General features: G+C 64.5%; 50 protein-coding genes and 1 riboswitch (2 of these 51 cut by a window edge). Of the genes, 20 read left to right on the top strand and 30 right to left on the bottom strand.

Going from position 1 to position 56394, the window contains the following annotated elements:
• Both B4F51_RS06375 and B4F51_RS06370 read left to right on the top strand, forming a co-directional pair.
• Positions 1-969 carry the 3' portion of an ATP-binding protein gene (locus B4F51_RS06375; protein WP_296224242.1) on the top strand. 318 nt of this gene lie to the left of the window's left edge, so only the last 969 of its 1287 coding nucleotides appear in the window; the start codon falls outside the window, past its left edge; its stop codon occupies positions 967-969.
• Positions 970-1037: 68 nt separating this feature from the next.
• Positions 1038-1463, top strand: a complete 426-nt coding sequence (locus tag B4F51_RS06370; protein WP_296224241.1) for a DUF333 domain-containing protein — start codon at positions 1038-1040, stop codon at positions 1461-1463.
• 12 nt (positions 1464-1475) lie between these two features.
• Here B4F51_RS06370 and B4F51_RS06365 read toward each other — a convergent pair whose 3' ends face one another.
• The 4 genes from B4F51_RS06365 to B4F51_RS06350 all read right to left on the bottom strand — a co-directional run bounded on the left by B4F51_RS06365 (position 1476) and on the right by B4F51_RS06350 (position 7918).
• Positions 1476-1697 (bottom strand): hypothetical protein, encoded by a 222-nt coding sequence (locus B4F51_RS06365; RefSeq protein ID WP_296224240.1) that lies wholly within the window; start codon positions 1695-1697, stop codon positions 1476-1478.
• A 15-nt stretch (positions 1698-1712) separates the two neighbouring features.
• Positions 1713-2771, bottom strand: coding sequence for a hypothetical protein (locus B4F51_RS06360; protein WP_296224239.1), 1059 nt, complete (start codon positions 2769-2771; stop codon positions 1713-1715).
• A gap of 28 nt (positions 2772-2799) precedes the next feature.
• A complete protein-coding gene (locus B4F51_RS06355) occupies positions 2800-5901 on the bottom strand; it encodes a type II secretion system protein GspG (protein ID WP_296224238.1) in 3102 nt (1033 codons plus the stop codon).
• Positions 5902-6262: 361 nt separating this feature from the next.
• Positions 6263-7918 (bottom strand): phospholipid carrier-dependent glycosyltransferase, encoded by a 1656-nt coding sequence (locus B4F51_RS06350; protein ID WP_414706704.1) that lies wholly within the window; start codon positions 7916-7918, stop codon positions 6263-6265.
• 186 nt (positions 7919-8104) lie between these two features.
• On the opposite strand from B4F51_RS06350, the gene B4F51_RS06345 reads away from it, so the two are divergent.
• Positions 8105-9073, top strand: a complete 969-nt coding sequence (locus B4F51_RS06345) for a LysR family transcriptional regulator (protein WP_296224236.1) — start codon at positions 8105-8107, stop codon at positions 9071-9073.
• On the opposite strand, the gene B4F51_RS06340 is transcribed toward B4F51_RS06345, so the two are convergent.
• The 3 genes from B4F51_RS06340 to B4F51_RS06330 are packed head-to-tail and all read right to left on the bottom strand — an operon-like array spanning position 9067 to position 12163.
• Positions 9067-9993, bottom strand: coding sequence for a 2-hydroxyacid dehydrogenase (locus B4F51_RS06340; RefSeq protein ID WP_296224235.1), 927 nt, complete (start codon positions 9991-9993; stop codon positions 9067-9069). The two genes, B4F51_RS06345 and B4F51_RS06340, sit on opposite strands and share 7 nt — an antisense overlap.
• Positions 9994-9998: 5 nt before the next feature.
• Positions 9999-10808 carry a class II aldolase/adducin family protein gene (locus B4F51_RS06335; RefSeq protein WP_296224359.1) on the bottom strand — a complete coding sequence of 270 codons (810 nt, stop codon included), beginning with the start codon at positions 10806-10808 and terminating at the stop codon, positions 9999-10001.
• Between the two features lie 32 nt (positions 10809-10840).
• Complete coding sequence (locus tag B4F51_RS06330; protein ID WP_296224234.1) at positions 10841-12163, bottom strand: MFS transporter; 1323 nt, start codon at positions 12161-12163, stop codon at positions 10841-10843.
• 109 nt (positions 12164-12272) lie between these two features.
• Between B4F51_RS06330 and B4F51_RS06325 the strand changes: the two genes are divergently transcribed.
• From B4F51_RS06325 to ribB, 3 genes are all read left to right on the top strand, one after another.
• Positions 12273-12494: a hypothetical protein gene (locus tag B4F51_RS06325; protein ID WP_296224233.1), complete on the top strand. Its 222-nt coding sequence runs from the start codon at positions 12273-12275 to the stop codon at positions 12492-12494.
• A gap of 27 nt (positions 12495-12521) precedes the next feature.
• Positions 12522-13754 (top strand): Zn-dependent hydrolase, encoded by a 1233-nt coding sequence (locus B4F51_RS06320; protein ID WP_296224232.1) that lies wholly within the window; start codon positions 12522-12524, stop codon positions 13752-13754.
• 92 nt (positions 13755-13846) lie between these two features.
• Positions 13847-14016, top strand: a riboswitch (FMN riboswitch).
• 127 nt (positions 14017-14143) lie between these two features.
• On the top strand, positions 14144-14878 hold the full coding sequence (gene ribB / locus B4F51_RS06315) for a 3,4-dihydroxy-2-butanone-4-phosphate synthase (RefSeq protein WP_296224231.1): 735 nt from the start codon (positions 14144-14146) through the stop codon (positions 14876-14878).
• Between the two features lie 36 nt (positions 14879-14914).
• On the opposite strand, the gene B4F51_RS06310 is transcribed toward ribB, so the two are convergent.
• From B4F51_RS06310 to B4F51_RS06290, 5 genes are all read right to left on the bottom strand, one after another.
• Complete coding sequence (locus B4F51_RS06310; protein WP_296224230.1) at positions 14915-15541, bottom strand: bifunctional 4-hydroxy-2-oxoglutarate aldolase/2-dehydro-3-deoxy-phosphogluconate aldolase; 627 nt, start codon at positions 15539-15541, stop codon at positions 14915-14917.
• Positions 15542-15575: 34 nt separating this feature from the next.
• Entirely contained in the window at positions 15576-16928 is a 1353-nt protein-coding gene (locus B4F51_RS06305) for a GntP family permease (protein ID WP_296224229.1), read from the bottom strand.
• A gap of 85 nt (positions 16929-17013) precedes the next feature.
• Positions 17014-17400 (bottom strand): RidA family protein, encoded by a 387-nt coding sequence (locus B4F51_RS06300; protein ID WP_296224228.1) that lies wholly within the window; start codon positions 17398-17400, stop codon positions 17014-17016.
• A gap of 34 nt (positions 17401-17434) precedes the next feature.
• Entirely contained in the window at positions 17435-18919 is a 1485-nt protein-coding gene (locus B4F51_RS06295; protein ID WP_296224227.1) for a D-aminoacylase, read from the bottom strand.
• A 1-nt stretch (position 18920) separates the two neighbouring features.
• On the bottom strand, positions 18921-19790 hold the full coding sequence (locus B4F51_RS06290) for a MurR/RpiR family transcriptional regulator (RefSeq protein WP_296224358.1): 870 nt from the start codon (positions 19788-19790) through the stop codon (positions 18921-18923).
• Between the two features lie 151 nt (positions 19791-19941).
• Here B4F51_RS06290 and B4F51_RS06285 point away from each other — a divergent pair, with 151 nt between their 5' ends.
• Complete coding sequence (locus tag B4F51_RS06285) at positions 19942-21219, top strand: amino acid deaminase (protein ID WP_296224226.1); 1278 nt, start codon at positions 19942-19944, stop codon at positions 21217-21219.
• Between the two features lie 13 nt (positions 21220-21232).
• Positions 21233-22153, top strand: coding sequence for a sugar kinase (locus B4F51_RS06280; RefSeq protein WP_296224225.1), 921 nt, complete (start codon positions 21233-21235; stop codon positions 22151-22153).
• Between the two features lie 182 nt (positions 22154-22335).
• On the opposite strand, the gene B4F51_RS06275 is transcribed toward B4F51_RS06280, so the two are convergent.
• Both B4F51_RS06275 and B4F51_RS06270 read right to left on the bottom strand, forming a co-directional pair.
• Positions 22336-22566, bottom strand: a complete 231-nt coding sequence (locus tag B4F51_RS06275) for a hypothetical protein (protein WP_296224224.1) — start codon at positions 22564-22566, stop codon at positions 22336-22338.
• Between the two features lie 159 nt (positions 22567-22725).
• Complete coding sequence (locus tag B4F51_RS06270; RefSeq protein ID WP_296224223.1) at positions 22726-22992, bottom strand: PAAR domain-containing protein; 267 nt, start codon at positions 22990-22992, stop codon at positions 22726-22728.
• 54 nt (positions 22993-23046) lie between these two features.
• Between B4F51_RS06270 and B4F51_RS06265 the strand changes: the two genes are divergently transcribed.
• Positions 23047-23226, top strand: a complete 180-nt coding sequence (locus B4F51_RS06265; protein WP_296224222.1) for a hypothetical protein — start codon at positions 23047-23049, stop codon at positions 23224-23226.
• Between the two features lie 142 nt (positions 23227-23368).
• Here the strand turns inward: B4F51_RS06265 and B4F51_RS06260 are convergent, their stop codons facing one another.
• From B4F51_RS06260 to B4F51_RS06235, 6 genes are all read right to left on the bottom strand, one after another.
• The gene (locus tag B4F51_RS06260) at positions 23369-24589 is read right to left on the bottom strand and encodes a T6SS immunity protein Tli4 family protein (protein ID WP_296224221.1); all 1221 of its coding nucleotides are present in this window, start codon (positions 24587-24589) and stop codon (positions 23369-23371) included.
• Positions 24586-26472: a lipase family alpha/beta hydrolase gene (locus B4F51_RS06255; protein ID WP_296224220.1), complete on the bottom strand. Its 1887-nt coding sequence runs from the start codon at positions 26470-26472 to the stop codon at positions 24586-24588. The genes B4F51_RS06260 and B4F51_RS06255 overlap by 4 nt, the downstream gene beginning before the upstream one ends.
• Positions 26462-29002, bottom strand: a complete 2541-nt coding sequence (locus B4F51_RS06250) for a type VI secretion system Vgr family protein (protein ID WP_296224219.1) — start codon at positions 29000-29002, stop codon at positions 26462-26464. The genes B4F51_RS06255 and B4F51_RS06250 overlap by 11 nt, the downstream gene beginning before the upstream one ends.
• A gap of 282 nt (positions 29003-29284) precedes the next feature.
• A complete protein-coding gene (locus tag B4F51_RS06245; protein WP_296224218.1) occupies positions 29285-31726 on the bottom strand; it encodes a penicillin acylase family protein in 2442 nt (813 codons plus the stop codon).
• 296 nt (positions 31727-32022) lie between these two features.
• Positions 32023-34074, bottom strand: coding sequence for a hybrid sensor histidine kinase/response regulator (locus tag B4F51_RS06240; RefSeq protein WP_296224217.1), 2052 nt, complete (start codon positions 34072-34074; stop codon positions 32023-32025).
• Positions 34075-34204: 130 nt separating this feature from the next.
• Positions 34205-35506: an MFS transporter gene (locus tag B4F51_RS06235; protein WP_296224216.1), complete on the bottom strand. Its 1302-nt coding sequence runs from the start codon at positions 35504-35506 to the stop codon at positions 34205-34207.
• Positions 35507-35658: 152 nt separating this feature from the next.
• Here B4F51_RS06235 and B4F51_RS06230 point away from each other — a divergent pair, with 152 nt between their 5' ends.
• Positions 35659-35979, top strand: a complete 321-nt coding sequence (locus B4F51_RS06230; protein WP_296224215.1) for a DUF3175 domain-containing protein — start codon at positions 35659-35661, stop codon at positions 35977-35979.
• A gap of 18 nt (positions 35980-35997) precedes the next feature.
• Here B4F51_RS06230 and B4F51_RS06225 read toward each other — a convergent pair whose 3' ends face one another.
• The gene (locus tag B4F51_RS06225) at positions 35998-36261 is read right to left on the bottom strand and encodes a hypothetical protein (protein ID WP_296224214.1); all 264 of its coding nucleotides are present in this window, start codon (positions 36259-36261) and stop codon (positions 35998-36000) included.
• A gap of 327 nt (positions 36262-36588) precedes the next feature.
• On the opposite strand from B4F51_RS06225, the gene B4F51_RS06220 reads away from it, so the two are divergent.
• On the top strand, positions 36589-36837 hold the full coding sequence (locus B4F51_RS06220; protein WP_296224213.1) for a dodecin: 249 nt from the start codon (positions 36589-36591) through the stop codon (positions 36835-36837).
• Between the two features lie 71 nt (positions 36838-36908).
• On the opposite strand, the gene acpA is transcribed toward B4F51_RS06220, so the two are convergent.
• A complete protein-coding gene (gene acpA, locus B4F51_RS06215) occupies positions 36909-39062 on the bottom strand; it encodes an acid phosphatase (protein ID WP_296224212.1) in 2154 nt (717 codons plus the stop codon).
• A 283-nt stretch (positions 39063-39345) separates the two neighbouring features.
• Here acpA and B4F51_RS06210 point away from each other — a divergent pair, with 283 nt between their 5' ends.
• Positions 39346-40695, top strand: a complete 1350-nt coding sequence (locus tag B4F51_RS06210) for a cytochrome-c peroxidase (protein ID WP_296224211.1) — start codon at positions 39346-39348, stop codon at positions 40693-40695.
• A gap of 119 nt (positions 40696-40814) precedes the next feature.
• Positions 40815-42395, top strand: a complete 1581-nt coding sequence (locus B4F51_RS06205) for a TerC family protein (RefSeq protein WP_296224210.1) — start codon at positions 40815-40817, stop codon at positions 42393-42395.
• A gap of 2 nt (positions 42396-42397) precedes the next feature.
• Here B4F51_RS06205 and B4F51_RS06200 read toward each other — a convergent pair whose 3' ends face one another.
• Positions 42398-43309 (bottom strand): DMT family transporter, encoded by a 912-nt coding sequence (locus B4F51_RS06200; protein WP_296224209.1) that lies wholly within the window; start codon positions 43307-43309, stop codon positions 42398-42400.
• 101 nt (positions 43310-43410) lie between these two features.
• On the bottom strand, positions 43411-44190 hold the full coding sequence (locus B4F51_RS06195; protein WP_296224357.1) for an AraC family transcriptional regulator: 780 nt from the start codon (positions 44188-44190) through the stop codon (positions 43411-43413).
• Positions 44191-44512: 322 nt separating this feature from the next.
• Between B4F51_RS06195 and B4F51_RS06190 the strand changes: the two genes are divergently transcribed.
• The 3 genes from B4F51_RS06190 (at position 44513) to B4F51_RS06180 (ending at position 47486) form a co-directional block, all read left to right on the top strand.
• Positions 44513-46048, top strand: a complete 1536-nt coding sequence (locus B4F51_RS06190; protein WP_414706692.1) for an ATP-binding protein — start codon at positions 44513-44515, stop codon at positions 46046-46048.
• A 2-nt stretch (positions 46049-46050) separates the two neighbouring features.
• Entirely contained in the window at positions 46051-46710 is a 660-nt protein-coding gene (locus B4F51_RS06185) for a response regulator (RefSeq protein WP_296224356.1), read from the top strand.
• 224 nt (positions 46711-46934) lie between these two features.
• Complete coding sequence (locus B4F51_RS06180; protein ID WP_296224208.1) at positions 46935-47486, top strand: Spy/CpxP family protein refolding chaperone; 552 nt, start codon at positions 46935-46937, stop codon at positions 47484-47486.
• 21 nt (positions 47487-47507) lie between these two features.
• Here B4F51_RS06180 and B4F51_RS06175 read toward each other — a convergent pair whose 3' ends face one another.
• From B4F51_RS06175 to B4F51_RS06160, 4 genes are all read right to left on the bottom strand, one after another.
• Positions 47508-47948, bottom strand: a complete 441-nt coding sequence (locus tag B4F51_RS06175) for a universal stress protein (protein WP_296224207.1) — start codon at positions 47946-47948, stop codon at positions 47508-47510.
• A 140-nt stretch (positions 47949-48088) separates the two neighbouring features.
• Entirely contained in the window at positions 48089-48958 is an 870-nt protein-coding gene (locus B4F51_RS06170) for an AraC family transcriptional regulator (protein WP_414706691.1), read from the bottom strand.
• Positions 48959-49053: 95 nt separating this feature from the next.
• Positions 49054-49476: a hypothetical protein gene (locus B4F51_RS06165; RefSeq protein WP_296224355.1), complete on the bottom strand. Its 423-nt coding sequence runs from the start codon at positions 49474-49476 to the stop codon at positions 49054-49056.
• Positions 49476-49859 (bottom strand): glycoprotein, encoded by a 384-nt coding sequence (locus B4F51_RS06160; RefSeq protein ID WP_296224354.1) that lies wholly within the window; start codon positions 49857-49859, stop codon positions 49476-49478. The genes B4F51_RS06165 and B4F51_RS06160 overlap by 1 nt, the downstream gene beginning before the upstream one ends.
• A 713-nt stretch (positions 49860-50572) precedes the next feature.
• Between B4F51_RS06160 and B4F51_RS06155 the strand changes: the two genes are divergently transcribed.
• From B4F51_RS06155 to B4F51_RS06140, 4 genes are all read left to right on the top strand, one after another.
• Positions 50573-53368, top strand: coding sequence for a sensor domain-containing protein (locus B4F51_RS06155; protein ID WP_296224205.1), 2796 nt, complete (start codon positions 50573-50575; stop codon positions 53366-53368).
• 120 nt (positions 53369-53488) lie between these two features.
• Positions 53489-53992, top strand: coding sequence for a DUF6622 family protein (locus tag B4F51_RS06150; RefSeq protein WP_296224204.1), 504 nt, complete (start codon positions 53489-53491; stop codon positions 53990-53992).
• A gap of 91 nt (positions 53993-54083) precedes the next feature.
• Complete coding sequence (locus B4F51_RS06145; RefSeq protein WP_296224203.1) at positions 54084-54905, top strand: TOBE domain-containing protein; 822 nt, start codon at positions 54084-54086, stop codon at positions 54903-54905.
• Positions 54906-54915: 10 nt separating this feature from the next.
• Positions 54916-55416, top strand: coding sequence for a flavodoxin family protein (locus tag B4F51_RS06140; protein WP_296224202.1), 501 nt, complete (start codon positions 54916-54918; stop codon positions 55414-55416).
• On the opposite strand, the gene B4F51_RS06135 is transcribed toward B4F51_RS06140, so the two are convergent.
• Both B4F51_RS06135 and modB read right to left on the bottom strand, forming a co-directional pair.
• Positions 55413-56156, bottom strand: coding sequence for a sulfate/molybdate ABC transporter ATP-binding protein (locus B4F51_RS06135; RefSeq protein WP_296224201.1), 744 nt, complete (start codon positions 56154-56156; stop codon positions 55413-55415). The genes B4F51_RS06140 and B4F51_RS06135 overlap by 4 nt on opposite strands.
• Positions 56153-56394, bottom strand: partial view of a molybdate ABC transporter permease subunit gene (gene modB / locus B4F51_RS06130; RefSeq protein WP_296224200.1) — the final stretch only. The gene runs 445 nt beyond the window's last position; only the last 242 of its 687 coding nucleotides appear in the window; its start codon lies off the right edge, out of view — the gene reads right to left on this strand; the stop codon is at positions 56153-56155. The genes B4F51_RS06135 and modB overlap by 4 nt, the downstream gene beginning before the upstream one ends.

The raw sequence follows: 56394 nt of genomic DNA, 5'->3' as shown, positions 1-56394 counted from the left end.
CTGCGGCTGGAAGCATCCGCAACGCCTCGGGTGTATGTACGTTTTCCGCAGCGCAACAAGTGGATCGCCATGCCGCTCGTGTGGGTGCATGCGCCGCCCACCATCTCGGCCGTGGTGCCGGGTGTGATGGTCGTGATGGCGATTGCCATTGCGTTCTCGCTGTTTGCCGCGTGGCAGGTCCAGCGTCCGGTGCGCGCGCTGGCCGAGGCTGCCGGTGCGCTGGCCCGACGCCGTTATGTGGCGCCGCTCAAGGAGCGTGGCCCGTACGAACTGCGCCAGTTGACCGACCGCTTCAACCAGATGGCCGCCGACCTGTCGGCCACCGACGAAGAACGCAACACCATGCTGGCCGGCATCGCGCACGATCTGAAAACCCCGTTGTCGCGCCTGCGCTTGCGCGCCGAGATGCTGGCCGACCAGAAGGCCGGCGCGGGCATCGAGCGCGATGCCGAATCCATGTCGGCCATCGTCGAACAGTTTCTCGCCTATGCGCAGAGCGGCGACGGCGAAGCGCGCGAGGTGACCGTCGATCGCCATCTGCGCGGGCTCGTGCAGCCGTTTACCGAACAGGGCAAGCACGTCGCGCTGGATTTGCGCGCGGGAGACCACTTCCGCCTCAAGCCGACACACCTCGAGCGCATCGTCGTCAACCTGCTCAACAATGCCTTCGCCTACGGTGCCGAGCCTGTCAACGTGCGCACCGCCGCCGACGAGCGGGGCTTTACGCTCACGGTGGAAGACCATGGCGGGGGCATCCCTGCTGACGATTTCGACCGCGTCATGCGCCCGTTCGTCCGGCTCGATCCGGCGCGCGGCGGCAATGCGCACTGCGGGCTGGGTCTGGCCATTGTCGACCGGCTGGTGCGGCATCTGGGCGGTGACCTGTCGATCGGGCCAGCGGCGACCGATGCGCCGGCGCCGGGGTTTCGCGTCACCATGCGTTTTCCTGGGCCGGCCGCGGCAGCCTGACACATCGGTTGGCGGTTTCGTCGGCTATGCTAGCCGGGTTGCTACCAGAACCCCCGGGAGGAAAACGCATGGATCGCGCTGTCTGTCTCGTCAAGGATGCTGGCCGGAGTCGCCGGGCTGCCGTGATTGCCGCGTGCATGCTGGCAATGGGGCTGGCGGCTTGCTCATCGCCGATGCCGCCCTGGCAGCCGCCGCGCACCACCATTCAGCCGGCATCGCCTGCCTCCACCGTGCCGAGCGCACCGGTTGCTCATCCGGCACAGGTGTCCCCAGCCATGCCGCTTCATAACGCGCCACTGCCCGCCGCCACCACGGCTGAACCGCCGCGCTCGAATGTGGGCATGGCGAATCCCGCCTCGACGTATTGTCTGCAGCGTGGCGGTCAGCTTGAGCTTTCGACCCGTGCCAACGGCGGCGAGGTCGGCATCTGTGTGAGCCCCGGCGGAGACGAATGCGAGGAGTGGGCATTCCTGCGCGGCAGTTGCACGTGGTAAGCGCGCGTTGTCTCAAGTCAGATCGAACGTGACGAGGCCGGGTGCCAGCGCGGCCACCTGCTGCAACTGGTCCGCCGTGAAGTTGCCAACCCGCTTGATCGTAAGCTTCGCGTTGCCGGTCTTGGCGTGGGCCGCCAGGTCTCGGAGCTGATTCAGCGTCGTTGTGGTGCCGTCCAGCACGAGGCAGCCGCCCGACGCGAGGACATGGTTGAGCTGGTCGGTTGTCAGAATCATCGTCGTCCATCCATTTCAGAATGTTCCATAGCCCCGGTCTTCCGGGTCGATGGCAATGCCGAGGTAGTGCTTGTAGAAGTTGACGACGCGGGTGAAGTCGTCAGCATAGGGCGGCACCTTCCTCGGGATGAGCATCAGGAAGTCCTGGGGCCCCTGCTCGATGTCGGCATACGTGCCAAGCAGCGCCCCGTACGTCGTCCGCTTCGATGCGCTGGCGATCTTGGCGGAATAGGTATCGCGCAAGTCCGATCGATAGAGATCCAGGATCGTCTGGAACGACACGCTGACTTGATAGCTGCGGGGTGATCCGGCCTGCAGCTTACCGCCCTTGAGCATGCCCCTGATCTCGTCAAAACGTTCTTTGCCGTCGGATTTGCCCAGGTCTTCCGTGAATTCCAGGTCGAACATATCGGCCGGCTTAACCTTGCCTCTGGGGATCTGCTTGTACTGGCTCGTGTTGAACAGCGTGTGCAGGATCATGTTGTAGGCCTTGGCAAAGCTGCAGCCCCAGGTCCACACAATGGCAGACGTGTCGAACGCCTTCCGGAAGTTGGCCAACGCGGCCGAAGGCATGGTAGGGGCGACAAAATCCTTGTCCGAGCGTGCGTCCTTGTCGTTGGCGTCACGCTGGCTCGAACCACTGGCCGTCCCGTCGAAGCTGTTGACGAGGACGGGCCCACCCATCCAACCGTGTGAGAAGACGCTGAGTTCCTTCAGTGTTCCCGCCTCCTTGCCGGCACCGATCTTCTGGATGAATGCATAGACGTCGGTGATCGACATGATGCCGGACTGGTTCTGATCAAAGGCATTCTCGTGGCCGGCCACCACTTTGCTGTAGTTGCTTTTGGATACGGGCGTGAACTTGCTCAGCGTCTTCCAGTTGCGCTGCTTCTTGGCATTGATTTCGTTCTGGGTGACGGTACCCGCGCCAATGTCGAACAGCGTTACGCGCAATTGATCCTTGGGGTTGGCGGCAAACAGCCGCTTTGCCCGATGCCTGCAAAGCTTGTTGAAGTCCAGGCCGTTGAATTCGTAGTCGAAGCCGGCAACGAGGACGACCTGTTTCTTGAACATGGATGACGCGCCTCACCGTCAGTCGAACCTAGGCCATATCCCCCTTCACGTCAGGCGGCGTGACGTTCGGCATGTTCATCGTGATGCCGATGTCCAGCGCGTTGGTTGGCGTGTACTCGTACCAGGTGGCGATCAGCGACGCTTCTGCGTTGGCGGAAATATCCGCGTTCTTGTCCGTGCCGCCAGGCTTGCCGTCGGCGCCGTACGAGATGAGATCGTAGTCGCCTGTCGTGCCGGGGCATTGATAGAAGTATGGGTTGCCCCAGTAGTCGTTGACGGGCACGTTCACGTAGTTCTCAGGCAGCAGCGCTTCAACCGGCGTGGTCGGATCGAGTGCGAGTTGTTGCTGGTTCGCGGTGTGGTTATCGCTGTTGACCTGGGCGATGAACGGTTGCAGGGCGGCCAGCCCCGCTGCGGTGGTGGGGTAGGCCCCGTTGTTTGCGGGGGCGGCACGATAGGCGTTCAGCAGTTGCACCAGATACTGCATCTCCTTCCAGACGCGGCGTTGCTCGAGATAGAGCAGCGGTCTCGCGTTCTGCTCCGGGTTCGCGGGCGGGAAGCCCGGGTAGTTGGTCTTGGCGAAGTTCTGGATTTCCTGGGCGATCGTCACATACGGATGGGGGCCGGGCAGCGAATTGAAGGCTCCGGTTTCGATCAGTTGCGTGAAGCTGGCCTCAAAGCCTGGGCGGATGGTCAGCACCACCCGCGCGGCGCCCGAGCGCAGGAAGACGCGATGCGTCGGGTCGGGGTGGAAGAGAAATTTCTTGAAATCCCACAGGGAGTTGTCATCCCAGAAGTATGGGTACGTGAAATAGAGCACGTTCTCCCATTCGATCGCGTTATGGAGATATTTGATGAACTCGCCATGCTCCATGACGTTGTTCCATTCCGCGAGCGATAGCCGGTTGGGATCGAGCACGTCCGTGACTTGCGGGTCGTTGCTATCCGGTCCGTACAGCCATGCAATATTGAACGGCACCAGGTAAAAGTTGGGGCCGAGCAGCCAGCGCAGCACGCCCTTCATGATTTCTTCCTGCTCCATCCGCCGCAGGGTGAGCGCGTCGAACTGGTTGATCTGCTCGATCAGCTTGGCGCGCTGGTCCTTCAGGCTCTGCAGGTTCTGGTTGTATTCGTCTTCGGCGGCTTGCCGGATCTGGTTCCAGGCGGCGAGGCGCCAGCTCTGGATGACCTCGGCCTTGGGGAGGCAGCGGAAGGTGATCTCGATGCCGTAGTTGTAGACATACTGGTACATGAAATCCAGCACCAGATGCCCCGATTTGCCGTTCAGGTTGCCGATGCCCGTATAGAGCGACTCCGTGGACAGCATCTCGAAAAAGCTTCGGTTGTCGCCATGATCGTGCGACCAGTTGAACTGCAGGATGGAACTGTAGACGGCATAGGACTCGTCTACCTCGAATTCGATTGAGTCGAAATGGATCTTGTCGTAGTCGTTGACCGGCTGCGTTTCCTTGTGGACGCTGACGTACTTCTCGGCTTCAGGTGGGGCCGTCACAGCAGCGTTGTACTGTGCGGCCAGCAGATCATAGTTGCTGACCTGGACCGCGCTGAGCGGGAGCGTGAAATTGAACGGTACATCGATCTGGGCATCCAGTGCCTGCACCTGCTCCACCAGCGTGACGATGCCGGAACCAGGGTTCGGAATCACGATGTCGTAGGTCATGCGCAGGCCATAGCGCAGCAGATCGACCTTCCATTTGCGCGCGAGCTGGAAGTAGTCGATGCGCATGGCATCCGTGGAACTCGGGTTGGAGATCACGCGCACCGACTGGTCCTCGCTTCCCGTCACGGAGGTGACCTTGAAGGTGACCTTATGGTCCTTCTTGGTGCGTGACGAAGCCTTCTTGGTGATCGCCATGCTGTGGTTGCGGCTGTCTTTCTTGGACTGCGAGTCGTCCGACGTGGCGTTGTAGCTGAAGTTGGTGCTCAGGGTGACGGAAGCGTAGCTCGCGGAGAGAGAGGCGCCCACGTTCAATGCGGTTGCGTGCCGCGACTGCGATTCATTGGACATCGAGATATCCGTCTTGTCCGCGACGCCTTCTTCGCTATAGCCCTCGAAATAGTCCTGGACGAAGTCTTCGAACTCCCGCTCGGTGACGGACCACTCCTTGTGGCTGATGTTGACCGTTTCGTTGGGGGCCATCGGGACGGAATGGACCAGCTCACCGCGCTCGATGCCGGCGGGGTACATCTCGACGCGCTCCAGGTGAAGGTTGCCGACCGGCTCCACCTGCATGCGCTCCACGAAGCCGTTGATGCTGCCGTGCGTGCTTGCGCCATCAAAGTAATGGGTGTAGCCCGCGGTCATGAAATCGGCCAACGCCCTGGCTTGCCCGATGTTCTCGGATTCGCTTGCGGTGACGGCCAGATAGGGCTGCACCAGGCGCAGCAGGTTGTTGAAGAGTTCTGGCTGATTGTTCTGCGCCCAGGCGATGGCATGACGCCCGGCGGGCTGGAAGTCTTCCAGCATGACGCTGGCCGGGGTCTGCGGTGCCGCTCCGGAAGGGGCGGCCGTCGAGATGCTGACCTTGAGCGAAATCGATTCCTGCTTGCCGGAGACCTTGGGCTGGCTTGCCGGATAGGTCGTGATCTGAACGGGCACGCCGGCATCGTTGCTTCCAGATTGGGTCGTTGCGCCCGCGGCGGCGCCGGCTGAGGCAGCCTGGCGTGCTGCGATTGTCTGAGCTTTGGGTACGCTGAGTGCCGTGCGGTATTGCGTGGAGATCTGCGCAAGCAGTGTCGACGCCTGGTTGGCCGTGGTTTCACGGTGGCTGACGAGTTGCTTGCCGATCTCCGCCAGCAGCGCATGATCGACGGCCGCGAAGGCTGCAGCGTTGTTCATGGTCGCGCTGGCGGTCTTGTCCGCCACCAGCTTTGCGATGGCATCCAGCGCGCTGGCCAGGGCAGGATTGTTTGTCGTGCGTGCCACCTGCTCGCGCAAGGCCCCAAGTTCAGGGGCTTGAATGCGTAGCGACTGGATGAAGGCGGCCTTCTCGACTGCGCGGCTCAGGTGTGACGTGAATCTTCCGGTGGCATCGCGCCCGGCAGTCGGACTGACCTGAACGTAGGTCGCCTTGTAGCTGATACGTTGCGAATTTCGGAGATCTGACATGACGGAAAGCCCTCTCACTTACCGCAATGCTCGGCGGTTCGACACCGGCCCTCACGCATAGTGGGAGCCGGTGCACAGGCTTCCTATCGTCCTTTTGCCTAAATTTCTACGATGAATTCACTGCATTTCTGATGTGAAATTTTTGCTTCGTCTTGCGTTTTCAGGATTCTTGTTTGGCAAAGGTTTGATTGATTGAGAATGAAGCCCTTTGCCGCGGTTATGTATCTCTTTATTTAATAACGGAGGGCGTCGCCGGTTGTTGCGAGATCGTGCAGATCTTGCCTTCGGACGTGGCAGGTCCGGCGGCAGGATGCCGCCGCGGCGCACTCCAGGGCGAGGGAAGCGCGCCGCGCGGGTGCAATCAGTGGCGCGACACTACCACCTTGTCGGCCGATTCGGCCACCAGCCGCATCGGCACACCGGCCTCCTGCAGCTTTTGCCAGGTGACGCGGCGCATGAAGGCGTAGGCGGGCGGGCCGTCCGTCCAGCGGCGGATCCACTCGTCGGTGGTGGCGACCACCTTGTTAGGCTCCAGGTTCGCGCCCATCTGCAGTTCGTCGAAGCCGGCCACCAGCGTCATCGGGCGGCCAAGGTAATAGATGGCGGTCTGGTCCAGCCACTCGACGGAGTAGAACGGCGTTTCGGCCGGAATCGAGCCGACGGCGCGCTGCGTTTTCTCGATGACATCGCGCGCGGACAGCACGTCGCGGAATATCTCGCTGGCGTTGAGCACGCGGTCCCAGCAGAACAGGGCGGAAAGCGCCAGCACGATCACCGCCAGCGCGCGCCGTTGCCAGCGCAGGGCCAGTAGCGCCGCCAGCGTGCCGATGGCCAGCATTGCCATCACTTCACGCAGTGCCGGCACGGCCTGCGCGACCTGCTCGGCCGGCATCTTGGCGCCGGCCTTGGCGCCGATTAGGGGCACCGCAAACCACAGGCCGACGGCGATCAGCAGGTTCACACCCAGGGCCCACGCCACAGCGCGTGTGGAGAGCTTTTCCAGCGACAGCGCCAGCACGATCGCCAGTGCCGGGAAGGCTGGCACGATGTAGCCCGGCAGCTTCGAATTGGAGACCGAGAAGAACAGGAAGATCATTCCCGCCCACGCGATCGACCAGCGCATCAGGTCGAACTCGCGCGTGCTGGCAAACAGATCCGCTACGCGACCAATGCGCCGGCCAATGGCGGCAAACAGCAGCGGCGTCCACGGCAGCAGCCCGGCCACGCCCACCGCAATGAAGTACCACCACTTGCCGGTGCGATGGTGCTCGTTGGTCAGGAAGCGCTGGAAGTGCTCGTGGATGAAGAAGAAGTCGAAGAACTCGGGGTTGCGCTGCTGCACGACCACGAACCACGGCGCTGTCGCGACCAGGTACAGCGCCAGGCCCGGCAGCCAGTGCATGCGGCGGATCAGTGCCCAGTCGCGGGTCATCAGCAGGTAGGCCACGCCGATCAGCCCAGGGAGCACCAACCCGATCAGCCCCTTGGTGAGTGTGGCGCCGGCCAGCGCCAGCCAGACCACCAGCATCCACGCCAACTGCCTGCCGCGCGATGTGCCCGGCCGCTGCGCCAGCGCAAAGCCGCACGCGCCCACAGTCAGGAAGAAGCCCACGCCCATGTCCAGCGTGATGACCTGGCCGAACAGCAGATACAGCAGCGACGAGGCGAGGATCGCCGCACCCATGGCCGCCGCACGCCCACCGCGATAGGCCGCCAGCGTCCATGCCGTCATGAGGATGCCGCCCAGGCCGAACAGGATCGGCCACAGGCGCGCGCCCCAGGCGCTCACGCCGAAGGCCTGGAAGGTGGCGGCTGTCGTCCAGTATTGCAGGGGCGGTTTCTCAAAGTATTTGAGATCGTTCAGGCGCGGCGTCACCCAATCGCCGGAGACCACCATCTCGCGCGGGATCTCCGCATAGCGGCCCTCATCGGGGCGGAACAGGGTGGAGCGCTGAAACAGGTCGTCCGTCCACAGCGCGAGGAACACGGCGATGAGCGCAACGACGATGAGCGCCATCCACGGCGAGCGGCGGCGGGAAGTAACAATGCGGGATTCCATGCAGGGGGTAAACTTCGCGGGCACGGTCGGAAAGGCTAGGATTCTAGTCCATGCCGGGTTAGCCGATGGTTAGCCGCATGGCACGTGGCTTGCATTGGCCGAACGCCTTCAAACAATCCCTCGCGACCCCACGCAACACACCTCATGAGCAAGGCCAAGCTCGATACCTACCTGAATGACCGCCTCGACTGGAACCTGCTGCGCACGTTTCTCGCCATTGCGCGTGAACGCAGCATCAGCCGTGCCGCCACGCGCCTGCATCTGACGCAGCCCGCCGTAAGCCAGGCGCTCAAGCGGCTCGAAGACCAGCTCGGCCTGCAATTGATCGATCGCCAGGCCAACCCCATCGAGATCACTCGCGCGGGCGAAGAGGTCCGCCAGATTGCCGAAGAAGTGTACGGCACCATCTCGCGCCTGTCGCAAGCCAGCGGCGACGGCGGGCACGAGATTGCCGGCATGGTGCGCGTGGCCATTGTTAGCGGGTTGGACTATCCCGAATACGACGCCCTCCTTGGGCGCTTCCACCGCGACTATCCGCGCATTGAACTCGAATGCCAGGAAATGCGCAGCGCAGACGTGGTGCGCAGCCTGGAATTGCGCACGGCCACGCTGGGCCTCTCACCCAAACGGGCGCTGCCGAAGAAGATCGAGCACCGGTTGTTCCTCCGCCAGCGCTACGCCTTGTTCTGTGGGCAATACCACCCGCTGTTCGGCAAGACCGATGTGCAGATTGCCGATCTCGCCGGCGAGAAATTCGTCTCCTTCACCGGCGACAAGATCGGTGATCCACTGTCGATGCTCACGTTCTTTCGCGACGAGATGGGCCTGACCGGCCCTGTGGTTGGCTCCTCATCGAGCATGTGGGAGGTGCGGCGGCTGATCGTGGCGGGCTTCGGTATTGGCTGCCTGCCCGAGCACGTGGCGCAGGACGACGTGGAGCAGGGCCGCCTGCAGCGCCTGCCGCCCGAAGGCGGCGTGGCCGATGTCGACATGCACCTGCTGTGGATGGCTGACCGCAAGTTCAGCGCAGCGGAAGCGGCTTTCCTGGACGCGCTGCATCGTTTTATCGATGCGCGCTATCCGGAGGCAGGGAAGACAATGGGCGGTCAGTAACCGCGCGCGACGTCGACGACGTTGTCGAGTGGTTCGCCACGCAGCAGGCGCCGCACGTTCTGCGCGACCTGCAGGCCGATCGTATCGGCGCTGGCGACCGACGCCATGTGCGGCGTGACGATCAGGTTGGGCGCGCGCCAGAACGGATCGTCTGCAGGCAGTGGTTCGCTCGGGAACACATCGACGATGGCACCGCCGAGTTGGCCACTGTGCAGCGCGTCCAGGAGGTCGGCGGCGACAAGATGCTCGCCGCGCCCGACGTGGATCAGCTTGGCGCCAGGCTTGAGCCGCGCAAAGGTGTTGCCGTTCAGCAAGCCGCGGGTGGCGTCGGTGAGCGGCAGCAGGCAGATCAGGATGTCGAGGCCTTGCAGGAACATCGGCAGACCCGTTTCACCGCAATACACGCCGATGCCGGACAGCTCGCGCGATTGGCGTGCCCAGCCGCGCACGTTGAAGCCGAGGCGGTGCAGTTCTCCAGCGACGTGCCGGCCGATCTCGCCAAGCCCCATTACACCGACGGTGCATGTCGACGGATGCTGCTGCTCGGGCCGGAACCACGTCGCGCTGCGCTGGTTCGCAAGCACGCGATCAAGCTGACGGTGGAAATGCAGCACACCCCAGGAGACGAACTCCGCCATGCCGCGCGCATGCTGCGGATCGACCACGCGGCACAGCGGCACGGCGGGCAGGGTGGGGTCGGCAAGGATATTGTCGACGCCGGCGGCGATGCTGTGTATGAGACGCACGCGCGGCATGGCGGCGATGGCGCCGGCGGGCGGGTTCCAGCACACGGCCACTTCGGCGTCCTGGGCGGCTGCTTCGCCGTACATGCATACCGCCAGTTCGGGTGCTGCTTGCAGGATGGAGGGCGCCAAGTGCGACATGTCGTAGTCGCGGCTGATGAGGGCAAGCGTGGTCATGTGCGTCAACTGCAGTAATCGGAGCGGGAGGTGTCGATCAGCCGCAGTGCCGCCAGCCACGCGCGGCGTGCGATGACGGGCGATTCTTCGCGGTTGAACTGCGCGGCGGTGCGTTGGCGCACTTCTTCCGGCGGAACGCGCAGCGGCGTACCGCCCGCCAGTGCCTGGATCTGCGCCTGGCATGCGCGTTCAAGAAAATAGATCTCGTGGAACGCATCGGCGGCGGTCGCTCCACCCGCCAGCAGGCCATGGTTGCGCAGGATCATCGCCTTGTGCGGGCCGAAGTCACGCACCAGGCGTTCACGCTCGCCCAGGTCCAGCGCGATGCCTTCGTAGTCGTGATACGCGAGCTTGCCGTAGAACTTGAGCGCATGCTGGCTGATCGGCAGCAGGCCGTGCTCCTGGGCTGACACGGCAATGCCCGCGGCCGTATGCGTGTGCACCACGAAATGCAGATCATCGCGCGCGGCATGGATGGCCGAGTGGATTGTGAAGCCGGCTGCGTTGACGGCGTAGTGCTCGGGGTCGCCAGAGTTGGCTTGAGCGCGTTCGTCGATCACATTGCCGTCCAGGTCGATCTTGACGAGGTCCGATGCGCGCATCTCGCCGAACAGCACGCCGTAGCGGTTGATGAGGAACGTCGGGCGGCCGTTCTCGTCCGGCAGGCGCGCGGTGATGTGCGTGTCGATCATGTCCGTCATGCGGAAGTGATCGATCAGCCGGTACAGCGCGGCCAGATCGGTGCGGACCTGCCATTCGACTTCAGAGAACGCCGCCGGGCGGGGCGTGTGCAGCGAGACGTGTTGGGCTTCCATGGCAATGCGTGTGAAGGCGGGCATCAATGCGGTCATCCATGCGTGGCGAGCGCGGCAACTTCCTCGGGCTGCTTACCATCGCGGTAACGGCCCAGGCCCACGATGCCGATTAGCGAGATGGCCGACAGCAGGGTAAAGAACAGCGCCAGCGGCAGCCATTCGCCCTTGTAGCGTTCGGCCAGCAGGGTGCCGATCAGCGGCGTGGTGCCACCCGCAATCATGGTGCAGAGCTGGTAGGCGATTGAGATGCCGGAGTAGCGGACGCGTGTCGGGAACGCTGGCGTCATGAAGCCAGCGATGACGGCGTACACGGCCGACAGCGTGACCACCGCCAGTGTGATGCCCGCCACCATCGCCACCGGGTTTTGCGTGCTCACCAGCAGGAACATCGGATATGGCGTGAGCATCGAGATGAATGCGGCCCAAGTGAGGAAGCGCGTATCGCCGTAGCGTTGTGCCAGCAGCGCCGACACTGGCTGCGACAGCAACTGCAGGATCGTCACGACGAACAGGCAATCGAGAATCAACGCTTTCGACATGCCAAGGTACGTGGTCACGTACGAGATCATGAACGTGTTGGTGAAGAAGAACCCTGCGGAGCCGATGGTGGTGGCCATGGCTGCCAGCACGATGGGACGCCACGCCGTGCGCAGCACTTCGCCGACCGGGTTGTCGAGTACCTCTTTGTTCTTCCGCATGCGCTCGAACTCGGGTGATTCCTTCACGCCCAGGCGGATCACCACACCCACGAGCAGCAGCACGAAGCTGGCCAGGAACGGCAGGCGCCAGCCCCAGGTGACAAAGCTCTCATGATCGAGCGACGACACCAGCCGGAACGACAGCAGCGACAGGATCAACCCCGCCGGGCTGCCCATCTGCGGGAACGAGGCAAAGAACACGCGCTTGGCCTTGGGCGCGTGCTCACTCGCCATCAGCACCGCGCCGCCCCATTCGCCGCCTACGGCAATGCCCTGAAGGATGCGCAGCAGCACGAGCAGGATCGGCGCCCAGATGCCGATGGTCGCGTAGCCCGGCAGCAGGCCGATGCCGGTGGTGGCAATGCCCATCAGGAACATCGTCACCAGCAGCATCTTCTTGCGGCCGATGCGGTCGCCCAGATGGCCAAATACCGCGCCCGAGAGCGGTCGCGCGATGAAGCCGACAAAGAACGTCGCGAACGACGCCATCGTGCTCAGGAAGTGGTTGCTGCTCGGGAAGAACACCTCGCCCAGCACCAGCGCGGCGGCGGTGGCGTAGGTGTAGTAATCGTAGAACTCGACAGCGGTACCGATGAAGGCGGCGGTGGCCGCGCGCACGGGCTGGTGCGTCACGGTGGATGGTTGCGGCGTTGACATGGGGCGTCCTCCTCTTTTGGGCGTGGCCCCGTCTGCACGTCGCCGATGTTCGTACATCGGTCTGTGCCGTGAAGGCGGGGGTGTCGGTCGTCAGCCGACGACGCCATTTATGCGCGTCGATGCAGATGCCCGCAAATTCGCATTTTTGATTCCCCGCATTAGCCTGGCTTATGCCCTGGCCTTGGGCATGAAATGCCACGATAGCGCCATCGCGGTGCAGCGGACGAACGAAGCGACTGCCTCATGCAGGCTTCGCGCCAGCGGTATTTGTGTGATTTATATGCCGGATAAACATTCGCAATTTGACGCGCGTTTTGTCCTTGCCAGATAAAGACGCCCTGAGAACCTGTTCACAAGGATGTCTGCAATGCTGAAGGTCAACGGGGCGCGGCTGTGGTCGAGCCTGATGGAGATGGCGGCGGTGGGCGGTACGCCCAAGGGCGGCGTACGGCGCCTGGCGCTCACGGAAGAGGACGCAGCGGGCCGCGCATTGTTTGCACGCTGGTGCGAGGAGGCTGGCATGACGCTCAGCATCGACCGCGTCGGCAATCTGTTTGCGCGCCGCGCCGGCAAGTTGGCCGACGCGCGCCCGGTGGCGAGCGGCAGCCACCTCGACACGCAGCCTGAAGGCGGCCGCTTCGATGGCGTCTACGGCGTGTTGGCAGCGCTGGAAGTCGTGCGCACGCTCAACGACGCGGGCGTCGAAACCGACAAGCCCATCGAGATTGTTGTCTGGACCAACGAAGAAGGCGCGCGTTTTACGCCCGCCATGCTGGGCTCGGCCGCATTTGCCGGTGTGATGCCGTTGGAGCAGGCACTCGCCTCGCAGGATGCGCAAGGTGTCTCGGTGGCCGATGCGCTGGCCGCCATCGGCCACGCAGGCGAGCGCTCCATCCCCGGGGAGCCGTTCGACACATACTTCGAGGCACACATCGAGCAAGGCCCGATCCTGGAGGAGAACGGTGTGCCGATTGGCGTCGTCACGGGCGGGCAAGCTATCCGCTGGCTCGATGTGCGCGTGCAGGGGCAGGCCGCGCATGCCGGCACCACGCCGATGTGCTTCCGGCGCGATGCGCTGTTCGGGGCGGCTGAGATGGCAGCCTCGCTTGAGATGTTGGTCGACGCTTTCGCGCCGCACGGCTTGGTCACCGTGGGCGAAATCGGTATCCGCAACGCCTCGCGTAACACCATCGCGGCCGACCTGCCGTTCACGGTGGACCTGCGCCATCATGAAGACACGCGCATCGCCGAGATGGAAGCCTTGCTGCGTGAGCGCTTTGCCGAGATCGCCGCGCGCCGTGGCCTGACCGTGCAGATCGATCAGCACTGGGTGAGCCCTGCCACGCCATTCGATGCGGCGTGCGTCAAGGCGGTGGCCGACGCGGTGGCCGCGCTCGACTATCTGCACCAGCGCATCGTCAGCGGCGCGGGGCACGACGCCATCCACATCGCCAAGCATTGCCCGACGGCGATGATCTTCATCCCGTGCGTCAACGGCCTGAGCCACAACGAAGCCGAGGACGCACTACCCGAAGACGTGACGCGCGGCGCCGACGTGCTGCTGCACGCCATGCTCGCGCGGGCGAAGTGAACGGCGTACCGCTTTGCCCGACCCGTCAGTAGGGTCGATGTGTTGCAACTTGTTGCGGTAGCATTGCGTCTGCCGACACTTTTGTCGGTTCAGTACGTCTTCAGGGCGGGGTGGAATTCCCCACCGGCGGTATGCGGACTTTGTGTTGTGTGAATGAGGTCCGTGAGCCCGCGAGCGCTTTGTATGCGCCTGCACGCAAAGGTCAGCAGATCCGGTGAGATGCCGGGGCCGACGGTCAGAGTCCGGATGGAAGAAGATGTGCGGAACAACACGCTCCCGCTGCGCGGGCGCGCTCGGCTTAGTGCCGGGCTGCGCTGCCGCATGGCTCGCGCGTGTTTGTCTGCTTGCCCTGGAACGTCTTGTCGCCCATCTCAGCGAGGAGCGTTTCCATGTTGTCCACTCAGCAATCCCCCGCAATTCACCCGCCCGCATTGCCCTCAGCCATTGAAGGCAACGTGATTCCCGACGCCATCGAAGCCCGCTTTGATCCGGCCGGCATGCCTACGCGTATGGCCGCCGCGCTCGACGCGGTGCGGCTTGGCGTGCCCGTCGTCGTGCTTGACGACGCTGACCGCGAGAACGAGGCCGACCTCATCGTCGCTGCCGGCAAGCTCACACACGCCAGCATGGCGATGCTGATCCGCGAATGCAGCGGCATCGTCTGCCTGTGCCTGACGGCCGAGAAATCCGCATCGCTCGGCCTGCGCCCGATGGTGGAAGACAACCGCAGCCAGTACGGCACGGCCTTCACCGTGTCGATCGAGGCGCGCACGGGCGTGAGCACCGGCGTGTCGGCCGCAGACCGCATCACGACCATCCGCGCGGCGATTGCGCCGGACGCAGATACGCAGTCGGTCGTCAGCCCCGGGCACGTGTTCCCGCTGGTAGCGAAGGAGGGTGGGGTGCTCAAGCGGCGCGGTCATACCGAAGGCTCGGTCGACCTGGCACGTCTGGCAGGCTTGCCGCCTGCCGCAGTGCTATGCGAACTGATGCTGCCCGACGGCACCATGGCGCGTCGTGACGACGCGGTGCGCTTTGCCGATCAGCACAACCTGCCGGTGCTGACCATTGAGGACATCGTCCAATATCGGGAACAGATGGAGCGCGCGGTCAGCTTCGTTTGATGGCGATGCCGGCCGCGCGAGAGGGGGCATATCGAATTACCGCTTGAGCGCGGCCGCTTCCTTGGCAAGTGCCGTGATGGCTACCCAGTCGCTGGCGGCCACTTTGTCCTTGGGCACCATCCACGAGCCGCCCACACACACCACGTTGGGCAGCGCGAGATAGTCGGGCGCGCTCTTGGGCGTGATGCCGCCGGTCGGGCAGAAGCGCACGTCGCCGAACGGGCCGTGGATCGACTTGAGCATCGGGATGCCGCCCGCCGCTTCGGCCGGGAAGAACTTCAGCGTGCTCAGGCCGAATTCCAGCGCCAGGATCAGTTCTGACGGCGTCGCGATGCCCGGCAGCCAGTCCAGGCCGGACTTGGCTTGCGCTGCGGCGAGCGTTGGCGTGATGCCGGGCGACACGGCAAACACTGCGCCGGCGTCTTGCGCTTGCGCAAAATGTTCGGGCCGCGTGAGCGTGCCCGCGCCGACGATGGCGTCGCTGCCCAGGTCGGTGGCCACGGCGCGGATCACGTCCAGCGCCACCGGCGTGCGCATCGTGATCTCGAACGTGCGGATACCGCCTTCGTACAGCGCGCGGCACACCTTGACGCCTTCATCGACAGATTGGAACTGCAGCACCGGAATGACCGGGCCGGCCAGGACGACGGAATCGATACCCACAATGCTCTCCTAGATCAACAACGTAGACACAAGCTTAGATCACGGTCGACAGCGCCAGCGTCAGCAGCAGCGCCATGATCGAGATGATGGTTTCCAGTACCGTCCATGTCTTGAAGGTTTCTGGCACGGTCAGGTTGAAATACTCCTTCACCAGCCAGAAGCCGCCGTCGTTGACGTGCGACAGGATCAGCGAACCCGCGCCGGTGGCCAGCACCATCAGCTCCGGCTTGACGGCGGCGCCCGAGGCGGCGGCGATTGGGGCGACGATGCCGCAGGCGGTGGTCATGGCTACGGTGGCCGAGCCGGTGGCGATGCGGATCATCACGGCCACCACCCAGCCCAGCAGCAGCGGCGAGAGGCTGGCGCTCGTGGCCACGTCCACGATGGCCTTCGACACGCCCGAGTCACGCAGGATCTGGCCGAAGCCGCCGCCTGCACCCACCACCAGCGTGATCGTGGCGATCGGCGCCAGACAGTCGTTGGTGAACTTGAGGATGGTCTCTCGGTTGAAGCCGCGCGCCTTGCCGAAGGTGTAGAAGCTCACCAGCGCGGCGATCAGCAGGGCCATGACCGAGTTGCCAGCCAGCTTCAGGATGTCGTTGGCCAGCGTCTTGGGCGTAGTGAAGAGATCCGCCCAGCTACCGATCAGCATCAGTACCACAGGCAGCAGGATCGTGAACAGCGTCACGCCAAAGCCCGGCAGCTCGCGCGTCTGGTCGGCTTCAACAAATTGCTTTTCCAGCGGGTTGTTGGGGTTCGGTTTGACGTGGCGCGAAATCAGCATCGCAAACAGCGGGCCAGCCAGGATGGCAGTCGGCAGGCCGACGATCAGGGCGTACATGATCGTTTTGCCAATGTCTGCCTGATAGGCTGTCACGGCCAGCAGCGCAGCCGGGTGCGGAGGAATCAGCCCGTGCACCACCGACAGGCCGGCCACCATCGGCAGGCCGACCATCAGGATCGGCGTGCCCGTGCGCTTGGCGACGTTGAAGGCAATTGGGATCAGCAGCACGAAGCCCACCTCGAAGAACACCGGCAGGCCGATGATGAAGGCCACCACCATCATCGCCCAGTGCGCGTTCTTCTCGCCAAAGGCATTGATGAGGGTTTTGGCGATGCGCTCGGCGCCGCCTGATTCCGCCATCATCTTGCCGAGCATCGTTCCCAGACCCACCACCAGCGCAATGTGGCCAAGCGTGCCACCCACGCCGGTCTCGAACGCCTTGACGATGTTGCCCATCGGCATGCCGACCACCACGCCCAGCGCAAGCGAGACGACGATCAGCGTGACAAATGGGTTCAGTTTCTGGACGGCGATCAGGTAGATCAGCGCGACCACCGCCAACGCGGCAGTTAGCAATAGCGAGTTGCCTTGCATCGGGACCATCGGCTTCCTCCTCAGGGAATAATATTCACGGCTCTTGTTGTCATGAGCGCCCCGTCGTACAGGGCGCCCCTTTTTGAAATGTGGGTTACGGTTTCTTGTACGCCACGCAATCGACTTCGACTTTGCAGTCGATCACCATGCTCGACACCACGCAGGCGCGCGCCGGCGGGTTGGCGCCGAAGTACTCCTTGAACACCTTGTTGAACGACTGGAAGTCGCGCGGATCATCCAGCCATACGCCGCAGCGCACGACGTGCTCTGGGCCATAGCCGGCCTCGGCCAGGATGGCCAGCACATTCTTGATGGCCTGGTGCGATTGCTCGACGATGCCGTTGCCGACAACCTCGCCGTTCACCATGGGCGTCTGGCCTGAGACGAACAGCCAGCCGTCTGCACCGGCTGCACGGGCAAAGGGGAGGTGCTGGCCACCGGTGCCGGTGCCGCCTTCAACGCCAATTCGGGTAATCGTCATCGCTACGTTCCTTCTTTCAAACAAATACGGGGTGTCAGTGGATTTCAGTGGCTGCTGCTGCCTGCGCACGTGGGCCGCGCTTGAGGAAGCGCCCGGCGCGATGCGGCTGCACGGCGCCTTCGCGGTATGACAGATGGCCGTTGACCCAGACCGCCGCTATGCCCACCGCCGGCTGCTGCGGGTCGGTAAAGGTGGCGACGTCGCGCACCGTTTCCGGGTCGAGCAGCACGAGGTCGGCCCAATAGCCTTCGCGCACCAGGCCGCGTTCGGTCAGGCCGAAGCGCTCGGCGGATTGCCCCGTCATCTTGCGGATGGCCGCCGACAGGCTGAGCAGCTTGCGCTCCCGGCTGTAGTAGCCGAGCACACGGGGGAAGGCACCCCACAGGCGTGGATGCGGTTTCGGATCGTTGGGCAGGCCGTCGGAGCCGATCACCGTGGCGGGGTGGGTGATGATGCGGTCCAGATCCTGCGCCGACATGTTGTGGTACACGGCACCGGCCGGCTGCAGGCGGCGCGCGGCTTCCATCAGGTCGGTGCCCCACGCTGCGGCAATCTCCTTGAGCATCTGCCCGGCCATGCCCGGATGCGGCTCCGACCACGTGATGAAGATGTCGAATTCGTCCGTCACCTGCTTCAGGTCGAGCGTGGACGAACTGGCCGTGTACGGATAGCAGTCGCAGCCGACGGGCTGGTAGCGCTGCGCGCCTTCGATCGACTCCAGCACTTCGCCCGCGCGGCCCCAGTTGGCGGCTCCGGCGCATTTCAGGTGCGAGATCACGATGGGCACGCGCGCGTGCTTGCCGATGCGGTATGCCTCGTCCATCGCGTCGAGGATGGCGGCGAACTCCGTGCGTAGGTGCGTGGTGTAGATGGCGTCCGCTTCGGCCAGCGGCTCGGCCAGGCCCATCACTTCTTCCGTGGTCGAAGCAAAGGCATTGGCATAGGCCAGGCCGGTCGACAGGCCGAGCGCGCCGTGATCGAGCGCCTCGCGCAGTTGCACGCGCATGGCTTCGACTTCATCGGCGGTTGCCGGGCGGTCCAGGCGATCCATCAGGTTGTTGCGCAGCGCCGTGTGGCCGATCAGCGCCGCCACGTTCACGGCCGGTTGCGCGCGCTCCACGGCTTCCACGTACGAAGCAAAGGTCGGATAGGTGAACGCGCTGGCGGGGCCGAGCAGGTTCATCGGGTCCGGCGGCTCCCCCTTGAGCGTGGCGGGTGAAGCGCTGATGCCGCAGTTGCCCACGATGACCGTGGTAATGCCCTGCGACACCTTGCACAGCATGTCGGGAGTGCGGATGACGTTGGTGTCGTCGTGCGTATGCACGTCGATGAAGCCAGGGGCGAGCACGCGGCCCTCGCCGGCGATTTCCTCATCTCCCAGCCAGGCGGTGGAGTCCGATGTGGCAATGGCGGCGATGCGGCCATCGGTGATGGCCACGTCGAACAGCGTGGCCTCGGGTTCGTGGCCGCTGCCGTCCACGATGCGGACCTGGCGGATGACGGTGTCGTACTGCTCCATGTCAGTCTCCGAGCGGCTGACGGTTGCCGCCGCCGCGATGCGCATCGAGCACGTACTTGATGCGCCGTAAGAGCTCCTTGCTGCGATCGGCCTGCTGCAGCGCCACCTCGGTCGCCAGCAGGTCGATCATCATCATCATGGCGTAGCGCGATGACGACGGCTTGAAGATGAAATCGGTCTCCATGGCCTGGATCGGCAGCAAGACATCGGCCAGCGCTGCCAGCGGCGAGCCGATGGCTGTGACGGCGATGATCTTGGCGCCGTACTCGCGCGCAATGTTCACGCTGTCGATCACCTCCGGCACATGGCCGGTCACGGAGAACACGACCACCACGTCGTCGGGGCTGAGCGTGGCCGAGACCATCCGCTGCAGCATCGAATCATGATAGGTGGTGACCGGACGTCCCAAGCGGGCGAGGCGGTAGCGCATCTCATCGGCCATGGTGGTCGAGCCGCCGCCCATGCCGAACACGGCGATCATGCGCGCCGCTGCCAGCGCTATTGCCGCGTTGCGGAACGCCTCGGGCCGCACCAGCGCCCGGTTGGCTTCCAGCACGTTGGTGATGTCGGCCAGGATGCCGTCGGCACTGGAGGGCGGGCGGTCGGCGCCGCCATCCAGAAAGCGCTGGCCGACTGCGGCCGCCTGCGCTAGCTTGAGCTTGAGTTCGCGCACGTCGCGGCAGCCCATGGCTTTCGCAAATCGGGTAACGCTGGCTTCGCTCACGCCGGCGCGTTCGGCCAGCGTCTGGATGCTGCCCGCAGCCGCTTCGGCAATGTCGCCCAAAACTGTCTGCGCGACCTTCTGCTCGGCGGGGCGCAGTTCGGCGGCACGCTGGGAGATACGGGTGACGATGTCCATCGGTTCGCGCATGGGTTCATGCATTCTGGGCTCCCGGTAGTTGTCCGGATACCAACTGAAAGAGTGCTTTGGTACTTTGTAACAGGCTGGCCCGGAGAATAATTTCGCCGCTATCATTGTGTCAACCCAATGTTTACCCCTGAAGGCATACGAGTCGATTCCCATGAGTGATACAAAGTACCAAGGAGACAATTTCACCGTCGTCAACCCACTCGACAAGGGGTTGGGTGCGCTGAAAGCCGCTTGTGCGCCGGAGCAGATCGCTGCCCTGCGCTGGAATGTGCTGAACGAAGACCTCAATCTGCCTGTGGCGGTGTTGTCGCAGTCCCGCATCGAGCACAACCTGGCCTGGATGCAGCGCTTCGTGGGTGAATACGGCGCCAAGCTCGCGCCGCACGGCAAGACGACGATGGCGCCGCGCCTGTTCCAGCGTCAACTGGCCGGCGGGGCATGGGGCATCACGCTGGCGACCGCGCATCAGACGCGCGTTGCCTATGCGCACGGCGTGCGCCGTGTGCTGATGGCCAATCAGCTCGTCGGCAAGCGCAATATGGCCATCCTGGCGGAACTGCTGGCCGATCCGTCGTTCGAGTTCTTCTGCCTGGTGGATGCGGCGGATCAGGTCGATCAGCTTGCGGCCTTCTTCGGCAAGGCGGGCCGGCCGATCCAGGTGCTGATCGAACTGGGGGTGCAGGGTGGCCGCACTGGCGTGCGCGACGATGCGCAGCTGCAATCGGTGCTCGATGCGCTCGCGCGTGCCAACGGCTCGGTCAAGCTGGCGGGCGTGGAAGTCTATGAAGGCGTGATCAAGGAAGAGGCTGACATCCGCGTCTTCCTGCAGCGCGCGGTGCAAGTCATTAGCGATCTGGCGAAAGCCGGCCGCCTGCAACGTACGCCCGCCATCCTTACGGGTGCCGGCTCGGCCTGGTATGACGTGGTGGCTGAGGAATTCGCCAAGGCCGACATCGGCCAGCCGCTGGATGTGGTATTGCGCCCGGGCTGCTACCTGACGCATGACGTGGGCATCTACAAAGCCGCGCAGGCCCGCATCGACGCCAGCAACCCGGTTGCCCACAAGATGCGCTCCAGCCTGTTGCCCGCATTGCAACTCTGGGCCTATGTGCAATCGGTGCCCGAGGACGAACGCGCCATCGTGGCGCTGGGCAAGCGCGACGCTGCGTTCGATGCCGGCCTGCCGCTGCCGGCGCTGCGTTTCCGCCCGGGCGACAAATCACCCACGGCCACGCCCGCGCACTGGGAGGTCACCGGCATGATGGATCAGCACGCCTACCTGAAGATCGCCCCCGGCGACGACATCAAGGTCGGCGACATGATTGCCTTCGACATCTCGCACCCCTGCCTGACGTTCGACAAGTGGCGCCAGATCCCGGTCATCGACGACGCATACAACGTCGTCGACGTGGTGCAGACCTACTTCTGAGCGAGGGGCCACGATGGCAGACATCCTTGCTTACGGCGAAGCACTGATCGAGTTCAACCAAGCGGACTCCGGCAGCACATCGTGGACGTTCGGCTACGGCGGCGACACGTCAAATTTCTGCATTGCCGCGGCACGGCAGGGTGCGCGCACCGGCTATATCAGCGCGGTGGGCGGCGACCGCTTCGGCCAGGCACTGCGTGGGCTGTGGCAGTCCGAAGGCGTGGACCATACCTACGTGCACACTGATGCGCAGGCTCCGACCGGCCTGTACTTCGTCTCGCACGACGCGCGCGGCCACCATTTCGACTATTTGCGGGCGGGTTCTGCCGCCAGCCGTTTCCAGGCGGCGCAGTTGCCGCTGCAGGCGATTGCGGCGGCCAAGGCGTTCCACCTGTCGGGCATCAGCCTGGCCATCAGCGACACCGCGTGCGATGCGGGTTTGGCGGCGATGGCGCATGCGCAGGCTTCGGGCGTGCTGGTCTCGTTTGATACCAACCTGCGCCTGCGCCTGTGGCCGCTGGCGCGTGCCCGTGCCGTCATGCGCGAGGCCATGCAAACCTGCGACCTGTGCCTGCCGAGTTGGGACGACGTGACCGTGCTGCTCGAGTGCCATGATCGGGACGGCATTGTCGACACGCTGCTCGACTGGGGCGTGAAGCTGGTGGCGCTCAAGATGGGCGCGGAAGGCTGCTACGTGGCCACGCCGGAGTCGCGTACGCTGGTGCCGCGCCATACCGTTAATGCCATCGATGCGACAGGCGCTGGCGACTGCTTTGGCGGCTCGTTCGTCGCACGCATTGTGGCGGGGGATTCGCCGGTGGAGGCCGCGCGTTATGCCAACGTGGCGGCGGCGATTTCGACGACTGGCTACAGTGCCGTGGCGCCGATTCCACGTGCGGAGGCTGTACGGGCGGTGTTGAGGCAGGCAGCCTGAAGGCCGATTTCGCGATTTTGTTGCCGCAAGCGAAACGCCACCGTAATACGACGCGGTGGCGTTTTGCTTTCAGGCGAATTGCGTTGTCTCACTTGGCTGGCATCAGGTCACTGCCGTTTCTGACGGCGCCGTTGCTCCTGATAAAGGGGTCTGTGTTTTCTCTTCTCTATCTCAGTTGCGCGTCAGCATCCGTTGCGGTCCCGAAGATAATGACGCCCCCCTTGAGCAAACACGTGCAAGTCGATTCTGTGGCCTGAAATTTCATAGCCACTGCCATTGCGGGCATGCATGTAGGACAGCGTGCCACCGCCCACGAAATGCAGCGTGTGGGAGGCTGTGTCGTACACGTGGGCAATATCGTGCTGCGTGATTTGGGAGATATCCGCCACGGTCATCATGAGGATCAATGGCAATTGACCTTCGATGTTGCCGTCAGGTAGCTGGCGTATCGTTGCGCCGCTCTTGGCACGGACGGTGTAACCGCCATCGGGGCCGTTCGCGCGCCAGCCGCTCTGGATATGAACGGCGTCTTGCGGTGACGAGGGAGTCGGTTAAGACGGCGTGGTCATGCGTTAGCCGCTCACTTGCGTGCGTGAGTCGCTGGCGATCAGCACCGCGCCGCAGGCGGTCTTCATGCCGCGCAGCGCGACCTTCACGCCGTTGATTTCATAGTTGGCGGCACCCTCGACGATCGGGAACGGACCATCGCACTTGGGGCACATGACCATGTTGCCGATGCCAGTCATCGGACGGCCATACAGGTCGGTGCCGGGGATTCTGCTCAGCACTACACCACCGTGGTCGGTTGGGTCGCCTACGCAGACGATTTCAGCGCGCATGTGTCTTTCAGGATTTTGTCGTCATGTTCGGATGGTCAACCTCGGCTCTTCCTGGTGCGTCGTTGGATCAACCAACTGAATACGATTGCTGATCCAGCCGTAGGCAAGAAGAAAATTGCATACACAAAGGGCCATGCAGAGGAAAAATCCAAAAAACCTCCCGCTGCAGCATCATGGAACCAGATGGCAGGCACGGCCGCGCCGCAGAATGGCCCCATGATTGATGCGATGTAACGGTTGTCAGAGTTGGACACGGCGGTAGCGATAGCGCGGCCTATCAGTATCAGTATAAGAATCGCCAGAGCTAGAAATAGCGTGGTGTACAAGAGATCCATCGTTCAAATAGGGCTATCAACTGCAATGATGTAACGGGCACTTATGTGTTGCTCTCACCCATCCACGTCCACACGACCAGAGCTTCGTCTTGCGGCAGTGGTAACCCGGCGCGAATCATCGACCGCCCCTTGTACCAGCGCACGCTTGATTGGCTGGCCACCCATGCAGCCATCGGATGCTCAGGGGGCAGTGAGGGGCGCCACATGCCATCCAAGGGCGTGGGTTCACCCGAGCGCACCGTCACTGGGGCGCCGGTTTGCGTAGGCGGTGCGTTGACGCGAAAGCGTACGCTGTCCTGCAGCCGGTTCCACAGGGCAAGCGCTTCTTCGTCGGTGAGGGAAGAGGACTGGCCGAGCGTTCGATTGGCCTTGACACCAGTGTTGAGTTGAATGTCGACCGAGGCGGGGTTCAGTGCGCTGCCACTCTTGCCGATGGAGGCCCACAGGAATTCATGCGCGAACACGCCTTTTTCGATTCCGTTGCGCCGTAACAGAACTTGCTCGCCCTTCCAGCCATTGACTTCACGCTTGCCCAATTGCAAACGCGTGACGCCGGGGACAGTCGCCTTACCCATCGCGCTGTAATGGCGTTCGATCAGGCCGGGGTCGCCATCAGTGCTCGCGTCTTTGTTGGACAGAATCGAGAAGCTGACGTCCGGAAGGCTCGGCAGGTCAATGCCTGCACCGAAGATTTCCTGATCGCTGCCGGCAGCATCGGCAATGAAGCCATGATCGATGCAGACGCCGGGGGCTGTGGGGATCTCTGCGCTGTCACGTGCTCGCAGTTTTGGAATCCATTCTGCAATCGTACGCGCTCCCGACCACTCAAAAAGATGGGGGCCCGCAGCGACAAATGACCACCCTCCTTCATTGCCAAATTGCTTGGCATTCTTGCTTCGGAAATAGCGCACCTGAATGCTATTGCTGGTGCTCCCTGGACCGAAAAACGTAATCTCGGCTGTCTTGTTTTCCGCAAGAATTTTGGTCCGATAGGCTTCCGCCATAGCCTTCAGTTGCTTGGCTTCCCCAACGTGGGTAATGATCTTCCCCGGAAACTCCTGGAAGCCCCAAAGCAGTTCCGCTTCTGCCGGCACCTCCATCACATAGCGTCCAAAGCACACCTGCTTGGTCTTGGCAAACAGCTTTTGCAAGCGCGGCGACATGACAACGGGTTCCGACATTTCTTTCTCCGCAAAGGCTGTCGATGCGTAGCCCGCCAGCATCAGGCTACCCAGGATGATTGAAAAACCACGACGATTCATTTGTCCCACCAGGCGGCAGTGTTGGCTATCTTGACGATCGAATACAGGAGGCTAGCCAGTACCTTGTCGTCCATATAGCTCTTCTGATGGTCGTAGCCGGTCTGCTGGAAGTGCACGCCGCCCACAGCCTCGGCGGAAGCCTTGGCCGGCACCGTCTGGTCGCCGGCTTCTTCCGCAGGCGCTAGTTTCAGGGTCAGCAACTTGTTGCCTTGTGTGCGCACTACGATTTCGCCCTCGGCATCCTCGCTCTCGATGGTCCATTTGAGGGGATCACCATGAGGCGAGAGATCGGACGTATCCGCCCGCCAAGTTACGCTGCCATAGGTTTTTTGCGAAGTGTCCGTACCGTAGCTTGCGTAGGTTGTGCGGTGGTACAACCCCTTGATGTTCTTGTGAAAATCCTGAGCGTCAGCAATTCTCTCTCTGGCCTGCGAGTACGCATCTTTGTAGTCCTCCACTCGCTTACCAGCTGGATTAATCCACTCCGGATTGAGCAACCGCCACCACTCCTTGGGGTTCCGCCCGTAGATGTCATAAACCGGCTCCCCCACGACCGCAGGAGGTGTCGGCTTCTTCACGCCCAGCGACTGATGCAGGCGCATCTCTTCGTGATACGCCTTCAATGGTTCATCAGAGGTGGCGGGCAGTGCCATTGCGAGCCGGTCATCGTGGGCGGCTTTCACGCGCAGCCAGCCACGCGGGTACGAGGCGATCGGCAGCAACTCCAGCGGCCCCGGGGCATTGGCAAAGACCGCGGTCACATCCTTGCCAGACTTGCCCATGATATTGCGGGCAACCCGCCCCTTCACATCGAGTGTAGATGCGGCATCGAACCCCGTGCGCACCCGCTTGTAGGCTGCCGCCGAACCAAGCGCAGGCTGTACGCTGTGGTAGACGCCGAGGATCTTGTCCTTGATGTTTCCATACTCCGGATGCAGCAGCGCACGTGTCACAAGCCCACCCATCGAGTGGGTGACGACGATGACTTTCTCGCATTGCCGCCCATTGGCCTTGTACATCTCGATGATGTCGGTAATGCGCATGGCTATTTTCTTCGCGGACGTGCCATTGCTTTGCAGGTAGTTGTAGCCCATTGCATAGACCGGATACCAGCAGTTGGCCACACGCAGAATGTCTGCGTCAGTTAGAGCGTCGCCCGCGCCGCCCCACTCGGAAGGATTGATGTCCAATACCTGCCTGCTGGGGCTAGTGCCTTCCTTACGCCAACGTGGGCTCACCATTGTGATGCCACCAATTGTTGGGTATGCCATGTCGTTCAAGCGCTCCTCCATCAACTTGATGACCTCGCCATACGATGAGCGAAACAGCACTTCGCTCCAGCCACGCCACCGGGCCTTCTGCGCGGCGGTGGATTCATGCTTGCCGCGTTTGGCTTTCCATTGTTCGGCGGCCGGTGGCAATGGCGCGCTCATTAGCAAGCCAATATCAGGGAGTCCGTTTGGTACATCCTGATGACGCGCGTCGGAATCTTGGGTTCTCTCGCCGGTCAGGTCGAATTTGCCCGCGTCTTCCGTGATCTCGTAGCGGTCAACTTCGACCTCATCCGGATCGAACATGAGCTGCCGCTGATTTGGCGTGAGGTACTGTGCTTGGAGGGTGTCACCGCCGAATAGCCCGCCAGGGCCCAAATCATCCGGTCGCCACGCCGTGTTGTCTGTCTGCTTGAGGAACGCTTGCCGCTGGCGGCTCATGCGCAGGTTGGTCCCCATGACGCCCGGCAGAAAGATGATGGGGATCACTTTGGTCGGGGGCACAGGCAGGCTGACGCGCACCTTGTCAATCGACGGCGTGAGGGCAATGGTAGCGCCGGCATGCCCGCCGATTTCTTCCCCGAGGGGCAGGTGGATACGATCAATTTCCATGCAGCAGGTCCAGAATCTGAATTTGGAGGTTTTCCGCGCTCTGGCTTCGATGCAGCTTGGTCAAGCCATCGGAGCCGGTCACGCCTTCGATCAGGCTGCCGTCGGCATGCGTTATGCGGAATTTGCGGTTGGCAGCCGGGGAGCCGTCGGGTAGGTGCAGATAGACTTCTTGGTCGAAATCGCTATGTGGCAGTGAAACAGCGCCGAGGCTCATGCCATCAGGGCCTGTGACGCTGTATGAGCCGGCATGAATTTGCTTCTTCCCGTTCATGCCCTCAACGATCTGCTGAGGCGTCAAACGCAGGTAGGTTTGCCCGACCTTGAACAAGATGCCTTGATCGGCCTCCAACACGATTTCGCCCAGCGAGCGGAGATGGATCTTGCGGCGGGCGATGCCTTTGATGTCACCGTCCTGCGCTTCGAGCACGATGTGATCGGTGGCAGCAACGAGCTTGATGCCAAGACTGTGCGCGAAGAGTGCTATGCGGCGCGCAGCGCTGGCAAAGAACCCGCCATTGCTGACGAAGGATGCGTGCTTGCCCGTGGTCACGGCCAGATGCGCGCCGCTGTGCAACTGGGTGGATTGGGCGGAGGTCGCGGCCATGCCGGCGGGCGATGCCAGCACAAGGTGTGGCGCACTCAGTTCACCGTGAGCCTCGCCGGGGCCACGAATTTCGTCATTCTGTGCTTTAAGCGCCTGGGCGACGTCTCGTTGTTCGGCATCTTGCGCCTTGTGATGCTGCGCGAGTTGGCCGGTGGTGTCGTGAGCATGCTGGGCCTGATGCAGTCGGTTGACCGTTTCGCCCATGTCCTTGTGGTGCTCTTTGGCATCGGGCCGGGCTTCGGTGCTGATCAGCAGGCCATCGCCGCCGCGCACGGCGCCGTGCCCGTCTGTGCGCAGTTCGAACCCTTCGCCGCGTTTCTCCTGGCGCCCGATGCCGCGCAGGATACGGGTGATAAAGCCCAGGCTGAGGCTGGAGTTCTGGTGATCGCTTTGCAGTTGCGTCTGAATTTGCCCCTGCGTGTCGTCCTGCACGAAGGTGTTGGTGCTGCCCCCGTGCAGTTCTTTGCTGACGAAGCCGGACAGTGCGTGATGCCCCGGCATCGGCCACTGGGGCATATTGTTCCGGTTCGGGACACGGCCAGTCACGATGGGGCAATCCGGATCGCCATTGAGGAAATCGACGATGACTTCCTGGCCGATACGCGGAATCTGAATGGCCCCAAAGCGCTCGCCTTGCCATGGAGAGGACACTCGTACCCAGCAGGAACTGTTGGCGTTTCGTTTGCCGATGCGGTCCCAGTGGAACTGCAGGCGGACGCGGCCGTATTCGTCGGTCCAGCTTTCCTGGTTTTCCGGGCCAACCACTGTGGCCGTCTGCGGCCCCGTGGTGTGTGGTTTGGGTTGCGTGCGGTCGGGGCGGAAGAGTTCGTTGCTGGGCTGCGCGGTGAAGCTGACTTCGCAGTGCCACGGTCGACCACCCCCTGATGCTTCGGGCACGTCCTCAATCAGAAGCCGCGTGTCGAGGATCAGGTACTCCCGATTGGCTTGGTCTTGCAAGAAGTGCGTCAGCTTGAATGTGCAACCCGGCACCATGGCCCGAACGTTGCCAGCGCCGCTGGCTCGTCGGCCGTGCTGGCGCAGGGCTTCTATTCGCAGGCGGGCGATCTGATTGCCTTCGGCCCACGGGTCGTTGCCGGTGGCGGGCTGGCCGTGGTCGCCGGGCCATTCGCGCACTTCGGCATCGGCGTGGGCGGTGTCGAGCGGATCGGAGGCGCGGACGGTCAGGTCTGCCGTTGGCTTGACGAAGTCGTAGTCGGTGCTGCTCCATTGGCCGGAGACAACGCGGTCGTGCAACTCGAAGGTGTGCAGGTGTTCTTCGTCGATGCGATCAGAGGACGGTTGCCAGCGGATCGTTTGATATGCGTGGCTGGCGAACGGCGCAAACGCGCCATTGCCATCGGTGAGGATCAGGCGATGCTTGCCAGCGCTGTGTTCGATGTGCCAGGAGATGCCCCATTCCTGGGTTAGGCGCTGGAAGAACTCGAAGTCGCTCTCGTTATATTGGACTTGGTACTCGCGCCTGGGGTAGCGGGCGACATCCAGGCGGCGTTCAGCGGGGAAGGTGTAATCGGCGAGCAGGGTGTCGAGAATCTCGACCACGGTCTGTTGTTGAAAGATGCGGGTATCGCGGTTCAGCGTCGCCAGCCAGAGCCAAGGGCGTAGGGTGAGGCGGTATTTGATCTGTCGACCCTGGCTTACGGGGATGGGGCCAACGATGTCGGTGACCAGTCCCGTGATCTCGCGCTTACCGGCGCCGATGCCGCCACCAAGTCCCGTGCCGTTGCCATCCAGCGCAATGGTGACGGTGAGTTCCCGACCGCGTAGTGCGTTGGTATCGAGATTAGCGCCGGGCCCGTAAAGTACATTGCGGTCGTCTGGCGTCTTGAGTTCGAGTTGATACTCGAACAGCTCGCACAGGTGCTCGGCGCCGGATAGCTTGGAGAACGCCAGGGCGGGTTGGCCCATGACCTCGGGCAATCCAGCACCGGAGACGGTGACGGTTCGGGTGGCAAACGATAACTCTCGACGGCCCATGGCGGCAACGCTTCAGCTCGGGAAGCTGTAGAGCGTAGCCAGCGAAAGGTCCGTCCGCCTGCGAAGTCACAACATTCTTCAATCCGTGAGTGTATTGAATAACCGATGTTTCGCTGCCGAAGCCACCAACACGTTGTTACGCGGACAGGACGTGAAAAAAAAAAGCGCCACGGCGTTGTATTGCGGTGGCGTTTCTTTTTCTTGTTTCGCGACTTACTTGCCTGGCACCAGATGCACACGCGACTCGGTGGCGGCTTCTACCGCGCGGCGCGAATACAGCAGCGGAAAATACTCACCTTTGAGCCACATCGGTGCAAGGTCGCGGTAGTGCGGATTGTCTGGATCGCCGGACTGGCCGGGCAGGTTGACGGCGCGCGAGTTGTCCCAGTTGCCGACATCCACCACCGTGCGGAACGACGGGCCGTTGGTCTGCAGGAAGTCGCTTGCGCGGTAGGTCGATTGGTTAGGCGTGTACGGGCTGCCGCCTTCGGGTGCCGGGCCGACGTTGAGCTTGGCGCGCGTGGCCTCGTCAACGATGGCGGCGAACGGGTGGGCGTTCAGGTTGTGGTGCAGTGCGCCCCAGTTCCACGATTGCGGGTTCGGCCCCTGGCGCTTGACCATGTCGGCCCAGGCGTCCTTCAGGCTGGCGAGCAGCACGGTGTCGCGTTTGGCACCGGCTTGTTGCGGGTCTTCGCCAAACTTGCGCTCAGTGCCTTGCGGGTGTTCCAGCGTATCAAGCATCACCGCTGTGTCGGGCGTGCCGACGGCATCGGCGCCGGCTTTGGATAGCATGGCGTTCTTGAACGTGCGGCCCAGGTGGTGCGTGAACCAGACCTCGTGCAGCGCAGCTTGCGGAGAATCCGCCAGCATGGTCGCATTCCAGCCCTTGAAGAGGTTGAGCGCGGCTTGCGTATCCGCCTCATTGGAGGACAGCGGCGCAAGCAGCGCCATCAGCCGGCGGGCCGGAATCGACACCATGTCGTTCTGCAGCCGCATCGAGTCTTCGATCGACACCTTGTCGAGCTTGGCCAGGACTTCGTCAATGCGTGCGTGGCGCGAGCCGTTGGTCCACTCAAAGCCGAGTTTCCGCTCGCGGTAAGGGTAATCCGGCGGCAGGTTCATCTCGTTGGATGAAGTGAAGTAGCCGGATTTCGGGTTGTAAGTGCTGGGCAACTGATCACCGCGCCAGAAGCCGGCCCATTCATAGCGGCCATCGCCGGGCACGGGCAGCAGGCCATCCCAGTTCGGGCGGATCGGAGCGAGGCCGCCCGGCACCCAGCCGATGTTGCCCTTGGTGTCGGCGTAGACCTGGTTTTCGGTTGGCGCGCCCCAGTTCATCATTGATTGCTTGAACTGTGCGAACGTGCGTGCACGCATATAGCCGACTGACCCGAAATACGGCGACATACCCGACGACAGCCATGCCGAGCGCACGGCATACGCGCGGTGCTTCTCGGCATCGATGTAGATGACCGGGCCGTGGCGCGTGAAGGTCAGGTCGACGGGGCGGGACTCGCCGCCGCGCACCTTCACGGTTTCATGCAGCACGGTGAAGGGCTCCCAGCCGCCGTTGTAGCGGTATTCGCTGTTGTTGGCCGGGTTCAGCTCGTAGACGTAGAGGTCTTCCTGGTCAATGTTGAAGATGGTCAGGCCAAAGGCGACGTGGCCGTTGTGGCCGATCGACACGGCCGGCAGCGACGGCTCGCCCGCGCCGATGATGTCGAGCGTGGGCGTGCTGATGTGGGCGATGTAGCGCAGGCTCGGTGCCGAATATGCGCGGTGCGGATCGTTGGCCATCACTGCGCGGCCGGTGGCGGATTTGTCCGGCGCGATCACCCAGTTGTTGCTGCCCTCCATGGCTTCTTCCAAATTGCTGGCGGCCGCCACGCGCACGCTGTCGATGTCCACGCCCTTGAGCGATTCGGGCGTGACGCGCACGCCTTGCGTGGCAAGCGTGAAGACCTTCAGCAAATCCTTCGGCAGGCAAGGGTCCAGGCCCTCCGGCAGCCGGGTTTGCCAGGCGGGCTGCAGGCCGAAGCGGATGGTGTCGTCGGCAAGGCTGGCCTTGCAGGCCACGTTGGCGCGAGCGACTTCCGATTGCAGGTTGCGCGTCAGGCCGTGGCTGCGGATGCGTACCACGTCTTCCGGAGCCCAGTGCGCGGGCGCGTAGTTCAGCTTGCGGAACTCGAACGGCAGGTGCTCCGGATGCTTGGCCAGCCAGTCGACATACGCATTGATGCCGGCGACGAAATGCGTGGCAATGCGCTGCGCATCGTGGCTGTAGTGGGTCCACTCGACCTGCATGTCGCCGCGATAGAGGAACAGCCGCGTCGCGCGATCCTGCTCTACGTAGGCGGGGCCGAACACTTCCGAGAGTTGCCCCAGGCCCCGGCGGCGCCACAGGTCGATCTGGAACAGGCGGTCGCGCGCGGCGTTGAAGCCCTGTGCGAAGAAGCCATCGTCTTCGCTCTTGGCATAGATGTGCGGCACGCCCCAGCGGTCGATCAGGATGTCGGCAGGCTTGGACAGGCCAGGCACGGCGATCGTCTGTGTGGTGGCTGGAGCGGCAGCCTTGGGTGCCTCTTTGGCGACGGCCTGCGTTGCCACGCCAAGCGCGATGGCGGACAGCAGAACAGGAATCGAACGGATGGGCATGGCGATGCGGTCTCCTTTCTGAGCCTGGAATGCCGGCGCAACCCGCGGTGGGCAGCGGGAATCAGGCGTTCTTGTGGGTACGACAGATAGCCGCGAGTGCGGCCGATGGGAAGGGCAAGCTGGCCGATCGGTGAAGCTGGATGCTGGGAACTGCTAGGGGAGAGATGCCCACCGATCGGCACAGGGCCTCAGTATGCGCACGCAAGAGCACTCGCGCCAATGACTTTTGTTGGATCACCCATTCCGTCAAGGCATGGGTGCGTGTACATCGAGGCAATCGATCGACTCAACGTGGATCAACTCAGCGTCTGCGGCCCCGCCTTGCGTTGCACGTTGGCGGCCAGCACATGGCCGAGTTCTCCGGGGAAGATCGGTTTGGTGATGACCGACTGGTAGCCGGCCTCCTTGGCGGCCTTCAGCCGGATCGGATCGGCAAACGCAGTGACGGCGACGGCCGGCAGATCGACCATGCCGCGTGCACGTATGGCCCGCACGAGTTGCATGCCATCCATGCCGGGCATCGCCAGGTCGCTGACCAGCGCATCGAACGGATGGTTGTCGACCGCATGCGACAGCGCATCGAGCGCGGCTTCACCGCTGGACACGGTGACGACCTCGGCGCCGTAGCGTTCGAGCATCAACGCAATCACGCTGAGCGATTCGGGATTGTCGTCCACCGCGAGCACACGCATGCCGTCCAGCGCCGGGGCGCCCGTGCCGGCGACAAGGCCCGGCGTCTGCGCGGCCTGTTCGTCCTGTGGTGCGATGTGCAGCGGCAGGGTGACCGCCATGGTGGTGCCGTGATTGGCGCCGCTGCTCGCCGCGGTAATGCGGCCATGGTGCAGGTCGACCAGTTGCTTGGCGATCGCCAGGCCCAGGCCCAGGCCGCCGTGCCGGCGCGTGCTCGACAGGTCGGCTTGCTGGAAGCGGTCGAAGACGTGCGGAAGGAACGTCGGCGCGATACCGATGCCCGTATCGCGCACGGTGGCCACCACGCCTTCCGGCGCCGGGTGTACCGCCAGCCGGACACGCCCACCTTCGGGCGTGAACTTGACGGCATTGGCCAGCAGGTTCCAGAACACTTGTTTCAAGCGCCCGGCGTCGCCTTGCAGCACGGGCACCGGCAGGTATTCGGTCTCGATGGTGATCTGCTTCTGGCGCGCCATCGGCTCGATGGTCTCGCGCGCACGCTCCAGGACATCGGCCAGGTCGACCGGGCCGATTTCCAGCGGCACCTTGCCCGACAGGATGGCCGACATGTCGAGCAGATCATCGATCAGGTGGACCTGCGTGCGGGCACTGCGCTCGATGGCTTCCAGGCCGCGTTTGAACAACGCTTCATCGTAGGTGCGCATGTTTAGCAATTGCGCCCAGCCCAGCACTGCATTGAGCGGCGTGCGCAACTCGTGGCTGACGGTGGCCAGGAAGTCGTCTTTCAGGCGGCTGGCACGCTCGGCTTCCTCACGCGCGCGGGATTCGACTTCGAGCAACTGCGCGCGGCGCGCCTCGGCCTGGCGGTGCTCGCTGATGTCGATCACGGCGTTGGTCAGGCCGATGATCTCACCGTTGTCGCGCAGGGGCATGACCACCACGTCGTAGACCACGCGCTGCGTATGCCGGCGGCGGAACGCGAATTCCACGCGCGTGGGCGTGCCGGTGGCGATCACGCGCTGGCCAGCCTCGGTCAGGCGTGCGGCGGCACGGCGGCCGAACACCTCGCGCACAGTGCGCCCCAGCAACTGCTCGGGCTGCAGGCCGAACACCGGGTTGTGCACCCAGGTGAAGTGCATGGTGTTGTCGACGTCATAGAGCGAGATGGGCGAGGCCTGCAGCGCGGCCAGCAGGCGCTGTTGCGATAGGCGTTCCAACGTTTCGGCCCGGGCCCGGCGCTCAGCACCGGCCCGGGCGCGACGCAACTGCTCGCACAGCAGGCAGATCAGCAGCGCTCCCACCGCGAACACGCTCAACTGCGTCGGCGTGAAGTTTCCGGGCGGCGCGGATTGCAGCGTCGCCAACCCGGCAAACAGCAATGCATAGGTGGCGATCGCCGCCATGCCCGGCCAGAAGCCGCCGTACCATGCGGCCACCGTCACCACGGGAAATGCCAGGTAGAACGGCAGGCGGATCGCCACGGCCGATTCCAGCAGCAGCCGTGCGAACGTGCCGACCACGGCCGCCCCGATCGCCACCAGCCACGCCGATGGGCGAATGGCTGGCGCGATGCTCAGCCCGCTATCGCCAGATAGGCTGAAAGTGGGCCCGGGATCGGCCGGCCGAGCGGAGTCGGCGGCGCGTGTTCCCAGCGGGCGGGACGAAGGATGCAGGATTGGCTTCACGATCAGGCGCAATATCGTGTGCGACGGCGCAAAGCGTCAGCATACGAACGGGGCGACGCCGCTGCCATCGGGGTTTCGCTGACATGCCCGCAAGACATCGCCCGATTCTTGCCCGGGCCAATACTGGCGTGGGCGTGGGAGCTTATCCCCCTGACGAGGGGTGCGCGGCATGTTCGGGGTGTTCGGGATGCGGATCGCGCAGGCGGTTGCGGTGCGTCAGGTCCGGAAACAGGCGCATCCAGACCGCCACCACCAGCAGGGTGCCCAGCGCGCCTACCACTACCGAGGCCACCGGCCCCAGCAGCCCGGCCACCATGCCCGATTCGAACTCGCCCAACTGGTTGGACGCCCCCACGAACACCGAATTGACGGCGCTCACACGTCCGCGCATGGCATCGGGCGTATCGAGTTGCACCAACGAGGTCCGGATCACCACGCTGATCATGTCCGACGCCCCCAGCACCACCAGCGCCAGCAGTGACAATGGCAGCCAACGCGAGAGCCCGAACACCAGCGTGGCCAGTCCGAACACCGCCACCGCCGCGAACATCACGCGGCCCACGTGCCGGTCCAGCGGGCGATGCGCCAGGAACAGCGCCATGCCCAGCGCGCCCACCGCGGGCGCCGAGCGCAGCAGCCCCAACCCCCACGCCCCCGTGCCGAGAATGTCGCGCGCGTAGATCGGCAGCAGCGCGGTCGCGCCGCCCAGCAGCACCGCAAACAGGTCCAGCGAAATGGCGCCCAGCACCACCGGCCGTCCCTTGATGAACACGATGCCCGCGAACAGCGATTGCAGGCTGACCCGCGTGGCGACTGGCGTCGTGCGTTGCACGCGCAGCACGGCCAACAGCACGTGCGCAAGCAGAAAGAGTCCTGCTGCCGTGGCATACACCACTGGCGCGCCAGCCACATACAGAAAGCCGCCCACTGCCGGCCCGAGAATGATGCCGGTCTGCCCGGCGGAACTGGAAAGCGCCACTGCGCGCGGCAGCGCCTGGGGCGACACCAGCGAGGGCAGCAGCGCCTGCAGCGTCGGCGTTTCGAACGCGCGCATCGCGCCGATCACCACCACGCACAGGAAGATCGCCTGGATACTGGCATGCTCGCTGAGTGTGGTTGCCGATAAGCCCAGGGCCGCCAGTGCCTCCACGGCCTGGCAGACACGCACCACGCGGCGCCGGTCGTAGCGGTCGGCGATATGGCCCGAGGCCAGCACCAGCACCACCGAAGGCAGGAATTGCACAAGTCCGACCAGCCCAAGCACGTAGGCACTGCGCGTCAGGTCGTAGATCTGCCAGCCGACGGCCACCCCGAACATCTGGTAGGCGAAGGTGGTGGACAGCCTGGCGAACCAGAACAGCCGGAAGGCGGGGTAGGAGAAGGGCGCGTGCGACAGCGTTTGCGCAGGCGCGGAAGCAGTGGAAAGACCGGCGTCGCCAGACACGTTGGATGTGCGCCGGAGGCCGGCGATTGACGGAAAGGGCGGAAGTGATGAACCGAATGCCCGTCATCGTAACGGAAGTCGGTTCCCAGAGGCGGGCTAGGCGGGTACATGACTTGCGAAACAACCTGTCCATCATTACAGGAACTTTCATCATGTCGACTGCAGGCAAACAGAAGACCCGCCGCTGGTCGCAGCACGTGATGGAAACGAGCGACGCGCTGGATCTCGAACCCGACATCTTCAAGTCTCGCAGCCCGGCACGTATTGCCGCCTCGCTCAAGGCCTCCGCGGAGCGCAGCAAGCGACGCAAGGGATCGGCATTCCAGTCGGCCATGTCGATGCTGACCTTCTATATCAATCGAGGAGGGCGCAATCTAAGTGCCGGACAGCGCCGGATTCTGGAGCGAGCCAAGGACAGCCTGCGCATCAAATTCGGCCGTCCGCCCCGCAGGACGGCCAAGGTTCGGCACTGAGCGAAGCGGGCAGTGCGCTCAGATGGTCAGCATCACACAGAGCAGTTGGCGCGCAATGGCCTTGGAGTTGCCATCCGGTGAATAGGTGGACAGAGATTTGCCCTGGTGCTTGACGGTAACGATGCCGTTGCGGGTCGAATAGGTGGCGTCGATCCGGCGGCCGCAGCATTCCATATGCAGCGGAGCGGTATCGGCCAGCAGGCGCGAGGTGTCGGACGACGTTGCGGAGGTTGCGGGCGGAAGCGGGTACGTGACGGCGGCTTGTTGGGCGGGTTGGCGCATGGCGCTTCCTTTCGGAGGAGTCGGGTATCGCTCTCAAGGCATGTTTTGTGCCAGCAGCGGGGTGCGGCGTTGTTCAGCAAAAGCTGCGCAGGGCACGCGCGAAATATGACAGTTCAGACCGCCGTCCCGTCGGGTTTGACGTGCCGCGTCGGTCTGCGTGACAAAGTTTGTCAAATTTGTAAACGCAATTAACCGCCAGGAGATTTTCCCGGCGGGCAAAAAATGGGCTACCAGTGTGGGGCAGCACCTGCCATTCTGGTGAGTGACGTGGCGCGCTCAGTACAGGCATCCTCGCCGACGTTCCAACCATGCCAACAAGGAGGCGATATGAGTTCCCATACCTACAAGATGATCGAGTTGGTCGGCTCGTCCCCCGAATCGAGCGACGCGGCCATCCGCAACGCCATCGCGCGGGCCAGCGAGACGCTGATGCATCTGGATTGGTTTGAAGTGCTGGAGACGCGCGGCCACCTCGTCGACGGCAAGATCGCTCACTGGCAGGTCACGCTCAAAGTGGGGATGCGGCTGGAGAGCCTGGCGAGCGAGAAGCCGGCCGGCAAGAAGAAGGGGAAATAGCGCAATAGAAATAGAAAAAGGCGGCCACGGAATCTCCGGGCCGCCTTTCTCAAGGGTATCGCGCGACTGCGTTATTGCGCTTGCGAGAAGTCCAGCGTGTTGGTCAGGTCGCCCATCGGCTTGTTGCCGTTGGCCACCAGCGATGCGTCACGCAGCTTCAGGCCAGGCAGCGTCGGCAGGGCAAAGCGGTGCGTGATCAGGCGCAGCACCGAAGCCGTGTCGTACTGGGTGTGGTCCACGAAGCCCTTCTTGGCGAACGGCGAGACGACGATCGCCGGGATACGCGTGCCCGGGCCCCAGCGGTCGGCCTTCGGCACCGTGGCGTGGTCGTAGAAGCCGCCGTTTTCGTCATACGTCACGACGATCACCATGTTCTTCCACTGCGGGCTCTTCTGCAGTTGGGCGATCACGTTGGCGATATGGGCATCACCGTCAGCCACGTTGGCGTAGCCGGGGTGTTGGTTCAGGTTGCCCTGCGGCTTGTAGAACGTGACGGCCGGCAGCTTGCCTGCGGCGGCATCCTGCAGGAAGGCCGCGTCGTAGTCGCGCAAGTGGGCCGTACGCTCGGCAGCGCCGGTGGCGGTAGCCGGGTCGAAACGGCTGAAGTAGTTGAACGGCTGGTGATGTGGCTGGAACTGGGTCGTGCCGCTGTAGATCACGCTGCGCGTGGCGCTCGGGGCGTCGGCGATGGCCGAATTCCAGGCGCCGGCATACCAGGCCCAGTCCACGCCCTTGGCGGTCAGCAGGTCACCGATCGTCGTGCTCGACTGCGTCGGCAGGGTCGTGGCCTTGGTCGGGTCAGCATAGGCTGCGTTGCCGCTGGCTACCGCGTTGCCCGACGGCTGGTACGGCGGCTGCATCGTGTTCACAGCGTACGAATTGCCGTTGCTGTCAACCGGGGTCAGGTTGCCGTCCTTCGTGCCGCTGGTGTACGACGTCGGCGCGCCAGCCATCACGGAGCTTGCGCTCGGCACGAGCGTGGGCGAGCCATTCGCACCCACGTTGACGGAGGCGATGCTGTTGGCCGCCGGTGAGTTCTTGGCGTTCGGGTAGATCGGCGCGCAGGCACAGACCAGATATTGGTGGTTCAGGAACGAACCGCCGAAGGCACCCATGAAGAAGTTGTCGGCCAGCGTGTATTGCTTGGCGATGTTCCACATGGCCATCTTGCTGCCGTCGTAGTAGCCCATCGTCAGGCCGCCAGCATCGGCATACGCGGCGAACATGTCGTTCTTGCCGCCGTTGATCTGCATCTGGTTCTGATAGAAGCGGTGCCACAGGTCACGCGTGGTCACGCTTTGCGAGACGACCGTGCCCGTGCCGTTCACGCCGGCCGGATTGTCGATCTGGAAGGGCTTGTTGGCCCAGCCTGCGGTGTTGGCCTGCGGCATGGTCACGCTCTGGCCGGCAGCGGTCAGGCCGCCCCAGGTGGGCGGCAGGGTCGGCAGCACGGAGCCGTCGAAATCCTTTTGCGCAACGGCGGTGCCGGTGGAGGTCGGGTTCACGCCCGGGATGCCGTTGGCGCCCGGGAACAGGCCGTAGAGGTTGTCGAAGCCCCGGTTTTCGGCATAGATCACGACGATCGTCTTGACGTTGTTGGCCAGCGCCATGCGCTTGCTGACGCCGTCGTCGATACCCTTCTTGACGTCATCGCCGCCTTCTACGGCATCGGCAATCAGGTCGATGGCCTCGTCGATCTCGGCCTGCAGCGCAGCCTTGGTGCCGGCATCTGTTTCCTTGTTGTGGTCTTCCAGCAGCTTGTCTGCGGTCACGCCCAGACGAGCGGCCAGCGCGGCCTTGGCTGCGTTGAGGTCGCCGCCGTTGCTCTCCATCAGCGCGGTCAGCTCGGTCGAGATGGCGCTGATGATGGCGTTGGCGCCGGCCGGTGCACGGAACACCAGCGGACGCGTGATGGCCGTGTGCGTGCCTGCGGCCGGATCGTTGCGGAACGCATCCGTGCCGATCTCCACCGTCACGGCACCCGTGCCGGCCAGCGTGTAGGCGCCGTTGGCATCGGTATACGTGCTCGTTTCACCGGCGTCGCACTTGCCGTTGTTGTTGGCGTCGATGCAGACCTTGGCATGTTCGAAGTAGCTGCCGGTCACCACGCCCGATGTGGATTGGGTGGAGGCGCTGCTGTTCGAGTTCGAATCGCTGCCACCGCAGGCAGACATGCTGGCCGCGACCAACGCGGTCAGCGGCAGAAGACGGAACGCTCGGCTCATGATTTCCCTGGATTGTTGTGTGGGGGACGAAAGCGACCGGGAGTCTGGGCTTCCTATGTGACAAGTTGATGATGAAAGCGTTGGCCCGAGGCGAGTCTCGGTCAAGTTGACGGTCATCACCGTTATCAGGAGAAGCAGAGGGACCACCGAACGTTTGAAGACTTTTCTCACCATGCGGGCTCTCCAGGGGCTGAGGTGACAGCGGTTTGACGACATCAAATCGTCACGATTGCCATGCTACCTTGCGAGACTCCCATCGTTGCGCTCGCTGCCGATTCCGCCAATGCCCCGTCTTCTGCCTGTGTCCGCTGTTTGCCTGATGACCGCCTCGGCGCTCGTGTTCGGGATGGTCGCATGCGGGCGCGTCGAACCGGCCACGGCGCAGGCTGCCCCGGTTCCGGCTTCGGTGTCCGCACCAGTGGCAAAGGTTGCCGCAGCTTCGGCACCCGCCGCGGCGCCTGCCTTCGAGAAGGCCTTCTATACGATGATGGCGACGCGCCGCCCATCGGTGCCGGCCATGACGGCGCTGGGCAAGGCGCTGTTTTTCGATCCAGCGCTGTCCGCGTCGGGCAAGCTGGCCTGCGCAAGCTGCCATAGCCCCACGCACGCCTATGGCCCATCGAACAACCTCTCGGTGCAACTGGGCGGCCCCGAGATGAACAAGACCGGCGTGCGTGCTGCCCCGTCGCTGCGCTATCTGCAGAACGTGCCGCCGTTCACCGAGCATTTCTACGAGAGCGACGGCAACGACTCCGAAGACCAGGGCCCCACCGGCGGCTACACCTGGGATGGCCGCGTCTCGTCCACGCACGATCAGGCGCGCATCCCGCTGCTGTCTGCGCACGAGATGGCCAACGGCACGCCGGCCAAGGTCGTCGCCAAGCTGCGCGAGGGCCGCCACGCGCAGACGTTCCGCCAGGTCTTCGGCAACGACATCCTCGACAACGAGGACACCGCCTTCCGCACCGCGCTCATGGCGCTCGAAGTCTTTCAGCAGACGCCGTCGGAGTTCTATCCGTACGACAGCAAGTACGACGCGTTCTTGCGCAAGCAGGTCAGGCTGTCTGCACAGGAGATGCGCGGGCTGCAACTGTTTGCCGATCCGGCCAAGGGCAACTGCGCGTCGTGCCACGTGAGCGCCATCAAGCAGGACGGCGCGTTCCCTGCCTTTACCGATTTCGGCCACATTGCAGTGGGTGTGCCGCGCAACCGTTCGCTGGCAGCCAATGCCGATCCGGCCTTCTTTGATCTCGGCCTGTGCGGCCCCGACCGGACCGACCTGACGGACCATGCGGAGTACTGCGGACGCTTCCGCACGCCGTCGCTGCGCAACGTGGCGCTGCGCAAGACCTTCTTCCACAACGGCACCATCCACTCGCTGGAAGACGCGGTGCGCTTTTACGCCCAGCGCGATACGCAGCCGCAGAAGTGGTATCCGCGCAAGGCCGACGGCAGCGTCGACAAATTCGACGACTTGCCGCCGCAGTACCGCAGCAACGTCAACATGGAGCCTCCGTTCGGCGGCAAGCCCGGCGACAAGCCGGTGCTGACCGAGGCCGACGTGCGCGACATCGTTGCCTTCCTCAAGACGTTGACCGACGGCTATCGGCCGACGCGCGTCGCCCAGCGCTGATTGCTCTGGCCCGTTTGTTGCGGTGTCCGGCAAAAGCGCAGCTGCAGCTTTGCACGGCCCGTGCGTGCGCTGCGGTTATCATCGGCGGATCGCCTTTCTGCTGTCCCTGACTTTTCACTATGACTTGGCTTGCTGACCCGTCCATCTGGATCGGCCTGTTCACCCTGGTGGTGCTCGAGATCGTTCTCGGCATCGACAACCTCGTTTTCATCGCCATCCTCGTCAACAAGCTGCCGCCCGCGCAGCGCGATCGTGCCCGCATGATCGGCCTGGGGCTGGCGCTGGGGATGCGCGTGGTGCTGCTCTCGGCCATGTCATGGCTGATTACGCTCACCAAGCCACTGCTGACGATCGGGCCGGTGGAGTTGTCGGGGCGCGCGATCATCCTGCTGCTGGGCGGCTTCTTCCTGCTGTTCAAGGCGACGTCGGAGCTGCATGAGCGCCTGGACGGCCAGCCCCAAGACGATAGCCACGGCACCGGCCACGGCAAGTTCTGGAACGTGATTGCGCAGGTGGTGATTCTGGATGCGGTGTTTTCCATCGACTCCGTCATCACCGCCGTGGGCATGGTCAACGACCTGCCGGTGATGATCTCTGCGGTGGTGCTGGCCATGGGCGCCATGCTGTTTGCCTCGCGCCCGCTGACGGCTTTCGTCAACGAGCACCGCACGGTGGTGGTGCTGTGCCTGAGCTTCCTGCTGATGATCGGCTTCAGCCTGGTCGCCGAAGGGCTGGGCTTTCATATTCCGAAGGGCTATCTGTACGCGGCCATCGGCTTCTCGATCCTGATCGAGTTTTTCAACCAAGTGGGCGAACGCAATGTGGTGCGCTACGAGCGGCGACGCCCTTTGCGCGAGCGCACCGCCGACGCCGTGCTGAGCCTGCTGGGCGAGCAACGTGTCGCGCAAGCCAAGGGCGAGGCCGCAGAGGCCGCTCCGCGCGATGCCGATCAAGGGGCCGCCGAAGCGGTGTTCCGGCCCGAAGAGCGCAGCATGGTCAGCGGCGTGCTGGACCTGGCCGAACGTTCGGTGCGCTCGGTCATGACGCCGCGCCACGATATCTCGTGGGTGGATCTGGAGGCGGACGCCGCCGTGACGCGCAAGTTGCTGCTGGCCGTGCCGCACAATCAGTTTCCGGTGTGTCGTGGCGGGCTGGATGATCTGGTGGGCGTGGCGCGCGCCAAGGATCTGATGGGCGACCTCGACACGCGCGGCGCCGTCGACATCGAGCGCTCGGTCAAACCGGCGCTGAAGGTGTCGGACAACATCGGCATCCTGCGCCTTATGGACCAGCTCAAGCGCGCGCGCGGTCGCATGCTGCTCGTCACCGACCCGCTGGACGTGGTGCAGGGCGTGGTCACGCCCATCGACGTGCTCGAAGCCATTGCGGGCGAATTCCCCGACGAGGATGAGCGCCCTGATGTGGTGGAGCTTGAGCAAGGCGGCTGGGATGTGGCTGGCGAGGCCGACCTGCTCCAGCTCGAAGATGTGCTGCATGTGGACTGGCTGCTCGATGAGAGCGGCGGCGCGACGAGCCTGGGCGGTTACTTGTTCAACCAGTGGGATCGCCTGCCCGAAGTGGGCGATACGCTGGTGCGCCACGACCTGCGCTTCGTCATCCTGGAGGCGGGCAGCCGCCGCATTGTGCGCGTGCGGATCGAACGCTTGGAAGAGGTCACGGCGCCCGACGCCGAAGCCTAGGCTCACGCTGATTCCTCGGGTAAGGATGGCACCGGCGCGCGAGCGAGCCCCAGGCCAAGCACGGCTGCCAGCACGCATGCAATGCCGGCCACCTGACGGGTGCTGACCGCCTCGCCGAGCAGCGTGGCGGCGAGCACGACGGCCGTTGCCGGCGCCAGCGCGGTAAAGAGCGATGCCTCTGCGCCGCTGACGCGCGCCGCGCCTGCATACCAGAGCACAAAGCCGCCGACGGTGGGCACGACGGCGTAGTAGGCGACGGCGGCCAGCGCGTGGAGTGTCTGGGCGGATGCGTGCAGTTGCCACGGCGCTTCCCACAATGCAGGCAGCAACGCCGTGAGCAGGCCGAACGCGCTCATCAGCGTCGACAGCGCCAGCGGCGGCATCGGCGTGCGCAGCCGCTTGTTGAGCAGAATAAAGAGCCCCTCGCACAGCACCGCGCCAATCACCAGCAGGTTGCCCAGCAACGGATGCGCGGCACCGCCGTCGGGTCGGAAGGCAATGGCCAGCACGCCCCCCGTGGCCAGCACAATCGCGCCCAGCACCGCGCGCCCGGGCCGCTCACCCAGCAACACGATGGCGATCAGCGCCGACACCACCGGCAGCGTGCCGATGATGACGCCCGCATCGGCCGCCGACGTGTAGCGCAGCCCCGAGATCAACAGTGTCGTGTAGCCCACGCTGCCGGCCGCCGCCTGCACGAACAGCAGCCCCCAGCCGCCGCGCGTGAGCACCGGCCAGCGCGTGCCCGCCATGCGCATGGCGACGAGGAACAGCGGCAGCGCCATTGCAAAGCGCAACGCTGTGGCTGTGAAGGGCGGCAGGCCGGCCGCGATGATCTTGCTGGCCGTGACCGTGCTGCCCACCAGCACCATCGCCAAGGCAAGGTAGATGCAGCCTTCGAGCCGTTTGGACATGTCGCCCCCCTTGCGGTTGTGAAAGCCCGCAGGATGGCCGCACGCGGTACGCGCGTCTTGAACGAAATTGCAGAGGAGGGTGCCGGAGGCCGGGAGGCGACCTACCGCGCGGCAGCCACCATGCCGGGCGACACGCCGTACTTGCGCACGAACTGCCGTGTCATGTGACTTTGGTCTGCAAAGCCGCAGGCAGCAGCCACCTCGGCCAGGGGCAGCCCCTGGCCGATCATGCGGCGCGCCAGGGCGACGCGGCGCTGCAGTTGATACGCATGCGGCGTGAGGCCTGTCACGCGGGCAAACCCCCGCAGCACCTGGAAGCGGCTGAGGCCGGTCTCGCGCGCAAGGTCGAGCAGCGAGATCGCCGCGGCCGGGTCATCGTCGATGCGCGCGCGTGCCAGGCGGATCGTGTCCGGGGCATGGTCGATGCCATGGCTGGCAGCGTGCAGCACGTCGGCTAGCACAGAGAGCAGCAATTGCTCCCGCAGCAGCGCATCGTGCTGTGAGGCCGGTGCGGTCATTTGCGCGAACAGCATGCGGACGCGACGCGCCAAGTTGGCATCGTGCGCGACCGGGCGGTCGAACTCAGCGTCGCCATGGCCGCGGCGGCGGTTGCTGACCTGCAGGTCGCGCGCGAGGTCGGTCACCACGTCGGGGTCGAAGTACAGCATGCGCCAGGCACGGCCAACATCCCCGATAGGCGTGCCGTCGTGTACCTCGGCGGGGTTGACCGTGATGACGTCGCCCGCGCCTGCCTCGACCATGCCGCGTCCGCTGAACGACTTCTGCGCGCCGCGGTCGACGATGCCGATGCCGAACTGTTCGTGGGTATGGCGTGGAAATGCGTGCCCCGAGTCGGCGGCGACGGCTTCCACGCCGGGCATGGCGCAGCGGAGCATCGAGAACGAAGGGCGGGCCGTCCGGCTGGGCAAGGCGGGTCTCCAGGAATGCGGGCGAAGGGTGCCGCGTGGCCGCAGCATAGCGTGCTTGACGCAGGCTGTCGCACGGGTGCCGGAGGCGCCATTTTGCCGGTACAGCGTGGCGTTCTGCTGCGCTTCTTCGCATTTCACTCATTTTCTGGCGCCGTGCGGTTGCTATGCTCAAGCGGTCTCCTGCATCGGGCCCGGTAAGATGACGCTGCGTTTGAGTCCGGCAGCGCGGGAACCGTCCCCGCCGGCGCGGGCGACAAGCTGTTTCCATCGATCCATGCGCCCGTCTTTCGGCATTACTTCCAAGCTGTTCATTGCACTGTTCACGCTGAGCATCGTCGTGGCGCTCGCCATGGGCGCAGCGGTGCGCTGGCGTTTCGATGCCAATTTTCTCGATTACGTCAACGCGCGCGAGGCAGAGCGTCTGGCGGTGATCGCTCGTGGCGTCGAGGCGGCCTATGCCGAGCACGGCAATTGGGAATTCCTGCGCAACGATCGCCAAGCCTGGTTTCGCCTGCTGCGCCGCGAGGCCGCGCGGGCCCGAGCCAATGGTATGGGGAGCGCACGCTTCGAGCCGCCGCTTGGCCACCGCTTCGAACCGCTTCCTCCTGATCCTCGCGATGCGGGCCATGGCATGCCCCCGCCGCCTGACCTGCCGCGCGCCGGCAGTCTGCCTCCGCCCCCACCCGGCGAGCCACCGATGCCCCACTCGCCGATCTGGCTGCTGGATGCCTCACGCAACGTCATCATCGGCGACGGGCCGCCGCTGGGGCCCAAGGCGCAATGGCATGTGTTAAACCACAACGGCCAGACCGTCGGCTGGCTGGCCGTACCGCCGCGCGTGCGCGTGCCCGAAGGCGCCGACCAGGCTTTCCAGGCGCAGCAACTGCGCGCCACCTGGATCATTGCCGGGTTGTCGATGCTGCTGGCGGCACTGGCGGCCGTGCTGCTCGCCCGCGGCTTGCTGGCACCGATGCGCCGGTTGGCCGATGCCACGCGCCGCATGGCTGGCGGCGACTACGCCACGCGCGTCGATGTGCATTCGCGCGACGAACTGGGTGGGTTGGCGACGGATTTCAACCACCTGGCCGCGTCGCTGGAGGCCAACCAGAAGATGCGCCGCCAGCTTACCGCCGACATCTCGCATGAGCTGCGTACCCCGCTGGCCGTGCTGCGCGGCGAGCTGGAAGCGCTGGAAGACGGCGTGCGCCCGCTGACCGCCTCCTCACTCGCTTCACTGCAGGCCGAAGTGTCGACGCTCAACAAGCTCATCGACGATCTGTATGAACTCTCGCTGGCCGACGTAGGTGCGCTGGCCTTTCACATGGAGCCGCTGGACCTGGCCGATACCGTGTGCAGCGCCGTGCAGGGCTTTACGACGCGCCTGATGGAAAAAGGCATCACGCTGCAACTCGACCTTCCACCGGCGCCTTCGGAGGAAGCGATGGTCCATGGAGACCCGCAGCGCCTGCGCCAGGTCATGCAGAACCTGCTGGAAAACACGCTGCGCTACACCGATGCAGGCGGCATGCTGCGTGTGCATGTCCATCAGGATGGCGCGTGGCTGCAGATCGACGTGCAGGACAGCGCGCCGGGTGTGCCCGAAACGATGCTGCCGCGCATCTTTGATCGTCTCTTCCGCGCAGACCCGTCGCGCAGCCGCGCGCTGGGCGGGGCTGGGCTGGGGCTCTCCCTGTGCCAGACTATTCTTGCCGCGCATGGCGGCACCATCGAGGCCAGGCCTTCGCCGCTGGGCGGCCTCTGGATCGCCATCCGCCTGCCCACTCTTGATCCGCCTATCGCCCATGATTGACCATGATCCTGATCATTGAAGACGAACCGAAGCTGGCTGCCCTGACGATCGACTATCTGCGCGCCGCCCACTACGAGACCGAGTGGCTGGCTGATGGGTCGAACGCCGTGCAGCGCATCCGCGAGACCGCGCCCGAGCTGGTGGTGCTCGATCTGATGCTGCCCGGCAAGGACGGCCTGGAGATCTGCCGCGAAGTGCGCGCCTTCAGCGAGGTCCCCATTGTCATCGTGACCGCGCGGGTGGAGGAGATCGACCGCCTGCTCGGCCTGGAACTGGGCGCCGACGATTACATCTGCAAGCCGTTCAGCCCGCGCGAGCTGGTGGCGCGCATCAAGACCATCCTGCGCCGCGTGCATCGCGGCGGCGGCGTGACCGAGAGCGCGCTGGTGATCGACAGCCCGGCGTACTCCGCCAGCCTGCGCGGCCATCGCCTGGACCTCACGCCGGTGGAGTTCCGCCTGCTGGCGGCGCTGGCGTCGGCACCCGGCCGCATCCTCTCGCGCGCAAACCTGCTTGAACAGATTTACGACGACCATCGCATCGTCACCGATCGCACGGTCGACACACACGTCAAGAATCTGCGCCGCAAGATGGAGCAGCTGAGCCCGGGTACCGACATGATCCATTCCGTCTACGGGGTGGGCTACCGGCTCGATGCTTGAAAGCCGATTTGCGATCTTGGCCCTGCGATGTTCGCCGTACAGGTGTGCGACTGTGCTTCTCAAGCCAACCTCGGGCCGCACGCTTCGGATCGTGAGTCCGCTTTAAGCAGGTCGGCAGGAGTTCAAGAAAACTCCTTCGTTTGCCCACTCTTGGTGCAATTTCAGTGGCTACAGTGAGCGTATGGCTGGCGTGTCCGGCCAACGATCTCATCAGGAGCCTCATCATGACTGCCGTAACTTCTCGCCGCCTGGCCGCCGCCGCTGCCGGGCTACTTCTGTCGTGCGCCGCGCTTGCCCAGACCGCTGCACCTGGCGCCGAGCCCATGTCGCCCGTGCCGCGTGATCCTGGAATGCTGGGGCCCGGCATGATGGGCCGCGGGCCTGGTCCGATGGGGCCGCACGGTATGGGCCGTCATCATGGCGGTGCGTTTTTCCTGCATGGCCTGAAACTGACCGAAGAGCAGCGCGACAAGATCTTCGCCGTCGAATATGCGCAGATGCCCGAGGCGCGCGAGCAGCACAAGGCTATTGAGCATGCCCGTCGCGATCTGCGTGAGATGGTGGCGTCGGGGCGCTACGATGAAGCGCGAGCGAAGACGCTGACCGAAGCGCTCGGCCGTGCCGTCGCGCGCGCGGCGCAACTGCGTGCGCAGGCCGGCGCGAAGATCATGCAGGTGCTCACGCCCGAGCAGCGCAAGCAGATCAGCGAGCGCGAAGCCCAGCACGTGGCCGAGCTGGAAAACGGCGAAGGTGCGCCGGAGCCGGTGCCGATGTAATGGATCGGCTGGGGGCTGCAACTAGCGGTAGACCACCACCGGGATGTTGGCGTAAGTCAGCACCTTGCGCGTTTCATTGCCGATCAGCAATCGGCCCATCAGACTGCGGTGCCCGTGCGATGCCATGAAGATGACGTCGCACGCGTGCCGCTTTGCTGCATCCAGGATGCCGAGGTAGGGCTCGGGAAACTGCGACACATCGCTGTCGAACTGGACGCCTTCTTCCTTTGCGCGCGCTGCGATGCGATCGATGCAATGCTTGGCATGACCCTGCACCTGCTCCATGTAGTGCGCATGCGGACACTCGCCGACGCCGGCCGAATAGGCCATGTTGGGGAACTCTTCGATGCAGGTATAGGCCGTGAGCCGGCAGCCCGTGGCGCGCGCGAGCTTGAGTGCGCCTTCTATGGACTTGCAGCATTGCTCAGAGCCATCGGTCGGCAGGAGGATATGGGTAAACATGGCGCTCTCCATGGGGAACCCATCTCCAAGCTACTGCACTGCACAGAGTGCCTCTATCGTGGAAAACGATAGGACGGGTGCGCTTTTTCAGCCAATGCGGAAATACGATCGTTCGTTTCTTGACATGGCAGGAAGCGCCGCTAGGCGCGTTGGCAGGACTGCCGGTAGCGTGATGGCGACGCATCCAGTTGCACGGCAAAGCGCCGGCTGAAGTGACTTGGGCTGGCGAAGCCGCAGCGCTCAGCAATCGTTGCCAGCGGCAGAGTCGTGGTGCGCAGCAACTCTTGCGCACGGGCCAGGCGCCGCTGCATCACCCATTCATGCGGCGCCACGCCGAACGAGGTGCGAAACATCCGCGCGAAGTGGAATTCCGACAGGTTTGCCTCCGCGGCCAACTGGCCGAGCGATAGTGGCAGGTGCAGCTCGGCCTCGATACGCGCGGCAATACGGCGGCATACGTGCGGTGCCAGCCCGCCGCGCACGGCCAGCGCACGCGTGCGGCCCTGCGTCTGCACCAGGTATGACAGCGTGTCGTTGGCCAGCGCATTGGCTCGCATGCGGTCATCCAGGTCCGTCCAGTCGAGTTGGGCGATGCGCGCGCACGATTGCGCGAGGAGTGCGTCCTCGATGAAGGTGCGGTCGTGCAGGGTGAACAGGCGCGGCTCGGCATCGAGCAGGCGCACCGCATGCCCCGCCAGCGCGTCAGGCGCGAAGTACAGGTGGACGAAGCGCATCGGTTGCTCGATCACCCAGGCCGATTCGTGCTCGGCCGGCAGCATGCACACGCGCCCCGGTGCGCCGAACAGGTTTGGCAGATCCTGCCGGTGCGTGGTGTAGCCGCCTTGCAGATAGACCGACAGCGTGTGGTGGCCCGGTTGGGTGTAGCGCGCCTCGTCGTGTTCGTTGCGCCAGATGGCGGCGGTTACGCCGTCGCCCAGGTTGGCGACGCGCTCCAGCGATGCGCGCGAACCGCGCGCGAGCGTGCCGAACACGCTGGCGTCAGCGGTCACGCATGGGTCGGGCGAGGAGGGGCTGGGAGCGGGGCGCACGCGACGATGTTACCAACGATGGCGCCGCCATGCGCGTGTGCGAGCGCAGCGTGCGGCTAACCCGTGCAGAGGTGGCGTGCTACCGCGCCGGCCAGGCCCACGCCGTCCACGCGACGCCAGCCCGCATCGTTGCCGGATTCCGTCTCGCTGACGGTGATGGCACCCTGGTACAGCTTGGCGCGCGAGATGGTGAACTGCCGGCTGCCGCAGTCGATGGTGTAGAGGAAGTCGGCCATATCGCCACGGAAGGCGCCGAACATGCGCTGCAACGAACGCGTGCCCGCGCGGTTGGTTGCTTCGACGCGCACCCACGCGCTGACGGGGCCGCTGGGCATGCGGTGCACGCTGCCGACATCGAGCGCAGCGCGGCTGTCCGGTTGCGGGGGCAGGGCGATCCAATGCTCGGCGCAAGCAACCTGGATGGTCAGACTGGCCAGGCCGGCCAGCACGGCGGCACGAACGAGGCGCGCGGTTGTCATCATCGGGTCTTGCTGTTGCCCGGCACTGGGATGGCGACCGCGTCGGAATGGCTGCAGGCCATGGTTACGCCAGCCTTGTCGACGTCGACCAGTACGGCACCGGGCTTGTCGGTGTTGCTGGGCGTTCCGGCCAGACTGCCCGACAAGCGCTGCATGATGGCTTGGCAGGTGGGGGCCTTGATCTTCTTGGCCGGAGGCGCCGGTGTGGGGGCTGCGTGGTCGGCGGCAGTCACCGCGCTGGCGGTTTTCGTGGCGGGCGGCGTAGCGGCATGCACGTGCGGCAGCGCGACCAGCGCGGTCAGGGCAGTCACGGCGACGAGTAGCCATTTGGCGTGCCGCGAGAATGGCTGGTGAAAGGGGCGGCGGGGGGAGAACGACGGCATGGCGGTCAAGGCACGGGTATCCAGATGCGCCTGCGAACAATGCAATAGACAGGCAGGGTCCTTCGACAATAACGGCACATCATCGAGAAACTTGACGCGACAATCTGCCTCATGAGTCGTCTGGAGGTCACCTGTGCGTGATTCGCCCTGCGCAAAATGTTTCATATGATCGACATAATCGGCAATGCCGGAACATTCGTACCGGCGTTCCGATCAACCAATATGTTGGGGAGATTTCTCGATGTCATTGGCATCGAGAAGGACGAGGCTGCTCGAAGGTCCGGATGCCCAGGCGGGACAAGCAGCAGAGGGGTTCGTGAAGTGCCAAAAAATGGGTGTCGAAAAATAAAGGATGGATAACCCTGCCTTTTCCGCCCTTTGTTTTTTTAGGCGTAACACTATTATTCAGAGCACGGAAGCAATGTCGTGGCAGCGATCGCCACATGGCTTCATGGGTCGGTTCTCCTCTCTGGAACAGATCGACACGGTCCAGAGATTTCAACCCGCGCCTCGTCAACTGAGCGCGGGTTTTTCTTTGCGGTCACATCGACGTGAGGGGCGTCGCCATGTCAGGATCAGGGGCATCGCGACGTGACTCTTCAGTTTTTCGTGAGCACGCCGTTTTGGATAGGGTCGAGACGGGGGTTCTCTGCCTTCCGTGTCTCCGTTTTCTGTTGTCGTCGCTGACCTAGCAATCCAGCAATCGTATCCCGATGACCTGTTCCATTCCGGCAGATGCCGGAGCTTCTCCTGTTGACGCCGCGCCGGTCGCTGAGGCCGTGTCACGTCCGGTGATGGGCGCGGCCGGCAGCGAAGGGGCTGTCGGGGATACCGCCGACGTTCAGGCCAAGGATGCAGACTTCGATGCGCTGGCGCGGCTTTCGTCCGATGCCGTCTTGCTGACGGTGGAGGGGCGGGTCGTACGTGCCAACGCGGTCGCAGCCCGCCTGATGGGCGCTCAGACGCCGACGCAGTTGGCGGGTGTGCAACTCGCCAGCCTGATTCACTCGGATGATCTTGTTCAGGCCCTGCCGCGCCTGGCGCGCATGGTGCACGGCGGTTTGCACGCCCAGCCCGCGCGGCCCATCGAGCATCGCCTGGTGCGGGCGGACCACACCCACGTGCTGGTCGAGAGCGTTGCCGCCGCGTGCGAGCACGAAGGCCAGCCCGCGATGATGGTGGTGCTGCGCGAAGCCGGCTCGCGCCATGCGCTCGAACGCAATGCGGTGCAGGCCCGTGCCGAGGCCTTGCAAGCGCGTCGTCTGCTTGCCTCGGAGAACGCCGTGCTTGCGCAACTCGCTTCCAATGCGGCGCTGTCGACCGTGCTGCGCCACTTGTGCCTCTATGTCGAACAGGTCTATCCGAATGCCATGGCGGCCGTGTTGCTGCTGGATGCGGACAGCCCGGCCGACAGCCAGACCCTGCGAGTGGCCGCCGCCCCCACGCTGCCCGCCACCTACGCCGCCACGCTGGAGAACACCCCGGTCAGCCCCAGCGCCGGTGCGTGCGGCTGCGCCGTGTACCTGGGCGACGCAGTGTTCGTTGGCGACATCGCGACCGATCCGCGCTGGCAGCACGAACGTACCGCTGCGCTGGCCACGGGCTTTGCCGCGGCGTGGGCGCTGCCCATCCGCTCCTCGCGCGGCGACAAGCTGGGCGCGCTCGCGTTGTTCTATCGCCAACCCCGCATGCCGACCGAAGAAGACCAGCATTTCCTGGACGACGTCACCCACCTGGCCGGCGTTGCCATCCAGAAAGACGCCATCGAGCGCGGCTTGGCCGAGAGCGAAGAGCGCTACCGTCTGGCCATCTCGCACCTGAACGAAGGGGTATTGATCCAGTCGCTGGACGGTGTGGTGCTGGCCGCCAACGCCAGCGCCGAGCGCATTCTGCGCGTGCGCCCCGGCCAACTCGTTGGCCGCAACCGGCTGGACCCGCTGCAGCGTGTGGTCGACGAAGACGGCAAGGAGATTGCGCACGATGTGCTGCCTTCGCAGATCGTGAAGCGCAGCGGCGAGCCGATCCTGGGCAGGGTCTACGGCCTCCTGCTCAAGACCGGCGAGTTGATCTGGATTCGCGAGAACATCATCCCGATACGCCGCCATGGCGACCCGGCGGTCAGCACGGTGATGCTGTCGTTTGCCGACATCACCGACATCAAGCGTGCAGAGCAGCGCCTGCGCCATCTGGCCTCGCACGATGCGCTCACCGGCCTGAACAACCGCAGCTTCTTCATCGCCCATCTGGAAGGCGCCATCGAGCGCGCGCGTGACGAAAGCCGCGAGCTGGCGCTGTTCTTCCTGGACCTGGACCGCTTCAAGAGCGTGAACGACACCGCCGGCCACGCCTGCGGCGACACGCTGCTGCAAAGCGCCGCCGCGCGCCTGACCGACTGCATTGGCCCTGGCGACGTGATCGCCCGCCTGGGCGGCGACGAGTTCGTCATCCTCGTCGAGCAGCGCGTCGAGGGCAAACGCATCGCCTTGCTGGGCGAACGCCTGCTGCAGGCGATGCGCGAGCCGTTCGACACCGTCAACGGGCGCTATTACCTGGGGGTGTCGGTCGGGGTGGCACTGTATCCGCACGACGGCCTGAGCGGCTCCGACCTGCTGCGCTCGGCCGATGCCGCCATGTACCGCGCCAAGCAGAACGGCCGCAACCGCGCGCAGTTCTACACCGCCGAGCTCAACGCCCGCCTGCAGCGCCGCTACCTGCTGGAGAACGCGCTGCGCGACGCGCGCGACAACAACGAGCTGCAACTCGTCTACCAGCCCAAGTACGATCTCGCCAGCCACCGCATCGTCGGTGCCGAGGCGCTGCTGCGTTGGAACAGTGCCAAGCTGGGGGCGATCTCGCCGGTGGAGTTCATTCCGGTGGCCGAGGAGACCGGGCTGATCGTGCCGATCGGCGAATGGGTGCTGCGTCGCGCGTGCGAGCAGGCCGTGACTTGGTACGAGGCGCTCGGCTACGACTTCCGCATGGCGGTCAACCTGTCGGCGCGGCAGTTCCAGGCCGGCGACGTGGTGCCAATGATCGAGCAGACGCTGGCCGAGACCGGCCTGCCGCCCACCGCGCTGGAAGTGGAAATCACCGAAAGCTTGCTGATGGGCGGCGCCGACGAGGTTCGCCCGATGTTCGACGCCCTCACCGCACAAGGCATCCGCATCTCCATCGATGATTTCGGCACGGGGTATTCGTCGCTGTCGTACTTGCAGCGCTTTCCGATCAGCAACGTCAAGATCGACCGCTCGTTCATCACGGGCATTCCGGGCGACCCGGATTCGGTGGCGCTTACCGAGGCCATCGTCGCCATGGCACGGGCCCTGGGCATGACCGTGACCGCCGAAGGCGTGGAAGACGCCGATCAGGTGGAATTTCTCGCCAAGGCCGGCTGCCAGGAGATCCAGGGTTACTACATCGGCAAGCCGGTGACGGCCGAAGGTTTCGATCGGCTGCTGCGTGCGCACCTGTCGGTGGTGGATGCCGGGGTGAGGGCGGCACTCGGCTGATCGGTCCGGCCTGCCACTGCGGCTGACCATTCGCGGCGGGCATTCTGCCGTTCGTCGCAATTCGCTCCCGCGTGCGGGAACCGGCACCTAAGCTGGCGGCATTCCAATAGGGAGACCGCCATGCTCGAATCCTTCGCCTCCATCGTGTCGCATACGCCCGTCTGGGTGTTCGTGGTGTTTGCCGGCTTGATCGGAATCGGCCTGCGCCAGATGCAGCCGCGCGTGGTATCGCGCCGCCGCTTGATCGTGCTGCCGCTGCTGATTGCGGCGTACTCGCTCTACGGCGTGGCGATGGCGAGCCACGGCAGCGCGCTCGCCCTGGCAGTGTGGCTGGCGGCTGTCTGCGCGGCGTTTTTGCTCACGCGGCTGCTGCCGCCCGCCGGTGCCGTTGCCGAGTCGGCAGCCACCGTGCGCGTGGCCGGGAGCTGGATGCCGATGGTGGTGATCCTCGGTCTGTTCTGCGCCCGCTACGCCTACAACGTGATGCTGGCAATCCATCCGGAAGTCATGCATTCCAGCGGCTTCATGACGCTGTTCAGCGCGCTGTTCGGCTTCCTGGGCGGGTTGCTGCTCTCGCGCTCGGTCCTGCTGCATGCGCGCACGCCACAGCTGATGACCGCCTGATAGCGCACACGCGCCGATCGGTTCCGGATTGGCACGCGGTTGATCGGAGTTAACATCCGCATGTTGCAATCTCCATCCAATATGAGACGACATGCTGGAACTCGACGGCACCATCTGGCTGCGCGCCGGTGAAGACAACTGGGGTGGCCGCGGCCGCATTGAACTGCTGGCCGCCATCGGGCAGAAGGGCTCCATCACGGCGGGTGCCAAGGCCGTGGGCCTGTCCTACAAGGCCGCCTGGGACGCCATCGACACCATGAACAACCTGGCCGGCGAGCCGCTGGTGGTGCGCACCACGGGCGGCAAGGGCGGTGGCGGCAGCGTGCTCACGCCGCGCGCCCAGCGGTTGATCGACAGCTTCCGCGTGCTGGAAGCGGAGCACCGCCGCTTTGTCGATCGCCTGGATGCCGCAGCGCAGACGGCCAGCGAAGACGTTGGCCTCCTGCGCCGCCTGATGCTGCGCACCAGCGCGCGCAACACGCTGTTCGGTACCGTCGAAGCCGTGGCAACCGGCGCCGTCAATGATGCGGTGACGCTGCGTCTGCCCGGCGGTCAGGCCGTGGTGGCCACCATCACACAGGAAAGCACGCAAGCGCTGGGGTTGGCGCCTGGCGTGCAGGCCGTTGCGCTCATCAAGGCGCCGGCCGTGATGCTGCAGCGCGGCGCGGGCGGGGCGGCCGGTTGGCGCCTCTCGGCCGAGAACCAGTTGCCATGTGTGGTGACGGAGATTCGCGAAGGTGCGGTGCAGGCCGAGGTGCGCCTGCGCTTGCAGGATGCAGGCGCGACACCCGCAGGAGAAACCGTCCTGGTGGCGATGCTCTCACGCACGGCAGTCCAGACGCTGGCCCTGGCCGAGGGCGTGGACGCCGTGGCTGTGTTCGAGGCATCCAGCGTGATCCTGGGCCTGGCCTAGCCGAAGACTGATGGCCGCAGCCAAGACCCTGCTGATCGTTTATCACTCGATGACGGGTGGCACGCGCCAGATGGCCGAAGCCGCGCAAGCCGGCGCGGCGGCAGAGGGCAGTGTGACGGTACGTCTGCTCCAGGCGGCGCAGGCAGGGCCCGACGACGTGCTGGCGGCAGACGGCTACCTCTTCGGCACCGCGGAAATCCTGGCCGCCATGAGCGGGCAGCTCAAGGATTTCTTCGACCGCAGCTACTACCCCGTGCTCGATCGTGTCAACGGTCACCCCTATGCGTGCCTGATCTGTGCCGGCAGCGATGGGCAAAATGCGGCGCGACAGATCGAGCGCATCGCCACCGGCTGGCGACTCAAGCCCATGGCCGAGCCGCTCATCGTCTGCACCCATGCGCAGACGCCGGAGGCCATTCTGGCCCCGAAACGGATCGATGCGGAAGCTCTGGAACGCTGCCGGGCGCTGGGCGAGGCCATGGCGGCGGGGCTGGCATTGGGGGTGTTCTAGCCGTTGGACACCACCGTCAGGTGCGGATAAGGCACCACGGTGGCGCTGCCTGGCGCCCGCACCGCATCGGCCACGATACGGCCGTCGCGCAGCTCGAATACGTGGTCGCCGAAGATATCCACATCCGCCGGATCGTGCGTGATCATCAGCATGGGTACATCCAGCCGCTGCTGCAGCGCTGCGAGGTCCGAGCGCATGCGCGTGCGCAGTGCCGGGTCCAGCGCGGCGAAGGGCTCGTCGAGCAGCAGCATCGACGGCTCGGCGATCAGCGCACGGGCCAGGGCCACGCGCTGGCGCTGCCCGCCGGAGACCTGCGACGGGTAGTTTGCGGCCACTGGGCCCAGCTCGAAGGCGTCGATCCAATGTTGCACGCGCGGGTCATACGTACGGCGCGACGGGTTGAGCCAACCGCGCTTGAGCCCGAAGGCGATGTTCTGCGCGACCGTCAGGTGGTGGAACAGGGCGTAGTCCTGGAAGAGATAACCGACGCGACGCTCCCGCGCGCTGAGGTTGACCCCTTCTAACTGGTCGAACAGCGTGCGGCCGCCCAGTACGATGCGGCCACGGTCGGGCGTCAACAGGCCGGCGATGGCCCGCAGCGTGAGGCTCTTGCCGGCGCCGGACGGGCCGTACAGCACCACGCGGCGGCTGTCGGAGCGCACGGCAACGTCCAGCGAGAACACGCGCGCGGCGCTCGTCAGCGTTTTCTGCACGGCAAGATCGATCATGACGAGGCTCATGCCGGTTGCTCCTGCAGGCTGGGCGCACGCCCTTGCAGCAGGCGACTGGCCACCACCAGCACCACGATGCAGGTGAGCGAGGTGATCAGCACCAGCGTGTTGGCGGTGGCGTCGTCTCCGGCCTGCACGGCTTCGTAGATGGCGACGGAGAGCGTTTGCGTGCGGCCGGGCAGGTTGCCCGCAATCATAAGCGTCGCGCCAAATTCGCCCAGCGCACGCGCAAACGCCAGCAGCACCC

The sequence above is a fragment of the Ralstonia sp. UBA689 genome, assembly GCF_002298975.1.
GTDB lineage: Bacteria > Pseudomonadota > Gammaproteobacteria > Burkholderiales > Burkholderiaceae > Ralstonia.
The sequence above is the reverse complement of the archived record's forward strand: the minus strand, read 5'-3'. Positions and strand labels throughout refer to the sequence as shown.

Bases quoted from the DNA above. Each gene is read 5' to 3' on its own strand.
- B4F51_RS06370 (WP_296224241.1), top strand. From the start codon at position 1,038: ATGGATCGCGCTGTCTGTCTCGTCAAGGATGCTGGCCGGAGTCGCCGG.
- B4F51_RS06365 (WP_296224240.1), bottom strand. From the start codon at position 1,697: ATGATTCTGACAACCGACCAGCTCAACCATGTCCTCGCGTCGGGCGGC.
- B4F51_RS06360 (WP_296224239.1), bottom strand. From the start codon at position 2,771: ATGTTCAAGAAACAGGTCGTCCTCGTTGCCGGCTTCGACTACGAATTC.
- B4F51_RS06355 (WP_296224238.1), bottom strand. From the start codon at position 5,901: ATGTCAGATCTCCGAAATTCGCAACGTATCAGCTACAAGGCGACCTAC.
- B4F51_RS06350 (WP_414706704.1), bottom strand. From the start codon at position 7,918: ATGGCGCTCATCGTCGTTGCGCTCATCGCCGTGTTCCTCGCGCTGTGG.
- B4F51_RS06345 (WP_296224236.1), top strand. From the start codon at position 8,105: ATGAGCAAGGCCAAGCTCGATACCTACCTGAATGACCGCCTCGACTGG.
- B4F51_RS06340 (WP_296224235.1), bottom strand. From the start codon at position 9,993: ATGACCACGCTTGCCCTCATCAGCCGCGACTACGACATGTCGCACTTG.
- B4F51_RS06335 (WP_296224359.1), bottom strand. From the start codon at position 10,808: ATGGAAGCCCAACACGTCTCGCTGCACACGCCCCGCCCGGCGGCGTTC.
- B4F51_RS06330 (WP_296224234.1), bottom strand. From the start codon at position 12,163: ATGTCAACGCCGCAACCATCCACCGTGACGCACCAGCCCGTGCGCGCG.
- B4F51_RS06325 (WP_296224233.1), top strand. From the start codon at position 12,273: ATGCGCGTCGATGCAGATGCCCGCAAATTCGCATTTTTGATTCCCCGC.
- B4F51_RS06320 (WP_296224232.1), top strand. From the start codon at position 12,522: ATGTCTGCAATGCTGAAGGTCAACGGGGCGCGGCTGTGGTCGAGCCTG.
- ribB (WP_296224231.1), top strand. From the start codon at position 14,144: ATGTTGTCCACTCAGCAATCCCCCGCAATTCACCCGCCCGCATTGCCC.
- B4F51_RS06305 (WP_296224229.1), bottom strand. From the start codon at position 16,928: ATGGTCCCGATGCAAGGCAACTCGCTATTGCTAACTGCCGCGTTGGCG.
- B4F51_RS06300 (WP_296224228.1), bottom strand. From the start codon at position 17,400: ATGACGATTACCCGAATTGGCGTTGAAGGCGGCACCGGCACCGGTGGC.
- B4F51_RS06295 (WP_296224227.1), bottom strand. From the start codon at position 18,919: ATGGAGCAGTACGACACCGTCATCCGCCAGGTCCGCATCGTGGACGGC.
- B4F51_RS06290 (WP_296224358.1), bottom strand. From the start codon at position 19,790: ATGCGCGAACCGATGGACATCGTCACCCGTATCTCCCAGCGTGCCGCC.
- B4F51_RS06285 (WP_296224226.1), top strand. From the start codon at position 19,942: ATGAGTGATACAAAGTACCAAGGAGACAATTTCACCGTCGTCAACCCA.
- B4F51_RS06280 (WP_296224225.1), top strand. From the start codon at position 21,233: ATGGCAGACATCCTTGCTTACGGCGAAGCACTGATCGAGTTCAACCAA.
- B4F51_RS06270 (WP_296224223.1), bottom strand. From the start codon at position 22,992: ATGCGCGCTGAAATCGTCTGCGTAGGCGACCCAACCGACCACGGTGGT.
- B4F51_RS06260 (WP_296224221.1), bottom strand. From the start codon at position 24,589: ATGAATCGTCGTGGTTTTTCAATCATCCTGGGTAGCCTGATGCTGGCG.
- B4F51_RS06255 (WP_296224220.1), bottom strand. From the start codon at position 26,472: ATGGAAATTGATCGTATCCACCTGCCCCTCGGGGAAGAAATCGGCGGG.
- B4F51_RS06250 (WP_296224219.1), bottom strand. From the start codon at position 29,002: ATGGGCCAACCCGCCCTGGCGTTCTCCAAGCTATCCGGCGCCGAGCAC.
- B4F51_RS06245 (WP_296224218.1), bottom strand. From the start codon at position 31,726: ATGCCCATCCGTTCGATTCCTGTTCTGCTGTCCGCCATCGCGCTTGGC.
- B4F51_RS06230 (WP_296224215.1), top strand. From the start codon at position 35,659: ATGTCGACTGCAGGCAAACAGAAGACCCGCCGCTGGTCGCAGCACGTG.
- B4F51_RS06225 (WP_296224214.1), bottom strand. From the start codon at position 36,261: ATGCGCCAACCCGCCCAACAAGCCGCCGTCACGTACCCGCTTCCGCCC.
- B4F51_RS06220 (WP_296224213.1), top strand. From the start codon at position 36,589: ATGAGTTCCCATACCTACAAGATGATCGAGTTGGTCGGCTCGTCCCCC.
- acpA (WP_296224212.1), bottom strand. From the start codon at position 39,062: ATGAGCCGAGCGTTCCGTCTTCTGCCGCTGACCGCGTTGGTCGCGGCC.
- B4F51_RS06210 (WP_296224211.1), top strand. From the start codon at position 39,346: ATGCCCCGTCTTCTGCCTGTGTCCGCTGTTTGCCTGATGACCGCCTCG.
- B4F51_RS06205 (WP_296224210.1), top strand. From the start codon at position 40,815: ATGACTTGGCTTGCTGACCCGTCCATCTGGATCGGCCTGTTCACCCTG.
- B4F51_RS06200 (WP_296224209.1), bottom strand. From the start codon at position 43,309: ATGTCCAAACGGCTCGAAGGCTGCATCTACCTTGCCTTGGCGATGGTG.
- B4F51_RS06195 (WP_296224357.1), bottom strand. From the start codon at position 44,190: ATGCCCGGCGTGGAAGCCGTCGCCGCCGACTCGGGGCACGCATTTCCA.
- B4F51_RS06190 (WP_414706692.1), top strand. From the start codon at position 44,513: ATGCGCCCGTCTTTCGGCATTACTTCCAAGCTGTTCATTGCACTGTTC.
- B4F51_RS06185 (WP_296224356.1), top strand. From the start codon at position 46,051: ATGATCCTGATCATTGAAGACGAACCGAAGCTGGCTGCCCTGACGATC.
- B4F51_RS06180 (WP_296224208.1), top strand. From the start codon at position 46,935: ATGACTGCCGTAACTTCTCGCCGCCTGGCCGCCGCCGCTGCCGGGCTA.
- B4F51_RS06175 (WP_296224207.1), bottom strand. From the start codon at position 47,948: ATGTTTACCCATATCCTCCTGCCGACCGATGGCTCTGAGCAATGCTGC.
- B4F51_RS06165 (WP_296224355.1), bottom strand. From the start codon at position 49,476: ATGACAACCGCGCGCCTCGTTCGTGCCGCCGTGCTGGCCGGCCTGGCC.
- B4F51_RS06160 (WP_296224354.1), bottom strand. From the start codon at position 49,859: ATGCCGTCGTTCTCCCCCCGCCGCCCCTTTCACCAGCCATTCTCGCGG.
- B4F51_RS06155 (WP_296224205.1), top strand. From the start codon at position 50,573: ATGACCTGTTCCATTCCGGCAGATGCCGGAGCTTCTCCTGTTGACGCC.
- B4F51_RS06150 (WP_296224204.1), top strand. From the start codon at position 53,489: ATGCTCGAATCCTTCGCCTCCATCGTGTCGCATACGCCCGTCTGGGTG.
- B4F51_RS06145 (WP_296224203.1), top strand. From the start codon at position 54,084: ATGCTGGAACTCGACGGCACCATCTGGCTGCGCGCCGGTGAAGACAAC.
- B4F51_RS06140 (WP_296224202.1), top strand. From the start codon at position 54,916: ATGGCCGCAGCCAAGACCCTGCTGATCGTTTATCACTCGATGACGGGT.
- B4F51_RS06135 (WP_296224201.1), bottom strand. From the start codon at position 56,156: ATGAGCCTCGTCATGATCGATCTTGCCGTGCAGAAAACGCTGACGAGC.